Here is a 56536-nt window from a genome sequence, read left to right as displayed (position 1 = left end):
CCAGAGCGTGTCGTCGAGATCGAGTGAAATCGCGGCGATGCGTTTCACGTCAAGTGTCAGGGAATGAGGGGTCGCGGTGGCCATGGTCGAGAATACCGCATGCCTTTTCGAGACCCACCGCCTGCCGAAGAGAATGCCCAGGATCGCATTGCCGTGCTCTGGTGCAACCTTGGCTCGCCCGACGAGCCGACGGCGAAGGCCGTGCGCCCCTATCTCGCCGACTTTCTCGGCGACCCGCGCGTTGTCGAGATTCCGCGCGCCGTCTGGGCGCTGATCCTGCACGGCATCATCCTGCGCACACGGCCCGCGAAATCGGCCGCCAAGTACGCCAGCATCTGGACGTCCGAGGGTTCTCCGCTCAAGGTGTGGACGAAGAAGCAGGCGACCCTGTTGAACGGTTGGCTCGGCGAACGCGGCCATCGCGTCACGGTGCGAGACGCCATGCGCTACGGCCAGCCATCGATCGCCACCCGCCTCGACCAACTCAAGGCCGAAGGCGCGACCCGCGTGCTTGTGCTGCAGGCCTATCCCCAGTATTCAGCCACCACCACGGCCAGCGTGATCGATGCCGTCAACGCATGGAGCGCCCGCGTACGCCGCGTGCCGGAGTTCCGTTTCGTCAACGACTACCACGACGACCCGGGCTACATCGATGCGCTGGCCCAGAGCGTCACGCGCCACTGGCGGCAGAACGGCCGGCCCGACCAATTGGTGATGAGCTTTCACGGCATTCCGGAACGCAACATCAAGCTCGGCGATCCCTATCAGGCGCAATGCGTTGCAACGGCACGCCTGCTGGCGGAACGTTTGCAGCTCACACCGGCGCAGTACCGCGTCACCTTCCAATCGCGCTTCGGCCGCGCCAAATGGCTGCAGCCCTACACCGAACCCACGCTGCGCGAACTCGCCGCCGCGGGTGTTCGGCGAGTCGACGTGATGTGCCCTGGCTTTCCAGCCGATTGCCTGGAGACGCTGGAAGAAATCGCGATGGAGGGCCGCGACGCGTTTCTCGGCGCAGGCGGCGAGACCTTCCAATACATCCCCTGCCTCAACGACACCAACGCGTGGATCACGGCGCTCGCCGGCATCGCGGACCGTCATCTCGCCGGTTGGCCCACCCGGGCCGAGGCCGCGTAGCCGAATTCAGCCCTTCACGGGCTGTGCGAGCAACGCCTTGATCGCCTGTTCCATCTGGTCGTACTCGCCTTCGCCGAAGTGCTGGCGCACCACGCGTCCCGACTTGTCGACGAGGTAGAACGCGGGCCAGTACTGGTTGTGCCAGGCTTTCCAGGTCGCAAAGCGGTTGTCCTGCGCCACCGGGTATCGGATGCCGAATCGTTGAAGTGCGGCCTCCACGTTCGGGGTGGACTTCTCGAATGCGAATTCAGGCGTGTGCACGCCGACGACGACGAAGCCCTGGTCCTTGTACTTCTCGTACCAGCGCACGACATGCGGCAAGGTGTTGATGCAGTTGATGCACGAGTAGGTCCAGAAGTCGACCAGTACGACCTTGCCCGCGAGGTCCTGCATGCTCAGCGGCGTCGAGTTGAGCCACCTGTCGATGCCGGCAAAGCCAGGGGCCGGCCCCTGGTCTTCGAGCAAGGGCGAAGCGGCCGACGCGGGCCACGGCGCGCAGGCCGCACCCATTGCAACGCCGAGCGACGCGAAGAAACTGCGCCTGGAAATCGAGTTCATGGTCGGAGCCCTTGTGAAAGCAGTCCGACTGGAATTCGTTCTCGCGCGCAGTCTCGGTCTTGGTGTTTACCCTTGGTTTGAGCTTGAGGCCGTCACCTGGTCAGAAGCGTCCCAGGTAGTCGAGCTTGCCGACAGGCACTCCGCTGTGACGCAGCACGTCGTAGGCCGTCGTGACGTGGAAAAAGAAGTTGGGCAACGAGAACTGCAGCAGATAGCGCTGCGCGGTGAACTTCAACTCATTGCCACGCACCTTCATCGTGACCTCGCGATCTTCGGCGCCGTCGATCAATGCGCGATCCACTGTCTGCAGATAGTCGACGGTCTTGGTGATGCGCGCCACCAGTTCGGCGAAAGTCGTTTCGTCGTCTGGAAAGCTGGGTGGCGTGACGCCCGCAATCCGCGCAGTGCCGAATTTCGCGGCATCGCTCGCGCTTTGGATTTGTCCAGCGAGGGTGAACATGTCCGGCGCAAGGCGCGCATTCACGAGTTCCGAAGGATCAGTGCCTGCCGCCTCCGCATGCGCGAGGCCTTTGTCCAGGATGTGCGAGAGCTGGCCGAGTCCGCGGGTGAACACCGGGACCGAAATGTCGTAGAGCGAAAGCGCCATGAGATGACTCCGTGTTGGGATGGGCGGCACGATTGTGCGACCACCCGCGCTCAGATGCTGGCGGCGCGAACAAAGGCTTCGATCGGATCCAGATGCTCGGGCACGTTGAGCGCCGGCGCATGCCCGCAACCCGGCACCTCGATGATCTGGAGCCGGCCCTGCGCGCCCGGCCCGCGGCGACGCATCTCGTCCAGCGTCGGGGGCAGGACCAGGTCGGATTCGACTCCGCGCAGGCACAGCACCGGCACGTCGATCGCGTCGTAGTGCGACCACAGCAGGTAGTCGTCCGGCTGCGCGATGAACTGCCGCACCATCGCGGGGTCGTAGTGCGGCGTCACGCGACCATCGGGCAGGCGCCGCGTCGAAGTCTCGGTCAGCCGCCGCCACTGCGCATCGCTCAGCCAGCCGTAGGGCTTGTAGACGGTGCGGAAGAAGGCTTCGAGTTCGGCGACCGTGTCGAAGGCCGGCGGTTTGCCCGCGTAGGAGCGGATGCGCTCGACCGCCGCGTCGGCGATCTGCGGCGCGTTGTCGTTGAGCACCAGGCTCGCGATGCGCGGCTTCATCGACGGTTCGGCAAGCCCGCCCGCGCAGACCATGCCGATCGCCCCGCCCATTGATGTGCCGACCCAATGCACGCGCGTCAGCTTCAGTTCATCGAAAAGCGTCGTGGCGATCCGCGCGTAGAAAGACAACTGGTATTCATCGTCCGGCGCCGTGCTCCACTGACTCAAGCCACGGCCGATGGTGTCGGGGCAGATCACGCGAAAGCCGTGCCCTGCGAAATGACCCGCGAGTTCGTCCATGTCGCGGCAGGTGCGCGCCAGGCCATGCCACGCGACGACCACCGGGCCGTCGGCGTTGCCCCAGTCCATCCAATGGATCTCGCGGCCCGCCAGTTGCGCGTAGTTCGAGGTCGGTGAATTCATCGCGATGCCCTTGCACGGAGACGGCCGACGATGCCGGTCGGGAAGTAGTAGACAGAGAGCACGAACAGCACCCCGAGCCACAGCAGCCATCGGTCGGGCGACAGCAATGCCGCCAGCCACGGCACCCCGCTCAGGGCTTCGCTGCCGAGGCGCAGCAGATCCTGCAAGTAGCTCTGCGCGATGACGAAGATCACCGCACCGACCACGGCGCCGTAGATCGTGCCCATGCCGCCGATCACCACGATCAGCAGCACGTCGATCATGATTTCGAAGCTCAACGAAGTGTCCGGCCCGTTGTAGCGCAGCCAGATCGCGAGCATCGCGCCCGCCAGCGTCGCGAACAGCGCCGACAGCACCGAAGCCGTCGTGCGATAGACCACCACGCGATAGCCGATCGCCTCCGCGCGGAACTCGTTCTCGCGGATCGCCTGCAGCACGCGGCCGAAGGGCGAGTTCACGATACGCAGCAGCGCCAGCACGAGCACGACCGCCAGCACGAACAGCATGTAGTAGCACAGCAGGCGGCCATCGAGCGACACGCCGAGGAAGGGCTCGTCGGCAAACTCGAAACTCGGCGAGATCAGTTCCGGCAGCTTGAAGGTCAGGCCGTCCTCGCCGCCGGTGAAATCAGACAACTGCGAAGCCAGCGTCTGGAACGCGGAGGCCACGGCCAGCGTGATCATCGCGAAGAAGATCGCGCGCACACGCAGAGAGAAGAGCCCGATGGCCAGCGACAGCACCAGCGAGATCGCGAGCGCCGCGCCCAGCCCGACCAGCAACGCGCCCCACCCTGCGCCGAGCCGAGTCGCCGAGATCGCGATGCCGTAGGCGCCGATGCCGAAGAACATGGTCTGCGCGAAGCTCACGATGCCCGTGTAGCCCAACAGCAGGTCGAAGCTCGCGACCAAAACGATGAACACCAGCACCTTGGCCGCGACGCTGAGCGCCTTGACGCCCGGGAAAATGAACGGCGCGAAGGCCAGGCCCAGCACCAGCGCAGCGAGCAGCACCGCGAGCAGTCGGCTGCGCGGCAGGTCGTTGGAAAGAAGACGATTCAGCATGGTCGTCCTTTCAACGGTTCGCCACGGGGTAGACGCCTTGCGGACGCCACAAGAGCACCGCCACCATCAGGAAGATGCTGGCGAACTGCGTCAGCGTCGGCAGCAGGAAGCCCGTGTAGTTGTTCATCAGGCCGACGAGCAAGGCGCCGATCAGCGCACCGGTCGTCGAGCCGAGCCCGCCGATGATGATCACGATGAAGATCAGCACGTTGACCTGCGAACCCATCTGCGGAATCAGGTTCTGCTGGAAGAGTCCCCACATCACGCCGCCGAGTCCGGCGAGCGCACTGCCCACCACGAACACGCCGACGAACAGGCGCCCGATGCGATAGCCGAGCGACTCGACCATTTCGCGGTCCTGCACGCCGGCGCGAATCAGGAGGCCGATCTTGGTTCGCCCCAGCGTCCAGGCCAGCAGGCCGAAAACGAAGGCGCCGACGATGACCGCGAGGATGCGGTACTTGCTGATCGCCGCGTCGCCGACGAGCAGTGAACCACGCAATGCCTCGGGCAACGGCAGCGGAATCTGTGCGGGGCCCCAGATGACCTTGATCAGTTCCTCGCCGATGATCATTCCGCCCATCGTGATGAGGATCTGCTTCAGATGCTGGCCATACACAGGCCGCACGATGAAGCGCTCGAAGGCCAGTCCGACCGCGCCCGCGGCCGCCATCGCGACCAGCATCGCCGGGAACACCGCGACGAGGTTGCGCCACAGTTCCTGCGAGCCGGTCCAGTCGCTCATGGTGCCAAGCACGCTGCTGGCCACGAAGGCGCCGAGCGCGATGAATACGCCGTGGCCGAAGTTCAGCACGTCCATCAAGCCGAAGACCAACGTCAGGCCGGAGGCGATGATGAAGATGATCATGCCCATCGCAAGGCCCGCGACCGTGAGCGTGAGCCAGGTCGAGAAGGAACCTGTCAACGGCAGCGCGATCAGCGCGAGCACCGGTACCAATGCGAGCGGCTTCCAGTCGAAGTCAATTTTCATAGTGCCAGTCCCAGCAGCGATTGCTGCAACTGCTCGTCCGCCGAGAACGCCGCCATGCTTCCGCTGTGCACGACAACACCGTTGTCCATCACGGCCACGGTGTCGCCGAGGCGCTGCGCGAAATTGATGTTCTGCTCGACGAGCAGGATCGTCACGCCGCTGCGCTTCAGCTCGCTGAAGGCATCGATCATGTTGTTGATGATGGCCGGCGCGAGGCCCTTGCTGGGCTCGTCAATGATGAGGAGCTCGCGCGGCTCGACGATCGCCCGCGACACGGCGAGCATCTGCTTCTGCCCACCTGACAGCTTGCCGGCCGGATGGTTCCAGAACTTCTCGACCGCGGGGAAGAGCTTGAAGATCCACTGCAGGCGCTTGTCGTCCATCTGCTCCGCGTTCTTCGCGCCGCGTGCCGCGAGCAGCATGTTCTCCTTGACCGTGAGGTCCGAGAAGATGCCCATGTTCTCGGGCACGTAGGCAATGCCGAGTTCGGCGATCTGCGGCGTGTGCAGCGCGGTGATGTCCTTGCTGCCGAAGCGCACGGTGCCCTGCGATGCATGCCAGAGGCCCATGATGGTTCGCAGTGTCGTGGTCTTGCCCGCGCCGTTGCGGCCGAGCAGCATCGTGAGTTGGCCCTTCGGCACCACGAGGTCGACGCCATGGAGGATGTGATACGCGCCGATGTGCGTGTGCACGCCGGCCAGTTCGAGCAGGTTTTCCGCACTCATTGAGGAGCCTCCTTTGCCACGCCCAGGTAGGCTTCCTGCACGACGGGAGAGGCGATGACCTCGGCCGGTTCGCCGTCGGCCACCAACTGCCCGTTGTGCAGCACGATGATGCGATCGGCCAGCTCGCGCACCACGTCCATCTTGTGTTCGACGAGCAGGATGGTCTTCGTCTTGTCCTTCTTCAGCGCGCGGATCAGGTCGAGGATCACCGGCGCCTCGGCCGCATTCATGCCCGCCGTCGGTTCGTCGAACATGAAGACCTTGGGTTCGAGCGCCATCAGCAGCGCGACTTCGAGCTTGCGCTGGTCGCCGTGCGGCAGGCTCGCAACAGTCGCGTGTTCCTTGGCCTTCAGCGCGACGTCGGCCAGGATCTGGTCGGCCCGCTCGGTCAACGCGCGATGGTCGCTCCAGATGCTCCAGAGATTGAGCCCGCGCCGGTGCGCGCCTTCGCGCGTGGCCTGCACGGCCAGCCGCACGTTCTCCAGCACCGTGAGGTTCGGAAAGAGATTCGTCAGCTGAAAGGCACGCCCGAGCCCCGCCCGCGTGCGCGCCGACGCCGGCAGCCCCGAGAGCAATTGCCCATCGAGCGATACCGTCCCCTCCGTGGCCTTCAACTGCCCGGAGATGAGATTGAAATACGTGGTCTTGCCAGCCCCGTTCGGGCCGACGATCGCCGTCAACGTGCCAGGCGCGAAAGCGCAACTGACAGCATTCACCGCCACGTGTCCGCCGAAGCGGATCGTGAGATTCTTGGTTTCAAGCATAAAAATGTTGCTCGCCCCCAGGTTGGCTCACTTCGTGTAGCCGCCCACCCCCTGCCGGGGGCAACACCGGCGGCCCGGCCAAGCCGGTTCCGCGGTGTTTCACGAAGGGCCCCCGGGGCATGCGCGCGCTGCGCGCAGTTGGGAAGCCCCTAGCGTTTGTTCCGGATGGGGATGTCCATCTCTTCCGGTTTGATTTCGTGCACGAGTTCAGGCACGCCCCACGCGAAGGCCGGGTCCACCTTGATCTTGAAGTGGTACATGCTCTGCATCGCCTGGTGGTCCTCCTTGCGGAAGGTCATCTTGCCCTTGGGCGTGTCGAAGCTCATGCCTTCCATCGTCGAGATGAGCTTGTTGGTGTTGGTGTCGCCGCCCGTCTTCTTGAGTGCCGTCACCACCGCCATCGCCGCCGAGAATCCGCCGGCCGTGAAGAAGTCCGGCGGCGACTTGAATTCCTTGTAGTGCATCGACACCATCGCGTCGTTGACCGGATTCTTCGGGATGCCGAAGTAGTAGTAGGCAGCGCCTTCCATGCCCGGCAGCGCCTTGTAGGCGGCCATGGCCGGCAGGATGTTCCCGCCGGTCGCGATCTCGATGTTGTAGCGCTTCAGGTCGAGGTCGACGATCTTGAACGGATTGCCTGCGCCTGCCCAAACGATCCAGATGATCTTGCGGCCGGGCTTGTCCTTGAGCGCGTCGATCAGGCGCTGCGCGCCCGCGGTGAAGTCCGTCGTGGCGGGCGGGAGGTATTCCTCGTGCGCCAGCTTGGCTTTCTTCAGCGCGTCCTTGAACGCCTTCACGCCGTCGCGGCCGAAGGCGTTGTCCTGCGCGAGCGTGGCGACCGTGACGCCGGGCTTGTCGATCGCCACGGCGTTCGAGATGGCATCCTGCGAGCTGTTGCGGCCGGTGCGGAAGATGTACTTGTTCCACTTGTCGCCGGTGATTGAATCGGCCACCGCCGGTTCGACCAGCAGGATCTTCTTGTATTCCTCGGCCACGGGCAGCATCGCCAGCGCAACGCCGGAAGACGTGGGGCCGATCGCCAGTGCCGCCTTGTCGTCGGCGTAGGCCGCAGCCAGCAGCGACTTGCCGAGATCAGGCTTGCCCTGGTCGTCCTTCTCGATCACGACGATCTTCTTGCCGTTGACCTCCATCGTGCCGCCCGTCGCATAGTTGAAGCCCATCATGAGGCCGGTCTGCGTCTGCTTGCCATAGGCTTCGAGCGGGCCGGTCTTGCTGTAGATGTGGGCGATGCGGATCTCGTTGGACTGGGCCCAGGCCGGGACGGTCAGGGCGGAGGCTCCCGCGATGGCAGTGGCTGCCAGGGCGACGAGGTGACGACGTTGCATTCTTTGTCTCCTGAAAATGGTGACTGAATATTGCACAGTTCGTGCCAATCGCCATCGTCTTGAAAACAAAGGACCTTCCCTTGGGTCTCCTGCAAAACGTCCGATTTCAGGACAGATTGAGTGCCTGCAAATCAGGCAATTGCATATTTCTCAGTCAGGGTTTTCCAGACGTTCGTAAAGCGTCGCCCGCGAAATTCCGAGCAGCCGCGAGGTCGCGAGCTTGTTGCCGCCGGTCGCAGTCATCGCGGCGGCGATGGCCTTGCGCTCGAGTTCGGCGACCTGCTGCGCAAGCGGCCGCAGCAGCGCGGTGCTTTCGTCGGCAGCGCTCGTCGACTCGATCGGCATCTTCGTCGGCGGCGCAATCTGCTCCTGGCCGGCTTCGCGCAGGATACGTTCGAGTTGCGCTGCGTCGATGCGCTGCGAATCACTGCGCATCGTCACCTGCTCCAGGACGTTGCGAAGTTCGCGGATGTTGCCGCGCCAATGCTGCGCGGCGAGCAGCGCCAGCGCGTCGGGCGTGAGTTCGGGCGGCGCCTCGCCGCTGCGCAGGGCCATGTCTTCGCCCAGCGCCTCGACCAGCGCTGGAATGTCGCCGCGCCGTTCGCGCAAGGGCGGCACGCGCACCGGCAGCACGTTGAGCCGGTAATACAGGTCTTCGCGGAAGCGGCCTTCGCGCACCAGTGCAGCGAGATCCCGCGAGGTCGCGGCGATCACGCGCGCGTCGAAGGGCACCAGCTTGTTCGAACCCAGCGGTTCGATCTCGCCCTCCTGCAATGCGCGCAGCAGCTTCGCCTGCAGGCCGAGCGGCATGTCGCCGATCTCGTCGAGGAACAGCGTGCCGCCGTCGGCCAGCTTGAACTTTCCTTCGCGCGCCTTGCGGTCGGCGCCGGTGAAAGCGCCGGGCGCGACGCCGAAGAACTCCGCTTCGAGCAAGGTGTCGGGCACGGCAGCGATGTTCACGCTGACAAAGTGCCCCTTCGCGCGCGTGGAGGCCGCATGGATCGCGTGGGCGAGCAGTTCCTTGCCGGTCCCCGTTTCGCCGAGCAGCAGCACCGGGCTGGAGGACTGCGCCGCGCGACGCGCATGGCGCTTGACCTCCACCGCCGCCGGGCTGCTGCCGATGAAGCTGGCAAAGGTGTACTTGGAGCGCCGCTGCCCGTCGGCCGATTGCTGGTACAGCGGGTTGTTGCGCTGGCTCGCCAACTCGCGCCGCGCATCGTCGAGGTCACGCTGCAGCAAGGCGAACTTGCTGATCAACGGCTGCAAGGTGGTTTCGGGGTGGTCGAAGAGCACGATGCCGATTGCGCCGATGACATCGCCCGGCAGGGCGCCCGCGTCGCCTTCGCGCTCCTCCCGCAGCGGAATGCGGCTCACGACAAAGGTGCCGGCCTTGTTGGTCAGCAAGTCGATCAGGATCGGCTCGCCGGTCTCCAGCACCCGGCGCATCTGCGTGTTGGGGATCACGTCTTCGACCCGATGGCCGAGGAACTGATCGATCGACGAAAAGCCGAGCGCCGGCAGAAAACGGCGGTAGCCCTCGTTGACCCAGACGATCCGGCCGCTGCGGTCGACCAGGAACATGCCCTGGCTGATGCTCGAGAACAGGTGGAACATCGAGCGCGCGGCGAGCGCGAGGATGCCTTCGGCATCGAGCGGCAATGCGGGCGGAGCGGCGGTGGCGGATGACATGGCGGGATCGTAGCGCGCCACTTCCGGCTGACGCCCCCAGGAAAGCGGCGCGCACCGACAAAACGCCCGCTTGCGCCTTGTTATGCTGCGCCCCTTGCAGGGCTCATCGGCCCACGATGGCGCGCAGGCAATTCGACCCGTTCGCCTGACTCGCCTCCTTTTTGCGGAACCCCGATCTCATGAGGAATCCCCGGCTTCCGGCGCTCACGCTCGTCGCCTCTGTGCTGCTTTCGGCCTGCGCCGTCCCACGCCCGCCTGAAAAGGTGGAGGCGCCGACGCCTGCGCACTGGAGCACGCCGCTGCCCGCCTCCACGGCCCCGCTGCCTCACGGCGGCTCGCTGCCGACGCTCGCCGAATGGTGGCGCCAGCTCAATGACCCGCTGCTGGTCGATCTGATCTTCGCGGCCGAGGCCGCCAGCCCGGACGTCGCCAGCGCCGGCGCGCGTATCGCCGAAGCGCGAGCCACACGCGTGGCGGCCGGCGCCGCGCTGGTGCCGAACCTCAACGGATCGGCTTCCGCCAGCCGCGGCAATTCGCCCACCACGGGCCTCACCGCGCCGACGACCGGCACCGCCACCGACGGCTTGAGCACCACCCTGCCCGCCATCACCACACTGCAGGCGGGACTGCAATCGAGCTGGGAGATCGACCTGTTCGGCGGCCTGCGCGCCACCCGCGACGCAAGTCAGAACCGCCTCACAGGTGCCGACGCCAATTGGGATGATGCGCGGGTCTCCGTCGCAGCCGAGACCGCCAACAGCTACCTCGCCGAACGCGCTTGCCGGCGCCAGCTCGTGGTGTCGACGTCGGATGCGCAATCGCGTGCCGAGTCGGCGCGCCTGACCGACCTGTCGATGCGTGCCGGCTTCACAGCGCCGGCGGATGCCGCGCTGGCGCGTGCGAGCGCTGCCGAGGCGTCGGGGCGCCTCACGCAGCAGCGCGCCCTGTGTGCCGTGCAGCAACAGGCATTGGTCGCGCTCACCGCCATCGAAGCGACCACGCTCAAGGCCAAGTTGGACGCCGCGCCCATCGATGTCACGCTGCCGGCGGTGCAGGCCGTCCACAGCGTCCCGGCTGAAGCGCTCGCGCAGCGGCCCGATGTCTATGCCGCCGAGCAGGCCGTTGCCGCCGCCAGCGCGGATGCGGGCGCGGCGCTGGCGCAGCGCTTTCCGCGCCTGACACTGCAGGGATCGATCGCGACGCTGCAGGTGCGCGCCGGCGCGTTCCGCGAAAGCTTCGACACCTGGACGATCGGGCCGCTGGCGCTGAGCGTGCCCATCTTCGATGGCGGCACGCTCGCGGCCAATTCCGAGGCCGCCAAGGTGCGTTACGACGAAGCGGCCGCCCTCTACCGCGCCAAGGTCCGACAGGCGGTGCGCGAAGTCGAGGAAGCGCTGATCAACCTGCAAAGCACCGACGAGCGCGCCAACGACGCCGACGTCGCGGTCACGAACTACCAGGCCTCTTTCGACGCCACGCAGGCGCGCTACGGCACCGGCCTCGCGAGCCTGTTCGACCTGGAAGACGCGCGGCGCACCCTGTTCACGTCGGAGACTGCGCGCGTCGCGCTGCAACGCGAGCGTGCCGAAGCCTGGGTTGCGCTCTATCGCGCCATGGGCGGCGGCTGGTCGCGACCCGAATCCGTGGCAACCACGACATCTCCCGCTGCCCCGTCACCATGAAAAGAATGAAGCGTTCCACACTCATCGTCGTCCTGGTCATCCTGCTGGTTCTTGCCGGCGCGGCCTTCTGGCTCGTGCGCGGCAAACAAGCCGAGCGCAACCGGCCGAACGAAAGCGCGACGGCCCGCCCGACCTTGACCGTGACCGTTGCAAAGCCCGAGACCAGCGAACTCAACGTCACGTTGGCGGCCAACGGCAACGTGTCGGCATGGCAGGAAGCCAGCGTCGGTTCCGAATCCACCGGCCTGAAGCTCGCGGAAGTGCGCGTGAACGTGGGCGATGTGGTCAAGAAAGGCCAGGTTCTGGCAGTTTTCTCGGGCGATTCGGTCCAGGCGGATGTCGCCCAGGCGCGCGCGTCTCTGGCCGAGGCACGCGCCACCGCCGCCGACGCATCCGGCACCGCGGCGCGCGCACGCACGCTGCAGGCCACCGGCGCGATGAGCCAGCAGCAGATCAACCAGTACCAGACCGCCGAACAGACCGCGAAGGCGCGGGTCGAGGCGGCCGAGGCCGTGCTCGCCGCGCAACAGGTGCGCGGCCGCAACACGCAGGTGATTTCGCCGGACGACGGCGTGATCTCTTCCCGCACCGCAACGGTCGGCAGCGTCGTGACGGCCGGCGCCGAACTGTTCCGGCTGATTCGGCAGGGCCGGCTCGAATGGCGTGCCGAGATCACCTCTTCCGAACTGGGTCGCATCGCGGTCGGCACGCCGGCGGTGGTCGTCAGCGCGAGCGGTGCGCAGGTCGAAGGCAAGGTGCGCAGCGTGGCGCCGACAGTCGATCCGAAGACGCGAGCCGCCCTCGTCTACGTCGACATTCCCAACGTGCTGCAGAACACCGGCATCAAGGCCGGCATGTTCGCGCGCGGCGACTTCCTGCTCGGCCGCAGCAGCGCGGTCACGGTGCCGCAGGCTTCGGTCGTCCCGCGCGACGGATTCAACCACCTGCTCCTGTTGCAACCGGACAACCGGGTCGCGATGATGCGGATCGAGACCGGCCGGCGCGTGGGCGATCGCGTGGAAATCACGACCCCACTGCCCGCGGACGCACGCGTGGTCGTCCAGGGCGCGGGCTTCCTCAACGACGGCGACCTCGTGCGCGTCGTGGAAGGCACCGCCGCCGCCACTGCCGCGAATGGGCAGACGTCCGCCCCCGTGAAGCCGGCGATCGAAGCCGCCAAGTAAAGGAGCAGCCACCATGAACGTGTCGGCCTGGTCCATCCGCAACCCGATTCCGGCGGTGATGCTGTTCGTGCTGCTCACCTTCGCGGGACTGCTGTCCTTCAACGCGATGAAGGTGCAGAACTTCCCGGACATCGACCTGCCGACAGTGACGGTCTCCGCAGCCCTGCCCGGCGCCGCTCCTTCGCAGCTTGAAAACGACGTCGCACGCAAGCTCGAGAACTCGATCGCCACCGTCCAGGGCCTGAAGCACATCACGACCAAGGTCCAGGACGGCGCGGTGACGCTGATCGTCGAATTCCGTCTCGAAAAGCCGGTGCAGGAAGCGGTGGACGACGTGCGCTCCGCCGTGCAGCGCGTGCGCGCCGACCTGCCGGCCGACGTGCGCGATCCAGTGGTCACCAAGCTGGACTTCGCTGCGCAACCGGTGCTCGCGTTCACGATCTCGTCGACGCGCATGGACGACGAAGCACTGTCGTGGTTCGTCGACAACGACGTGACCCGGCGCCTGCTGGCGATCAGCGGCGTGGGCGCGGTCAACCGCGTGGGCGGCGTGACGCGGCAGGTGCACGTCGATCTCGATCCCGGCAAGCTGCAGGCGCTGGGCGCGACCGCGGCCGACATCTCTCGCCAGTTGCGGCAAGTGCAAACCGAAAGTGCCGGCGGCCGCACCGACGTCGGCGGCAGCGAGCAGCCCGTGCGCACACTCGCGACCGTGCGGTCGGCTGACGAGTTGGCCGACATGCAGATCGCGCTCTCGGACGGCCGGCGCATCCGTCTCGACCAGGTCGCGCGTGTCAGCGACACCATCGCCGAGCCGCGCGCGGCGGCCCTTCTCAACGGCAAGCCGGTGGTCGGCTTCGAGGTGGCCCGCAGCCGCGGCGCGAGCGAGGTCGAGGTCGGCGCAGCGGTGCAGAAGGCACTGGACCAATTGCGCGCCGAGCGGCCGGACATCCAACTCACCGAAGCCTTCAACTTCGTCGAGCCGGTGCGCGAGGAATACGAGGGCTCGCTGCATCTGCTGTACGAGGGCGCGATCCTGGCGGTGATCGTGGTGTGGCTCTTCCTGCGGGACTTGCGCGCGACCTTCATCTCGGCGGTGGCCCTGCCCATGTCGGCCATTCCGGCATTCGTGGGCATGTATCTGCTCGGCTTTTCGATCAACGTGGTTTCACTGCTGGCGCTGTCGCTGGTGGTCGGCATCCTGGTGGACGATGCCATCGTGGAGGTCGAGAACATCGTGCGCCACCTGCGCATGGGCAAGACGCCCTACCAGGCCGCGATGGAGGCGGCCGACGAGATCGGGTTGGCGGTGATCGCCACCACCTTCACGCTGATCGCGGTATTCCTGCCGACCGCCTTCATGAGCGGGGTGGCCGGCAAGTTCTTCAAACAGTTCGGCTGGACCGCCGCGCTCGCGGTTTTCGCCTCATTGGTCGTGGCGCGGATGCTCACGCCGATGATGGCGGCCTACATCCTCAAGCCCATCGTCACGGCCGAGAAGGAACCCCGCTGGCTCGCGATCTATATGCGGATGGCCGAGTGGTGTCTCAAGCATCGCTTCAAGACGATGGTGCTGGCCACCCTCTTCTTCTTCGGCTCGGTGGCGATGATCCCGCTGCTCAAGACCGGATTCATCCCGCCGGATGACAACTCGCAGACGCAGGTGTACCTTTCGCTCGCGCCGGGCGCGACGCTGGCGCAGACCACCGTGGCGGCCGAGGAAACCCGCCGCCGCGTCATGGCGCTCGAGCACGTGCGCAGCGTCTACACCACGGTCGGCGGCGGCAGCGCGGGCGGCGACCCGTTCGCGAATTTCGGCACGCCGGAAACGCGCAAGGCCACGCTCACGATCCAGCTCGACCCGCGCGGCGACAGGCCACGCAAGCAGGTGATCGAGAACAGGATCCGCGCCGCGCTTGAAACGCTGCCCGGCGTGCGCAGCACGGTCGGCCTCGGCGGCTCGGGTGAGAAGTACATCCTGGCGCTGAGCGGCGACGATCCGGCCGCCCTGACCACGGCCGCGCGCGCCGTCGAGCGCGACCTGCGCACGATCCCCGGGCTCGGCAACATCACCTCGACCGCGAGCCTGATCCGACCCGAGATCGCGGTACGCCCGGACTTCGCAGCCGCGGCCGATCTCGGTGTGACCAGCTCGGCCATCGCCGACACGCTGCGCGTCGCCACGCTCGGCGACTACGACCAGAACCTGCCCAAGCTCAATCTTGCGCAACGGCAGGTGCCGATCGTCGTCAAGCTGGAAGACTCCGCGCGGCAGGATCTGGCGCTGCTCGGGCGCCTCGCGCTGCCCGGCACGAGTGGACCGGTGATGCTGGAACAGGTCGCCCAGCTCACGGTGGAAGGCGGCCCCGCCGTGATCGACCGCTACGACCGCTCGCGCAACGTCAACTTCGAGATCGAACTGTCGGGCGTCGGCCTCGGCGACGCGAAGGATGCCGCGATGGCGCTGCCATCCATCCGCCATCTGCCGCCTGGCGTGCGCGTGGCTGAAGTGGGCGACGCCGAAGTCATGACCGAACTCTTCCAGAGCTTCGGCCTCGCCATGCTGACGGGCGTGCTGTGCATCTACATCGTGCTGGTGCTGCTGTTCAAGGACTTCCTGCATCCGATCACGATCCTGTGCGCACTGCCGCTGGCGCTCGGCGGCGCCTTCGTGGGGCTGCTGATCGGCCAGAAGGCGCTGTCGATGCCGTCGCTGATCGGGCTGATCATGCTCATGGGCATCGCGACCAAGAACTCGATCCTGCTGGTCGAATACGCGATCGTCGCGCGCCGCGACCACGGAATGAGCCGCTGGGACGCACTGCGCGACGCGTGCCACAAGCGGGCGCGCCCCATCATCATGACCACGCTCGCCATGGGCGCAGGCATGTTGCCCATCGCGCTCGGGCTGGGCGCGGCGGACTCCAGCTTCCGCTCGCCGATGGCGATGGCCGTCATCGGGGGACTCATCACGTCGACGGTGCTGAGCCTGCTGGTCGTGCCGGCCGTCTTCACCTATATCGACGACATCGAGCATTGGATTCGCCGCACGTCGCGGCGCATCCGCGGAGCGGTTGGCAGCCACCGCCCGCAAGATAGACTCGGCGAATCGTCGATCGACAGGGGTACACCGTGATCAGAATCCTTCAGCGTGCTGCGATTTCCAGCGCCTTTCTGGGCGTCGCATTGGCATCGGTCGCACAGACCCCCACGAACCAGGCCGAAGCGCAGCGGCGCTTCGATGCGCAAATCGCGAAGTGCAACAGCGGACACCTCCCCGCGCCCGAACGCGATGCCTGCGTACGGAAGGCGGGCCATGATCTGGATCGCGCGCGCGGCGCTCCCCCGCGTAATGTCACCACCCGGACGCCGGATCGCCGATCCACCGTGGTGACACCTGAAGGCGCTCCCGTGCCGCCCAGCGGAACCACGACCGTCCGGACGCCCGATCGCCGGTCCACCGTGGTCTCCCCCGACGGATCACCGGTGCCCTCCAGCGGCTCGGCGTCGGTCAGGTCACCCGATGGCCGATCCACCGTGGTGCCGCCGGCCGATCAGCCGTCTCGCTGAACCGGGAGCGGGATAAGTTCTCAGGCAACGCCCCGCACAGCCGCCACCAGCGCCGCGAGACGACGCGCATCCACGACGAGGAGCGCCTTGCCATCTCGTGCAAGCACACCCTCGCGCCGGAGCACGTTGAGCTCGCGCGTGACCTGCTCGCGATTGGTACTGACCTGGCTTGCAAGCTCGGCGTGCGTCGGCGCGGGCTCCAGGCGTGCCTGGTTGTCGGCGATGCCGGCCGCTTGCGCCAAGCGAAGGATTTCGGCATGCACGCGGTTCTGCACCCCCATCGTGCTCAGGTCGATGACGCGCTCGGACAACTGCCGCACCAGCTTGACCAGGCCACGCATCACGCGTTCGGCAATGATCGGCTCCTCACGCAACAGCGCGAGGAACGCGACGCGGTCCAGACTCGCGACCACACTGGGCTTGAGGGTCACGACATCGGCGGATCGCGGCTTGCCGTCGATGGCGGACAAATCGCCAAAGTACTCGCCTTCGTTCGAGTCGCGAAACGTGACCTGGCGCCCGTTCGGCGCATAGGTGGTCACGCGCAACTGGCCCGACACCAGGAAGTACACGTCACTCTTCTCTTCTGACCGGAACAGCAGCGACGTGGCGGCCGGGATGCTCTGCCACACGCAGCGTTGGGCCAGATCGTCAAGGCGCTCCTGAGACAAGCCTTCCAGCAGCGCGATGTGCCGCAGGGCAAGACTGGAACGCTGGACTGTCATCCTCGACCTCGCACGCCGGGAAAAGCGGTTGAGAAAAAACTGTGCGCAAACGCACAGCGCGAAAGCAGGTGAATCGCCACAGTTGCACTCCGTGATGTCCGCGATTCCCGCTGTCACACATCAGGAGCCTCAAGGAGATTTCATCATGAATGCAAAGCTATTTGTCGGCATCTCCGCACTTGCGTTGGCGGGTGCCGTGTCCGCGCAAACCGTGCCGGCCGAGCAATGGGTCGGTGCCCCGATCCCGGCCGTGGGTCATTTCACCCGGGCCCAGGTTGCGGCCGATCTCAACGCCAGTCGTTCGGTCGCGGCCGCCGCACCGGAATTGCGTGTCGGTCCTGCGGACCCGAGCCCCGGTGCAGAGAGCCGCGCTGAAATCGCAGCTGACCTGAAGTTGTGGATCAAATCGGGAATGAGCCAGGTGGCCAACTCGGACAGCTTCGATCCGAACAGCGCGGCTTATCGGTCGCAGTATGCGGCCTACCAGCGGATGCGCAACGGCCCGGAGTACATGGCCGAAGTCCAGCGCTTGCAGGGCAAGACCGCAACGACGGCCCAACTCGGGTCAGGCCCGGCCGGCAATTGAGCGCGGCCAGCGACCGTCGGGAAACACCTCGCAGCCGGCTTCGCCGGACCGCAGGTGTTGCCCCGGAGAGAGCTATTTGCTCATTCGCTTTGCAAGGCGCGGAAGGATGAGCACGCCGAGCACGATGACGATCAGCGCGATCGACATCGGACGCTGGAAGAACACCGCTGCACTGCCCTCGCCGATCGACATCGCGTTGCGCAATTGCGCCTCGGCCAAGGGCCCGAGGATCATCCCGACCACCACCGGCGCGGTCGGAAAATCGAAGCGCCGCATGATCACACCCAGCACGCCGATGGCATAGAGCAGCAGCAGGTCGAACGCACTCTGCCGCATACCATAGGCCCCGACCGTCGCGAAGATCAGAATGCCCGCGTAGAGCTGCGGCTTCGGAATCTTGAGCAGCTTGACCCACAAGCCCACCATGGGAAGATTCAGCACCAGCAGCATCACGTTGCCGATGTAGAGCGACGCGATGAGCGCCCACACGAGCGCCGCCGACGTAGTGAAGAGTTGCGGACCAGGCTGAATGCCATAGTTCTGGAACGCGCCCAGCAAGATGGCCGTGGTGTTCGAGGTCGGAATGCCCAGCGTGAGCAGCGGGATCAGCGCCGCAGTCACCGTCGCGTTGTTGGCGGCCTCGGGGCCGGCAACGCCTTCGATCGCACCCTTGGTGCCGAATTCGGCCTTGGCGTCCGCATCCTTGGCGAGCTTCTTTTCGGCGGCATAACTCAGGAAGGTCGGGATCTCGGTGCCACCGGCCGGAATGCAGCCGAAAGGCGTCCCGATGGCGGTACCGCGCAGCCAGGCGGGAATCGAACGCTTCCAGTCGCGAGCAGTCATGTGCACGCGGCTGAGCTTGTTCTGATCCTCGACCACCTTGCCTTCATAGAGCACGGCGTAGAGCACTTCGGCCACCGCGAACAGGCCGACGGCGACCAACACGATCTCGATGCCGTCGAGCAGTTCCGGGATGCCCCCGGTGTAGCGCCCTTGCCCGGAAATCTGGTCAAGCCCGATGCACCCGGCCGCAAGACCGATGAACAGGGCCGTCATGCCGCGCAAGGTGCTCTTGCCAAGTACCGCACTCACGGTGGTGAAGGCCAGCAGCATCAGCAGGAAATACTCGGGCGGCCCGAGCTTGACCGCGAAGTCGGCCACGAAAGGAGCGAAGAGCGTGACGATGACCGTGGCGATGGTGCCTGCCACGAAGGAGCCGATGGCAGCCGTCGCGAGCGCGGCGCCTGCACGACCGCTCTTCGCCATCTTGTTGCCCTCCATCGCCGTCACCATGCTGGCGGTTTCGCCTGGCGTGTTCAGGAGGATGGAGGTGGTTGAGCCGCCGTACATGGCGCCGTAGTAGATCCCCGAGAAGAAGATCATCGAGGCCGTGACGTCGACCTTGCCGGTGATCGGCAGCAGCATCGCGACCGCCACGGCCGGGCCGATGCCCGGCAGCACGCCGACCGCCGTGCCGAGGGCGCAGCCCACCAGGCACCACAAGAGGTTCGCAGGGGTGATGGCCAGCGCGAAGCCGTGCATCAATGCGTTGAAGATTTCCATGTCAGAGCCACCCAGTCCCAGTGAGGCCCGGAAGATTGATTGCGAGGAACTGGGTGAACATCCAGAACACGGGCGCCGAGATCAGCAAACCCGTCACGATGTCGATGAGCCAGGTGCGAGGCGCGTTGACGCCCCCCTGCCCGCTCGCGCGCCGCAGGCCCTGCACCGCCAGCAAGTAGCACAGCGTGCAGCTGAAGATGAAGCCGATGGTCGTGATCAGCGCCGCGTTGAGCAGCAGCCCGGCGGACACCCAGATGAACCCGGCCCAATACGGCTGGACCGCGCCCGAGGGTTCTTCCATCTCGCGGAAACCACCCGTGCGCGATTCCCAGATGATCCAGGCGCCGCACACCGTGAGCGCGATCGACACCAGCCAGGGCAGGAAATTGGGGCCGACGCCCCCATAGCCGGCCTCGGACGAGATGTCGATGGCGCCGAACGCCAGAGCCAGTCCGGTGACGAAAACCCCGACACCTACCAGCGTCTGGGGCCAGATCGCCGGCCTCGGGATCGCAATGTCGATCGAAGACACGTTCAGACCATTCCGGACTTGACCATCGTCGCGCGCAGACTCGCGAACTCGTCGTCGACGAACTTCGCGAAGGCATCGCCCGACAGGACAGCAGGCGTCCAGTCGTTCTTCTTCACGGCCTCGGCCCAGCTCGGCGTCTTGAGGGCCGCGAGCACCATCTCGGTCAGCGCCTTGCGCTGCTCGGGCGTGATGCCCGGGGCGCCGTAGACGCCACGCCAGTTGCCGATCTCGACATCGATGCCCTGCTCCTTGAGCGTCGGCACATTGATGCCCGGCAGGCGCGTGGCAGAGGTCACGGCGATGGCCTTCATCTTGCCGGCATTGATGTATTCGGCGAACTCGCTGAAGCCGCTGCCGCCGACGGTGACGTTGCCGCCCAGAATGGCCGCCGTGGCTTCGCCGCCTCCGCGGAACGCAACGTAGTTGATCTTGGACGGATCCACGCCGACCTTCTGCGCGATCATCGCCGCCGCAATGTGCTCGGTGGAGCCGCGCGAGCCGCCGCCCCACTTGACGCTGCCCGGGTCCTTCTTGAGCTGGTCGACCACGTCCTTCATGGTCTTCAGCGGGGAATTCGCCGGCAGCACGAACACGTTGTATTCGCTCGTCATGCGGGCGATGGGAGTGGCCTGCGAGAGGCTGACCGGCGGCTTGCCGGTGATGATGCCGCCCAGCATCACCGCGCCCATGATCATCATCGCGTTCGGGTCACCCTTGGAGCCGTTGACGAACTGCGCCAGTCCCAGCGCACCGGCCGCGCCACCCTTGTTGTCGTAAGTCACCGTGTCGGCGAGCTTGCCGTCGGTCAGCGCCTTGCCGAGCGCGCGCCCGGTGGTGTCCCAGCCACCGCCCGGATTGGCGGGGATCATCATCTTGACGTTGGCTGCCGCCCAGGCCGAAAGCGGCAGGGCGCCGGTGGCGGCCATGGCGGCCAGTGACTTCAAAAAGGTATCTCGACGCATGCATGTCTCCTTTGTATGGAAGCTGAGTAGAACCTGACTTCGCTATGATGCGCCGCCCCGCTGTCAGTTGGCTGTCCGGCGAACTGGGGTAAACACCGAAAATCCAGGGATGAAGCTGCTGCTGGTCGAAGACGATCCGTCGATGCAAGCCACCTTGCAGCGCACGCTCGGCCGTCGCCAGATCGACGTGCGTCTCTGCGGCGATGGTGCGCGCGCCGTCGCGCAATGGCAGGCGCTCGAGCCGGACGTGGTCGCGCTCGACCTCAGCCTCCCCAACATCGACGGCCTGCAGGTGCTGGCCCAGGCGCGTGCCGCGGGCCTGCGCACGCCCGTGCTTCTGCTGACTGCGCGCGGCACGGTGGGCGACCGGGTCATGGGCCTCAACGCAGGCGCCGACGACTACCTGCCCAAGCCCTTCGACCTCGATGAACTGGAAGCCCGCATCCGGGCCCTGCACCGCCGTCAACAAAATGTGGGCGGCGATTCACCGGCAAAGCTGCCGGAAGTCGGCGGGCTGCGCTACGAACCCGACAGCGGCGCGATCTACCACCGCGCCGAAGTGCTCGAATTGACGCCGAGGGAGCTCGCGCTGCTGAAGGCGCTGATGGTCAAGCCGGGCCATGCGGTCTCCAAGGAGCGCCTGTTCGAGCTGGTCTTCCCCGGCGAGATGGATGTGCAGTACGAGGCGGTCGAGGTCGTGGTCTACCGGCTCCGAAAGAAGCTGGCCGGCACCGGCGTCACGTTGATGACCCTGCGCGGCCTGGGCTACCTCTTGCGCGAAGACACATGAGGCGCGTCAGTTCGCTGCGGGCGAGGTTGCTGGTCGGCATCCTCGCGCCGATCGCGTTGTTCATCGTCATCAACAGCATCAGCCTGTATCGCCAGAGCCTCGCGGCCGCCACCACCGCCTATGACCGCACCCTCCTCGCCTCGGCGAAGACCATCGGCGAACAACTCGACGTCGTCGGCTATGACGAAGCGGCTTCGCTGCGGGCCATCGTCCCCTACTCGGCGCTCGAGGCCTTCGAGGCGGACAGCCAGAGTCGCATGTTCTATCGCGTGTCCACGCTCGCCGGCGAGTTGGTCTCGGGTTTCGAAGAGCTTCCGTCCTGGCACGGCAAGCTGCCGGACCGGCCGCCGTACGCCGCGCTGGTGGACTTCTACGACGCGCAATTCCGAGGAATGCCCGTGCGCGTCGCGGTGCTGCTGCAGCCTGTTGCCAGTGCGAGCGGGCGCGGCATGGCCGTGGTGCAGGTGGCCGAGACCCTCGAACTGCGCCAGACGCTCGCCCGCAAGCTGCTGCTCGACACGCTCTGGCGGCAGTTGGTCCTGATTTCGGTGATCGCGGCGGTCACCGTCCTCGTGGTGCAGCGCGCGACCCGGCCGGTGCGCGAGCTCGGCGAGGCGATCGAGGCACGCGCCGCCGACGACCTGTCGCCCATCGATGCGCCCGACGCGCCGCGCGAACTGCGTCCGCTGATCGACGCCACCACCGAAGTCATGGGCCGCCTGCAGCGGCTGCTGGATCACCAGAAGCGCTTCGTACGCGACAGTGCCCACCAGTTGCGAACGCCGCTGGCCGTGCTCAAGGCGCAGGTGCAGTCGGCGCGCCGCGGGGACGTGCCCCCCGAACAGGCGTACGCCGAAATCGGCCAGACCGTGGAGCGCGCGACCAGCCTCGCAAACCAGATGCTGTCGCTCGCCAAGGTGGAGCAATTGCGCCAACAGCCCGAATCGATGGTGCTCGATCTGGCGGAGGCGGTGCGCGCGATGGCCCTCGACCTGTCGCCGCTCGTGGCGGACAAGGCGCTCGATTTCGAGCTCTACGCACCCGCGCCGGTGCCGGTGCGGGCGCACCGCTGGATGCTTCAGGAACTGACGCGCAACCTTCTCCACAACGCCATCAAGCACAGCCCGCACGAGGCCGCGCTGGCGGTGCGGGTCGAAGCCGACGACGGTTTCGCGATCCTGAGGGTCAGCGATCACGGGCCCGGTATTTCGGACGAACTGCGACAGCGGCTGTTCGCTCCTTTCGCCGCCGGCGACGTGGCCAGCGGATCGGGCCTGGGCCTCGCCATCTGCCGCGAGATCGTGCTGGCGCTCGGAGGCCGCATCGCGCTTGACAACCGGGAATCCGGTGGACAAATCATCGGGCTGGATGCTCTCGTGCATCTGCCGCTGGCGCGCGACAATCGCTGAAACATGGATCGTCTTCGCATCGACAAATGGCTCTGGGCGGCGCGCTTCTTCAAGACGCGCTCGCTCGCCGCCGACGAGATCGGCAAACACCGCGTGCAAGTCAATGGCGACGTCGCCAAGGCGTCGCGGGAAGTCAAACCGGGCGACACGGTGACGATCCGCCTCGGGCCGATCACCCGGGTCGTGCGCGTTCTGGGCATCAGCGGCCAGCGTGGACCCGCGCCTATCGCGCAGCAACTCTACGAAGAAACGGCCGAGAGTCTTGCCGCGCAGGCCGCCGCGCGCGAACAACGGCGCCTGGGCAGCGAGCCGGCGCTCAGCATCGAACAGGGGCGACCCACCAAGCGGGATCGCCGCGACCTCGACACCGCGCGCCGCGGCAACTGGGACAACCGCTGGAGCGCATCGCTCGATCCGGACGACGAGTAATCACGCTCACCGCTTTGGGCGCCATCGCGTACGCTGCGGCTTTTGCGCGAGGAGTCCCAGTCCATGGCCAGTTTCAACAAATACCGCGTCGGCAAGAAGTTCAAGCTCGCCGACGTCAATCCCGCGGCTTCGCCCTTCCAGAAAGGCCCCGAAGAGGACCAACGCGAGGCGCTCGAAGCGCTGGCCATCCGGCTCGACGAACTGCAGAACCTGCTGCACGCCGAAGGACGACGCAAGGTGCTCCTCGTTCTGCAGGGCCTGGACACCAGCGGCAAGGACGGCACCATTCGCTGGGTCTTTTCGCGCACTTCGCCGCTCGGCGTCGCCGTGAAGGCCTTCAAGGTGCCCAACGACGAGGAGCGCGCGCACGACTACCTGTGGCGTTGCCACGCCGCCGTGCCGCGGGCCGGCGACATCGCCGTTTGGAATCGCAGCCACTACGAAGACGTGCTGGTGCCGGTTGTCGAGGGCTGGATCGACAAGGCCGAGGCGCGCCGCCGCTACGCGCAGATCAACGACTTCGAGCGCATGCTGACTGAGACCGGAACAGTCATCATCAAGTGCATGCTGCACATCAGCAGGGACGAGCAGCGCGCGCGCCTGCAGGCGCGGGTCGACGACCCGGGCAAGAATTGGAAGTTCGCCCTGGCGGACCTTGACGTGCGCAAGAAATGGGATGCCTATGAGCGTGCCTACGAAATGGCGCTGGTCGCCACCTCGACCAGCCATGCCCCGTGGTACGTGGTGCCGTCCGACAGCAAGCGCCATCGCAACCTCATGGTCGCCCAACTGCTCGTGAAGGCATTGAAGGACATGGGACTCAGCGTGCCGCCTTCAGACCCTGCGCTCAAGGGCTTGATCGTGAAATAGCGCTCTGTCAGCACTGTCCTACGCGCGCGTCGCCGAAATACGTACTGGAGACGCGCACATGCGCTGCGAGAGTTCGCCCCATTCAGTTCAAAAAACCTCGGGGGATCTCGATGAGCGTTTTCTTCACTCCCATGGCCCTGTTTGCCGGTCTTTATCTGATGCTTGTCTGCGCCGGCGTGCTATGGATGAACGCCAGGCGGCCGCTCCGGCTCCTCAGCAACGAAATCGCGCAGCGTGTCGAGACTTCGATCTCGGTGCTGGACGAATGTAACGCTCATTCCCGCGCGAAAAGGCCCTCGTGACCTTTGCGCAACTCGCGCTTCAGTAGCTTGCCGCTCGGGTTCTTGGGCAGCGCCTCGACGAACACCACACGCTTGGGTGCCTTGAAGCTGGCCAAGTGCTCGCCGCAATGTGCAAGCACTTCCGCCTCGTCGAGCGCGTGGCCCGCCTTGACCACCACGACAGCCACCACGGCCTCCACCCAGCGCGGATGGGGCACGCCCACCACCGCGACTTCGGACACCTGCGGCAGGCGGTAGATCATTTCCTCGACCTCGCGGCTGGCCACGTTCTCGCCGCCGGTCTTGATCATGTCCTTCTTGCGATCGACGATCGTGATGTAGCCCTCTTCGTCGATCGTCGCGAGGTCGCCAGAATGGAACCAGCCTCCTTCGAACGCAGCTTTCGTGCGTTCATCGTCGTGGAAATAGCCGAGCATCAGGTGCGGCGAGCAATGCACCACCTCGCCCACTTCGCCGACTGCAACGTCATTCATCCGATCGTCGACAACCCGCGTCTCCACGTTGAGGACGGCGCGCCCCGCCGAGCCGGGCTTGCGCAATTGGTCGTCAGGACCCAGCATCGTGGCCAGAGGCGCGATCTCGGTTTGCCCGTACAGGTTCCATAGCCGCACCTGCGGCAGCCGGCGACTGAGTTCGCGCAGCACCTCGACCGGCATGATGGAAGCGCCGTAGTAGCCTTTTCGCAGGCTGCTCAGGTCGGTGCTGTCGAACAGCGGCGAACGCAGGAGCGAAATCCACACAGTGGGCGGCGCGAAGAAAGAGCCGATTCGGAACCGCTCGATCAGCGGCAGCAGGTTGTCGGGTGTCGGCTTGGCCGTGATGACGTTGGTCGCGCCGACGTAGATCGACGGCCCGAGGAACACGTCGAGTTGCGCGCAGTGATAGAGCGGCAATGCGTGCAAGGTGAGGTCGCCGGCGTTGATCTCGGCGTCGACGAGACAGCTGACGTACTGCGCGATCACTGCGTCGTGCGTGAGCATGGCGCCCTTCGGTGTCGACTCGGTGCCGCTGGTGTAGACGATCTGCGCCAGGTCGTCGGCCTGCAAGTCCACCTGCGGCGGTTCGGTGTCACTCTCGGCAAGCTTGTCGAAACGAAGCATGCCCGGCGCGGGATCGCTCGGCTCCTCCGATGGAAGCCACAGAAACTCGCGGACGGACGTGTCGAGCGCAGCGGCATCCCGCGCCAGGCCGGCCAGGCCGGAGTCGGTTGCCAGAAGGGAAGCTCCGGCATGCCGCAGGATGTACGCCACTTCTTCCGCCTTCAGCATGAAGTTGATCGGAACGAGGACCGCTCCGAGTCGTGCAAGCGCAAAGCGCAGAGCGGCAAAGGCGTGGGAGTTCCGAGCCAGGACCGCAACGCGCGCACCCTTGGCGATCCCGTGCTGCGCCAGGCCGCTCGCCACTCGACTGCAGATGCTGTCGAATTCGGCGTAGGTCCATCGGGTATCGCCGCAGGCAATGGCCAATTTGCCGGGCTCGCGCCTGGCGCTGCGTCGCAAAAGGTCGGCCAGCGTCTGGCGGCGGGCTGTTTCGTGGGTCATCGGGCGTCTCCTTGGGCCGGGTCCCCGCGAGGATAGTGCCCGTTCGACGCCATCGCCAGATAGGTGTATCGCTAGGGCCGCATCGGTGCGCGGCTTCGCTCGTTGTTGACCGAGACGAACTTGCTCAGGAGATGCATGAAGTCACGGCGTTCTTCTTCGCTAAGCATGCCAAGGAGTGAGTTCTGCATCTGCTGCATGCCCGGCACCTTCTCGGCAAGGACTTGCTCGCCGAGTTCGGTCAGCCGCAGTTCGCGCTGACCCCGCGCCAGCAACTTGCGGGAGATCCAGCCTTTGCTTTCGAGCCGCACGGCGATGTCCGCCGCGCTGGAGGTGTCCAGCGCGACCTGCTGCGCCAGGGTGACCTGATCGATGCCGGGCTTGTCCTGCAGGGTGCGCATCACCGCGTATTGCACCGGCGTCACGTCACGCCCAAGCGTTTCGTAGAAGACCGAAACGGAGATCTGGTGCGCGCGACGAATCAGATGGCCCGGTTGGTCATTCAGATCGATGGGGGCTTCGTTTAAAACTTTGCACTGCATGATGGCGAACGGAGTACTTAACTTTCGCCATTATCGAGGCTGGTTTCTTGCCTACAGGTCGAGCACCAGCATCGGCGAGCGGGACCGCGAACAACAGGGGGTGAACTGGTCGTTGGCCGCCTGCTCCTCGGGCGTGAGGTACATGTCCTTGTGGTCGGGCTCGCCTTCGAGCACCCGCGTCAGACAGGTGCCGCACACGCCCTGTTCGCAGGACGTCGCGACCTCGACGCCAATGGCAGCCAGTGCCTGCACGACCGTCTGGTCCTTGAGCACGGTCACCACCCGACCCGAACTTGCCAGCTTGACCTCGAATGCGGCATCGGCATCGGACTTGACCACCTCGGCAGAGAAGAATTCGTAGTGGAGTTGCTCGGCCGGCCAACCTGCGGCGCGCGCGGCATCGAGCACCCAATCCATGAATCCCTTGGGGCCGCAGACGTACAGGTGCACGCCGGGCTTCGGCGTGCCGACCAACGGGCCGAGCGCGAGTTTCTGAGACGCTTCGCCGTCGTCGAAATGAAAGTGAACCTGCGAGCCGAACGTCGATTGCGCGATGCGGTCGGCGAAGGCTGTCCGTTCGCGCGAGCGGGTGCAGTAGTGCATCTCGAAGGAGCCGCCTGTGATGGCCAGACGCTCCGCCATGCAGAGAATGGGCGTCACTCCGATTCCACCGGCGATCAACACGCTGTGATTGGCGCCGTTGGTGAGCGGAAAGTGGTTCTTCGGCGCGCTGATGCGCAGCGGTGCGCCCTCCTGCATCGCGTCGTGCATGGTCTGCGAACCGCCACGCGAATTGGGATCGCGCAATACGCCGATCAGGTACCGGTGACTTTCGCGAGGATCGTTGCACAGCGAATATTGCCGCGTGATGCCGCCCGGCATCTGCACGTCGATGTGCGAACCAGCGGAGAAGGCTGGCAGCGGGCGCCCGTCCGCCTGCACCAACTCGAAGGTGCAGATGTCGACAGCTTCGTTTTGCTTGCGCGCGATGCGCACATCCAGTTCTGCGGCGTTCATGACGACACCGCCTGGCCTTCCTCCGCCATCAGACGATCGAGCACGCGGCGCGATTGCACCCCGCCCGAATCGATGTTGAGCTTCAGCAATGGCCGATCCGGATATGCGAGATGGTTGCGCTGCTGCGATTCGAGCATCTCCAGATCCTCGCTGAAGATCTTGTGTTGGCCTTCGCGAATCGAAGCGGTCAAGGCCTTGTCGTGCGGCTGGAAGTTGCGCGCCATGCCCCAGAAGTACCAGTGCGAGGTCTCGGTTTCGGGCGTGATGAAATCGACGACGATGCTGGACACTTTGTGCGCGGCGTCCGCGTCGTAGCCGCCCTTGCCCGCGTGCGCCACGCCGACTTCGATCATGACGTGGCTCGGCGGCGTGAAGCGGCAGATCTGCCAGCGATCGACCGGCACGTCGTCAGCCAGGTGATTGCCCCGCAAGGCCATGCGCCAGAACGGCGGCGCAGAGATGTTTTCCATGAACCGGCTGGTGACCACCATGTCGCCCTCGACCTTTGTCGTGGTGGGCGTCTCGTCGATTTCCTTCTGGCCGATGCTCGTGGAATGCACGTATGTCTCGTGCGTGAGGTCCATGAGGTTGTCGATCATCAGGCGGTAGTCGCAGCTGATGTGGAACAGTCCGCCGCCATAGGCCCAATCGGAACTCTCTGCCCACTCGAGGTGATGCAGCTTGGTCGCATCGGCAAGGGCCGGATCGCCCGGCCAGACCCAGACGAAGCCGTAGCGTTCGATCACCGGAAAGGTCCGGATCGCCGGGAAGCCGCGAACGCGCTGGCCGGGCATCGCGACGGTCTTGCCATCGCAGCCCATTTCAAGGCCGTGATAGCCGCACACCAGCTTTCCCTCGACCACCCGACCCAGCGACAGCGGCGCGCCGCGATGCGGGCAGAAATCCTCCATCGCCGTGGCCTTGCCTTCGAGCGCGCGGTAGAGGACCAGATTTTCGCCGCAGATCTTGCGGCCCAGCGGCTTGTCGTCGATTTCGTTGGCCGAGCAGGCAACGTACCAGTTGTTCTTGGGGAACATGTGTGTCTCCTTGTGGGTGCTGTGGGGGAGCTAGAGAAGGTTTTCGATGCGCCTTAGTGCGCGGCAATCACATCGCCTGCGGGGCCAGGGGTCGCACTGCGTCGCAATGCCAGCACCGAGACCATCGCGGCCAGCAAGGGCAGCGCATACGCGTAATAGAGTTGCGGCGGCTGCCAGCCACCGTCGAGTAGCGCCCCGGCGGTGAGCGGCGCAAGGATTGCCCCGATGCGCCCGACTCCGATCGCCCAACCCATGCCAGTGGTGCGAACCGCTGCCGGGTAGATCGCCGGAGCGAATGCGTAGAGGCCGGCCATCGAACCGAAGATGAACATGCCGATCAGGAAGGCAACGGCAAACGACGCGGTCAGATGGCCCGTGACGGCACCGAAGATCGCCATCACAAGTGCCGTGATCGCCAGATTCGCGACAGTCAGACGACCCAGGTCAAGCTTGGATGCCAGCAGGCCGAACACACTGCCGCCGATGATGCCGCCAATGTTCAGGAGCACACCACCCGTGATGCCCTCGCGGGCCGAGAGACCTGCGGAGACGAGAAGCTTGGGAGTCCAACTGAGCGCAAAGTAGAAGCTGAACATCAGCAGGAAGAACGCGATCCAGAGCAGAACCGTCGATCGGCCCAGGCCGCCGGCAAACAATCCTGCAATCGAACTGGACGAGCGTTGCGCTTCGACCTCCAGCGGCGGCAATTCGGCCAGTTCCGGGCGCTGCATCTTGCGCATCAGGACGTTGAGCTTGCGCAGCGCACCGGCCGGACGCTTCGACGCGAGGAAATCCACCGATTCAGGCAGCCGCCACATCACGAGCGGAATCATGACCGCGGTGGCCAATGCGCCAAAGACAAACACCGAGCGCCAGCCATGGACCTCCAACAGGACGGCTGCGATGCTTCCACCGATGGTTGCTCCGATCGGATAGCCAGTCGCCTGCAACGCGACGGCCGTGCTGCGCCATTTGTTCGAGGCGTACTCAGCCGTGATGACACCAACACTGGCAAGCATTCCGCCGATGCCGATGCCCGTGAATGCGCGTGTGGCCGCCATCTGGAAGGCATCTTGCGCCATCGCGGACAGCCCCATGCCGAGCGCGATCACGGTGAGGCACAGCAGGATGATCGATTGGCGCCCAAATCGATCGGCCAGAGGTGCCAGGAACAGCGAACCGGCAGCCATGCCAAGCAAACCTGCACTGAACAGCATGCCAAGTTGTGCTCCGGTGAGCTTCCATTCAGCCGAAATGCTGGCGGCGGTAAATGCCATCACGAGCACGTCGAAGCCGTCAAGCATGACCAGCGTGACGCAGATTGCAATCGCACTCCATTGGAAACGGCTCATGGGTCCTTCGTCGAAGGTGCGTCGCAAGGTGGGGGTCATCAAGGTCTCCGGATTGATGGAATCTGCCGCGTCTTGGGTGCGCTGTTTTTGAAGGCAGTCGGGTTGCTGTCGTGATTGATTCAGTGTGCTGAATCATCGGCAATAAGTGTACTGAATGTCCTCGACATTCCGATACCTAGTGATAACCCTAAGATTGGGTCAGCGAACGAAAGTACGCGGATCACCGAAAGCCAAAGGCGTTGGAATGCGACAGCTTTCGGCTAAGTGTCGACACGTGCAAGTCCAAACGCAAAAAAGCCCCGACGCTTCGACAGCGCGGGGCTTTTGGGATCGTCTAAGACGATGTCTGGCGGAACCGGAGGGATTCGAACCCTCGATGAGGCTCTACACCCCATACTCCCTTAGCAGGGGAGCACCTTCGGCCACTCGGTCACAGTTCCTGAGCCGATGATTATGCCAGCTTCAGGACCCCGGTTGATCCAAATCGAAAGCTTTATGCAGCGCGCGCACAGCGAGCTCCATGTATTTTTCGTCGATCACGACTGAGGTCTTGATTTCGCTGGTGGAGATCATCTGAATGTTGATGCCCTCTTCGCTCAACACGCGGAACATCTTGCTCGCAACGCCGACGTGGCTGCGCATGCCGATACCGACGATGCTAACCTTGCAGATCTTGGTGTCGCCCACGATGTCGGCCGCGCCCAGCGTCGGCAGAACCTTCGCCTTGAGCAAATCGACCGCCTTGGCGTAGTCATTGCGATGAACCGTGAAGCTGAAGTCAGTACGCCCGTCCTTGCTCAGGTTCTGGATGATCACGTCGACTTCGATGTTCGCGTCGGCGATGGCACCAAGGATGTGATACGCGATACCCGGCTTGTCGGGCACGCCGAGCACGGAAATTTTGGCTTCGTCGCGATTGAACGCAATGCCGGATACGACGGCTTGTTCCATTTTTTCGTCTTCCTCGAAAGTGATCAGCGTGCCGGATTTGGCTTCTTCGTTGATGTCGATATCCCAGGGCGTGAAGCTCGAAAGCACGCGCAGCGGGACCTTGTATTTGCCGGCGAATTCGACCGAACGAATCTGCAGCACCTTGGAGCCCAGGCTCGCCATTTCGAGCATTTCCTCGAAGCTGACGGTCACCAGCCGGCGCGCATCGGGCTCGACGCGCGGATCGGTGGTGTAGACGCCGTCGACGTCGGTGTAGATGAGGCACTCATTGGCCTTCAACGCCGCGGCGATGGCGACTGCCGAGGTGTCGCTGCCGCCGCGTCCCAGCGTGGTGATGTTTCCGGCATCGTCGACGCCCTGGAAGCCGGTGATGACCACCACCTTGCCGGCGTCGAGGTCGGCGCGCACGCGCTCGTCGTCGATGCTTTCGATGCGGGCCTTGGTGAAAGCGCTATCGGTCTTGACCTGGACCTGCCAGCCCGCGTAGCTGACGGCCTGGAGACCTTCTGCCTGCAGCGCAATGGCCAGCAGCGCCGACGATGCCTGCTCTCCCGTAGATGCGAGCATGTCGAGTTCGCGGTTGTAGTCGTCGCCGGGCTTGCCTGTGACGAGTTCCTTGGCGAGGCCAAGCAGCCGATTGGTTTCGCCGCTCATGGCACTCGGGACCACGATCATCTGGTGGCCGGCGCGCGCCCATTTGGCGACTCGCTTGGCGACGTTCTTGATGCGCTCGGTGGAGCCCATCGACGTGCCGCCGTATTTGTGAACGATCAATGCCATGGGTGAAGTCAAAGAGAAGAGTTCGGATGCCGCAAATGGCGGCCACACCGGTCAACACCGGCGTTCATGCACCCTCGGCAGCCAGATTCAGCGCAAAGGCTGCGAGCTACGGCAAGGGCGAAGCATTGTACCAACGCAGCGTGTCGCCTTCGCGCTCGACCCGGCCAGCCGCGATCTTGAGTTGGATGCGGTGCCCACGCGTGCTGCACGCGGCGATCTGATCGAGCAGTTGTTCCAATTGCGCTTCGCTGGGCACAGCGCCGTGGTCGCGCTTCAACCAGTGGCGCAAGGCGTTGGCGAGGCGATCTCGCGGGAGCGCACGTAGTACAGCCAATGATGGCGGCGACCCGGCCTCGAGAAGATCCCTCGCGGCAACTTCCGAAAGCAGCACTGACGCTCTCGCCGCATTGCGCGCCGAGCGGGCGAAGGTCTCTCGGTATTGCGGCAGCGCGGCAGCGAGCGCCGGCAGTACCTGTCGGCGAATCCGGTTGCGTGTATATCGCAGGTCGGCGTTGCTCGGATCGTCGATGTATGGAATTGCACCGCCAACGATCCACTCGCGCAACGCGTCTGCGTGCACGCCAAGCAGCGGCCGATGAAACTCGATGCCATGCCGCTGCATGCGGGACGGCATCCCAGCCAAACCGTCCACTCCGGCGCCGCGGCTGAGCGCGATCAGCAGTGTCTCGACCTGATCATCCGCGTGCTGCGCAAGGGCGACATGCCGCAGATCGTGTGTGAGTGCCACCGCGGCCAGCGTCGCATAGCGCGCACGTCGCGCCGCGTCCTCTGGACTCTCCCCGGGTGCATGCCGGGCATCGACGCGCCCTACGTGCAGGGGAACGCCAAGTGCCGCGCAAGTCGCAGTGCAATGCGCCTCGAAATCGTCCGCAGCGCGCTGGATCCCATGATGGACATGAATCGCGTGCACCTGGCCCGGCCAGCGGCTTGCCGCGGCGTGAAGCAGTGCCGTCGAGTCCGCCCCGCCGCTGTAGGCCACTGCGAACGGCAATGGCGTCGCCCATGAAGCCAGTGCATGGTCGGCAGGATTTTCCATCGGGGCGCCGCGCGGCAGGCTTCAGCCTGCACTGCGCCTTACTTGCCGCTGTCGGCCTTGGTGTCGGCGAAACGACCGTAGCTCTGCAAGCGCTCGTAGCGGCGATTGAGCAATTCCTTGACCGTCAGATCGCTGACCTGGCGGAAGGCGTCGTTCAACGCGCGCTTGAGGAACGCCGCCATTTGCCGGTGGTCACGGTGCGAACCGCCGACCGGCTCGTTGACGATCTTGTCGACCAGTCCCAGCGCCTTGAGCCGGTGCGCGGTAATGCCCAGGGCATCGGCGGCTTCCTGCGCCCTGTCACTGGTCTTCCAGAGGATGGACGCACAGCCTTCGGGACTGATCACCGAATAGACCGAATACTGCAGCATCAACACCTGGTCGCCGACCGAGATCGCCAGCGCGCCGCCCGAGCCGCCCTCGCCGATGATGGTCACGATGATGGGCACTTCGAGCTGCGCCATCTCGAAAATATTGCGGCCAATGGCTTCAGACTGGCCGCGCTCTTCGGCGTCGATGCCCGGATAGGCACCCGGCGTGTCGACGAAGGTGAAGACCGGGAGCTTGAATTTTTCGGCCGTCTTCATGAGCCGCAGTGCCTTGCGATAGCCTTCCGGCTTGCTCATGCCAAAGTTGCGCGCAGTGCGTTCCTTCGTGTCACGGCCCTTCTGATGGCCGAGCACCATGCACGGTGTGCCATTGAATCGGGCCAAGCCACCGACGATCGACAGGTCGTCGGAAAAATGACGGTCGCCGTGCAGTTCGACGAAGTCCGTGAAGATCTCGTTGATGTAGTCGAGCGTGTAAGGACGCTCGGGGTGCCGGGCGATCTTGGTGATCTGCCACGGTGTCAGATCGCTGTAGATGTCCTTGGTGAGCTGAAGGCTCTTCTTGCCCAGCTGATCGATTTCTTCCGAGATGTCGACTGCCGACTCTGTTTGCACATAGCGCAGTTCTTCGATCTTGCTTTCGAGCTCAGCGACGGGCTGCTCGAAGTCGAGAAAGGTTCGTTTCGCCAACGTCTTCTCCTGTTATTCAGTATGCGACCGGTAGCGGGTCGAGCGATCGCCAAATATACCAAGTCGCCACGCTGCAGTAAGGGGCCCAGGCAACAGCCACTTCGCGCGCATCGCTGCGGCTGACGGGGTCGCCCGAGAAGTAGTTCTGGCTGATGCCGTTGATCAGGCCGAGGTCATCCAGCGGCAGCACATTGGGCCGCATCAAATGGAAGATCAGGAACATTTCGGCGGTCCAGCGGCCGATGCCGCGGATCGCGACCAATTCCGCAATGATCATCTCGTCGGACATGTCCTTCCACGCATCAACGTGGACGGCGCCCGAATCGAAATGCAGCGCAAGGTCGACGAGATATTCCACCTTGCGAGCCGAAAGTCCGGCCGCACGCATGTCGTCGACCTTGAGCTTGAGCACGCTGGCGGGCGTCAACTTGCGGGGCAGTTTGGCGAAGCGGTCCCAGACCGACTGGGCCGCCTTCACCGAGATCTGTTGTCCGACAATGCTTCGCGCCAGCGTCGTGAAGGCGTCGCCTCGCGATTCCAGGCAGGCATCGCCGAAGCGCGGAATCAGCCGCTTCATGACGCGGTCTTTCTTGGCGAGGTGCTTGCAGGCCTCTTCCCAGTAGTCGGGGGTGAATACCTGGATCTCGGGCGTCTTCGCAGGGGGCATCGTTCTTGTCGCGTTCACTGGGCCGACGTCCATGTCGTGCCGGTCGGCGAGTCCTTCAGGACGATGCCTTGCGCGAGCAATTCGTTGCGGATACGGTCGGCTTCGGCGAAATTCTTCGCTGCCTTGGCTTCGGCACGCTGCTGAATCAGGGCCTGGATGGAGGCCTCGTCAAGCGCAGTACCCGCCTGCAGGAATGCCTGTGGGTCCGCCTGAAGAATGCCCAGGCAGCCGCCCAGCGCCTTCAGCAGCCCTGCCAGTTCGGCCGATTGGGTACGGTTGACCTCGCCAGCCAAGTCGAAAAGCACTGCAACCGCCTCGGGCGTACCGAAATCCTCGTCCATCGCCGCCTTGAAGCGGGCGGCGTACGCATTGCTCCAGTCGATGCTCGCGAGCGGCGCAGGCGTCACCGGTAGCAGTGCGTTGTACAACCGCTTGAGCGACGCGCGCGCATCGCTCAGGTGAACATCGCTGTAGTTGAGCGGGCTGCGATAGTGCGCACGAACCACGAAGAACCGGATCGTCTCGGCGTCGAACTTCTTCAGCACATCGCGAATGAGGAAGAAATTGCCCAGGCTCTTGGACATCTTCTCGTCGTCGATGTTGATGAACCCGTTGTGCATCCATGTCCGGGCCAACGGCTTGCCGCTTGCGCCTTCGCTTTGCGCGATCTCGTTTTCATGATGCGGGAACTGGAGATCCGCGCCGCCGCCGTGGATGTCGAGCGTTTCGCCGAGCAACTGGCAGGCCATCGCCGAGCACTCGATGTGCCAGCCCGGTCGCCCGGGACCGAACGCACTGGGCCATTTCACCTCGTCGGGCTCGGTCGCTTTGGCGCCCTTCCACAGCACCGGGTCGAGCGGATCGTCCTTGCCGTCAAGCACTGCGACCCGTTCGCCGGCGTGCAACTCATCGAGGGACTTGCCGCTCAACTTGCCGTAGCCCGGGAACTTGCGCACCGCATAGTTCACGTCGCCGTTGGCCGCGCGGTAAGCCAGCCCCTTCTGCTCGAGCGTGCTGATCATCGACAGCATCTGCGGGATGTACTCCGTCGCACGCGGTTCATGCGTCGGTCGCTCGATGCCGAGCGCGTCCGCGTCCTCGTGCAGGGCATCGATCATCCGGTCGGTGAGCGCGCGGATGCTCTCGCCGTTCTCCACCGCGCGGCGGATGATCTTGTCGTCGATGTCGGTGATGTTGCGAACGTAGTCCACCGCCAGACCGGAGACCCTGAGCCATCGCTGCACCACGTCGAACGCGATCATCGAACGCGCGTGACCCAGGTGGCAATAGTCGTAGACGGTCATTCCGCACACGTACATGCTCACCTTGCCTGGTTGCAGAGGAGAAAATTCCTCCAATTCACGCGAGAGCGTGTTGTAGATGCGAAGACTCATGAGGCTCGAAAAGCGTCGGTTCGCGCTCGTTCGAAACGGGCGAAGGACAGCGGGTTTTTCAGGGGTGTATGTGCTGCTGGGACGAGGGGTTGGACGTGGCCCCTCGGCTACAATCCCTCGCAGTATAAACGGCCACCGACGGATATTTTCCGCGTGTTTACGAGGCCTGTGTCCCCTCCATTACTCGAGGCTTCATGCAGAGCGCCGCCAACTTGCCTTCATCACTCTTCCGTATTTTCCCTGCCCTCCTGCTCGCGATGACCCTGGGCGTGGCGTATGCCGACGACTACGGCGACGTCAATGCGCTTCTCCGCCAAGGCAAATCCGACGAGGCATTGGCAAAGGCCGATACCTACATCGCCGGCAAGCCTCGCGATCCGCAGATGCGCTTCCTACGTGGCGTGATCCTCACCGAGCAAGGCAAGCAGACCGAGGCGACAGCCGCCTTTACGCAGCTCACCCAGGATTTTCCGGAACTGCCCGAGCCCTACAACAACCTGGCCGCCCTGTATGCGGCGCAAAGCCAATTCGACAAGGCGCGCGCGGCGCTCGAAATGGCGACCAAGCTCAACCCGGACTACGCGACCGCACACGAGAACCTCGGCGACGTGTATGTCCGCCTCGCGGCGCAATCCTATGGCCGCGCCAAACAGCTCGAACCCGGCAACACTACCGTGCCTCCCAAGCTCGTACTGATCCGCCAGATGTTCAGCGCGCCGAACACCGGCGACCTTCCGGCGGCGCCCGCGGACGGCCGCAAGCCCGTTCGCCGGTAAGCCACCTGTCCACCGCGCCTCGGCGCAACATTCGGAAAGCGACTCTCCCGTGACCTTTCAAGCCATCTCGCGCCGCGCGGCGCTGATCGCGGCCGCCACGCTGGCCATCGCCGGGACCGCCTGGGCGCAGAACGCCCCGCGCGTCAAGCTCAGCACCTCGGCCGGTGACATCGTCGTCGAGCTGTACCCAGACAAGGCGCCCAAGACCGTCGAGAATTTCCTCCAGTACGTCAAGGACAAGCAATATGACGGCACGGTATTTCACCGCGTCATCGACGGCTTCATGATCCAGGGCGGCGGCTTCACGCCCGACCTGAAGCAGAAGCCGACGCGCGCGCCCATCGCGCTCGAAGCGAAGAACGGCCTCAAGAACGACAAGTACACCATCGCGATGGCGCGCACGTCCGACCCGAACTCGGCCACCGCGCAGTTCTTCATCAACGTGAAGGACAACGCCAACCTCAATGCGCCCAACCCCGACGGTTACGGCTACGCGGTGTTCGGCAAGGTCATCTCCGGCACCGAGGTCGTCGACAAAATCCGTACCGCACGCACGGGCAACAAGGGCGGGATGCAGGACGTCCCCCTCGAAACCATCACCATCCAGTCCGCCACCGTGGCGAAGTAATCAAAGGAGCCCTCATGAGCAATCCCCAAGTCGAACTGCACATCAAGGACAAGGGCGTGATCACGCTCGAACTCGACCAGGACAAGGCGCCCAAGACCGTCGAGAACTTCCTCGCCTATGTGACCAAGGGCCACTACGACAACACCGTGTTTCACCGGGTGATCCCGGGCTTCATGGTCCAGGGTGGCGGTTTCGAGCCAGGCATGTCGCAGAAGCCGACCGGCGCCGAAATCCAGAACGAAGCCAACAACGGCCTCAAGAACGACAATTACACGGTGGCAATGGCACGCACCAACGCGCCTCACTCGGCCACCGCACAGTTCTTCATCAATGTGGCCGACAACGGCTTCCTGAACCACACCGCGCCGTCGGCTCAAGGCTGGGGTTACGCCGTGTTCGGCAAGGTCGTCGAGGGCAAGGACGTCGTCGACAAGATCAAGGCCGTCAAGACGGGCCGCAAAGGCTTCCATGACGACGTGCCGCTCGAGGACGTCGTGATCGAAAAGGCCGTCGTCAAGGCCTGACGTTGCCCATGGAGGCGTTTGCCGAGATCGTGGCGCCGCCAAACTGGCGCACGGTCGATCTCATCTCCGACCTCCATCTGCAGGCCGCGGATCAGGCCACTTTTGATGCATGGCGGGGTTATCTCGAAACCTCGCCCGCCGATGCGATCTTCATCCTCGGCGACCTCTTCGAGGTATGGATCGGCGACGACGCAGCCACCCTTCCCGGCTTCGAGGCGCAATGCGCCGACGTGCTCCGCGCCGCGACGGCGCGGCGGCCTGTCTTCTTCATGCATGGGAATCGGGACTTCCTGCTCGGCCCGGCCTTCGCGGCGCAAAGCGGCATGACGCTCATCGACGATCCAACCTTGCTCGTGCTCCACGACAAGCGCTGGCTCTTGAGTCACGGCGATCTACTGTGCCTGGAAGACACCGAATACCTGCGTTTCCGGGCACAGGTGCGGACACCGGCGTGGAAAGACGCCGTGCTCGCCCGTCCGATCGAGGAACGTCGTGCACTCGCGCGATCGGTCCGCGCGCAGAGTGAAGACCGCAAGCACAGCCCCGACATGGTCTGGGCCGACGTCGACCCGGACGCCGCTCGCGACTGGTTGCGACAGGCTGGGGCGACAACCCTGGTGCACGGCCACACACACAAACCTGCCGTTCACCCGCTGGGCGAGGGTCTCCAACGGATCGTCCTGAGCGACTGGGACGTCACCGCCCATCCTCCGCGCGCTCAATTGCTGTGCATCTCCAGCGCCGGCGCGCAACGCGTCGATCTCCGCTGATGTTCGGATGGCTGCGCAGTTTGCGCGCGGCACCCCCCATACCCGAGGCCGCGTGGCAGGCGACGTTGGCGCGCTACCGTTTTCTTGCTGAACGCCCCGCTGCCGATGTGGGACGCCTTCGCAAACTGGCGGCCGAGTTTCTGCGAGACAAGCGCTTCCATGGCGCGCATGGTTTCGTCATTTCCGACGAGGTCGCGCTGGCGATCGCCGCGCAGGCAGTTCTCCCAGTGCTGCATCTCAAGGGCGGACTCAACTGGTACGACGATTTCATTGGCGTCGTCGTGCACCCGTCCGAAGTCGTTGCCCAACGCAAGACTGTCGACGCGACCGGCGTGGTCCACGAATACGAAGAGGTCGTGGCCGGAGAGGCCATGGACCGGGGGCCGGTCATGCTGAGTTGGCAGGACGTGCTCGCCAGCGGCGCCACGCAGGCCGAGGGCTACAACGTCGTGATCCACGAATTCGCCCACAAGATCGATATGCGAGGCGGCTCGGTCGATGGTTGCCCGCCTTTGCCTCCTGGCTTCCGCGGTACTGGGAACGGACGCGAAGCGCGCGCCGCCTGGCTGGCGGTGCTTCAGCCGGCATTCGACGTGTTTCGAGAGAAAACCATCGTTGCCGAGCGCTTCGGCGGCGAGCCCCCTTGGCTCGATTCCTACGCTGCCCAATCGATGGGCGAATTCTTCGCTGTCGCTTGCGAAGCCTATTTCGTGAATCGCAGCCAGTTGCGGGGAGACTTTCCCGAACTTGTCGCCTTGTTCGACGACTTCTTTACGACGCCGAACAAGGTCTGATCACCGGCCGGCCCGAAGACCGACCGGCATGTCTCACTTGCGAAGCAGCGCCTTGAGCGCGTTCTGCAGCCGGCGTGCAGATGCCGGGTCGTGCGGAGCTGCCAGCACCTTGCCGGCGTCCTGGCCCCAGGTTTGCGCCGGTGCCGGGTCGCCGCGTCGTGTCAGCAGCTTGAGTTGCAATGCACGACGGGCTTCCAGTTGCTCGGCCGGCGTGGGGACTTCGGCGGCCATTTCGAGGCGCAGCAGTGCTTCGGCTGCATCGGCGGCTTGAGCCGACGGCGACGCTCCCACCGCTTGCGACCAACTCGTCCGCACGGCTGGCGTGACGGCGCGACCCAATTCCTGCGCGCTCGGCAATTGCGACGCATCGCGTTTTTCCCATGCGCCAAGGACCTGCGTAAGTGCCTCACCATGCGCTTGTGCTGCGAGCTTGCGCAAGGCGAACTCAGCCCGCTCGAGCGCATCACGTTGCGCACGGAAAGCGGCGTCACCCAAGCGAGGGCCACGGTCTTCGAATCGCGGCGGGCGGTCGCCGAAGCGTCCGCCTGCGGGTGCGCCGCGCTCGCTGCCACGCGGAGGACGGTCGTTGGGGCCAAAACGCCCGCCTGGGCCGCCGGGCGCGCCACGGCTGTCGCGGCGATCGCCAAACCTTCCACCGCGCGCGGCTGGCGTGGCTTCGGCCTTCTTGTTGCCAGGGCGGTCGTCGCCCCGTACAGCAACCACGGGCTTGGGTGCCGGCTTCGGCGCCGCCGCTGGCGGCGCGGCCTCAGAATCGGAGCGTGCAGACGGATCTGCACCGTCCGCAGGCGCCACCAGATCGACAGCGGTCGCTTCGGCGGCCGGCGCGTCCGTGGACAGGGCGTCAGCATCTTCCGGCGCGGGCTCCTGCGCGGCGCTCTCGCTGAACTCAGCCGCAGCCTGGCCTGGTGCCACCACTTCGGTAGCGCCCACGGCGGGACCATCGGCCGCAGGTGCCGGAGCCGGTGCCACCTTGGGTGCCTCGCCGCGAATAGCCGCTTCCAGTTGGGCGACCGCAGCACGAATCTTCTGCGCGTCGCCGGTTGCGTTCGCAGCTTCCAGCGCCTTCGACGCGTTCAGCACGTTGCGATCGTGCTCGCTCATCGCTGCGGAGGCCTTTTCGCGCTCCGCGGTCTTGCGGTTGAAGGCCTCATCGATCGGCGCGCGGAACGCATCCCACAGCTTCTGCTCGTGGCGGCGATCGAGGGGCACGGATTGCGCTTCGGCCTGCCAGCGTTGCTGGAGCGCCTTCACGGCGTCGATGCGCAACATTGGCGCAGCGCCGAGTTCGGTAGCCTCGGCGATCATGGCCTGCCGGCGCTCGACGCTGGCCTTCTGCTGCTCCTCGAACGGCGTCCGCGCAGCGCCGAAGGCCTCGCTCCACTGCGCCTGCAACTCGGCGAACACCTTTTCACCGACGTGCCCTGCATCGCGCCAGCGATCGGCGAACTGATGAAGCGCGCGATTCACCGCCTTCAGGTCGGAAGTCTGCGCGTGTTCCGCGGCCCATGCCTTCACTTCCTCGATGAGGGCCACGCGCTGGGCACGATGCTCGGCCGCGTCGGCGCGAACCTTTTCGAGCCACGCCTCGACAACCTTGTGGGCTTCATTGCATGCCTCGTCGAAGCGCTTCCACAGCGCGTGATTGGGCACACCGCCCTGGTCGGACTGCTTCCACTGCTCGCGCAATGCGCGCAGGGTCTCCTGCATCTTGCGGCCACCCAAGGCCTGGCCTTCGGGACGCTTCAGCAGGCCTTCGGCCTTGGCGACGAGTTCTTCGCGGACCTTGTCCGCGCTCCAGCGCTGCCAGCCTTCGAGTTCACCGGCGGCCACGAGGGCCGCGTGAACGCGGGCTTCGAGCGGTGCGTCGACCAACCTGCCGTGTTCCTTGAGGACCGCGCGCAACGCAGCCGCCGCACCGGCGCTGGCCTTGCCATGCCCCTCGGCGGTTTCCTGCTCCAGTTTGGCGAGGGCAGCCTGCACGGCTTCGTGCGCGGCGGCTCGCTTTTCCGGGTCAACCTTCGGCCCGGCGGGCTTCTGCGGCGAAGGTGCTGCCGTCTCAGGCGCGCCGCCACGGGCAATGCGCAGCTCGTCGGCCCACACAGGAACGGGCGGCAGCGGTGCCGCGGGATCAGCCGCGGCGGCCTGGGCCTGCGCCAACGCTGCATGGAATGCATCGGACACCACCAGCAACTGCGCCTTGGAAGACTCGAGTTGCGGCGCAAACCTGGCGTCGAGGCTGCTCCAGTTGCCATCTGCTGCAATTTCGGCGGCCTGTTGTTGCCAGTGTGCGACATCCGCGCGCAGGGCTTCTTCCGCCGCCTGGGCATCGCTCCAGCTCTTGGTCGAAAGCACTTCGAAGCGCTGAGCCAGCAGGACCGCCGCCTCGCGATGGACCTGTGCACGGTGCTGCAGGTCCTCGATGCCCTTCACGCGCTCGGCCAATCGCGCCTTGAAGCCTGCCAGCGGTTCGCGCGACAGAGGGGCACCAGCCTTGGCTGCGTCGCGCTGCCACGCAAGCGCGTCGGCGATATTGAGCTTGGGCTGCGCCAGCAGCGCTTCCGCCCTGTGCGTCCACTCGACCGCGATCGCTTCCTGGCCCTTGGCGCGCTTGAGTTCATCGAGCTTTTCGCGCAGCAATCGCGCGGCGCCCTTGTCGCGGCCGCTCAGTTCCTTGAACACGTCCTGCATGTGCTCGGGCGACGGATTGCCAGCGAGCCATTCGCGGATGCGCTGGGCACGCTCGCCCGAGGTGGGCGCGGTGAATGCGCCGCCGGTCAGCGTGTCGAGGGACTGAAGGTCGTGAGGCTTGGAAGAAGTTGAAGTCACTGCGCGAATATCGTTATCTGTAGAAAAAGYGAAGGCGCCGGCAATTGCCGGCGCACCGCTCCATTTTCACCGAGTTGCTGCCGACCGGTTCAACGGGTCGCCAGTTTCAGCTCGGCATCGGGTTTCCAATTGTCGCCCTCGGCCTTGGTTCGCACCGCGCCGAGGAAAAGGCGCTCGCTCGGCACCTTCTGAGCCAGCAGGTAATCACGCACGACAGCGCCGCGATCCACGGCCAATTGCCGCATCGACTCTTCATCGACGGGAATATTGGCCGCCAGCAGTTTTTCCATCTCTTCGGTCGGCAAATCCTTGGCCAATCCGACCATGTTCCGGGGCTTGGTGATCTCCGAACGTTTGTAGGCCGCGGCCAGCAGCGCAGGGTATTCCCCGTCGGTGAGAGGCTCGACGTCGGCAGCGTCCTTGCCAGCCCGGACGGCGGCGCGGCGCTTCTCCGCCTGGGCCAGCTGGCGCACGCGTTGCCGCTGATAGGCCTCGCGCTCATGCTCAAGGCTCGCCGTCCCGACGACTGTCAGCTGCAGGGCCGGCCGGTCGACGATGGCTTTCGCCACCTTGTCGAGGCTTTCCTTGGCTTCGGCCGACAGTTCGGAACTGCCCAGCGCGAAAACGACGGAGCTGGATTCGCCGCCCCCTCCTCCGCCGGTCAGCAAGGCGAAGGGTGCTGTGGCGGCCTTGGCGATCAGGTTGACGATCGCCTTGAAGATCAGCGGTCCGATGCTGAACTCCGGATCGTTGATCGACCCCCTCAGCGGCAAATCGACGTCAATCACACCGTTGCGATCCGCAAGAAGCGCCACGGCCAAGCGAACCGGCAGGCTGGCGGGGGCGCCCTCGACTTGTTCGCCGAACTGCAGTTGGTTGAGGATCAGCCGATTGGACGCCGTCAACGCCCCGTCGGGCGCGATCTTGTAGTTCACGTCCATGCTGAGCTTGCCGCGCTCGATGCCGTGTCCCGCAAAGCGGATCGAATACGGCGACAGCGGCGGCAGGTCGAGCTCGCGCATCTTGGCGGTGATGTCGAGTTCGAGCGGTTTGACGAGCGGATTGAGCTTGCCGGTGATCTCCAGCGACGCCGTTTGCTGGGCCTTTCCTCGCAATTCGAGGTCCGCCAACGCAGGCCTGTCTCCCTGGGGCTTCGAGGAGAAAGCGCTCAGGCGGCCGGTCAGCTCCGTCAAATCGGCCGAATAGTTCGGCTTGATGAACAAATCGGAGAAGTCGATCTTGCCGTTGACCAGCGCGATCGGCCCGAAATTGATGATCGGGGCCATGGGGTTGGCCGGCTCGGCGGGCTGTGCGGCCGCCACGGGCGCCGGCGGCGGGGTCGCCGGCGCGCCACCGACCATCAGCTCCGCCGGTGGTGGCGCCTCGCCATTCGACCGGCGGGCCTTCTTGGCGGTCGTCGTCGTGTTCGTGCCGCGCCAGCTACGTCGCGTGGTGACTTCTGCCGGCGGAGCACCTGCAGCGGCGGCGCCCGGTGCCGGCTGCCCGGGCTTCTTGACCAGATCAAGCAGATTGAGGTGGCCAGTCGGGTCAATGATGATGCGGGCGAAGAAATCGCTGAGCGTGGTCTCTCGCACGTCGAGCGTCACCGGCGAGCCGGGAACCATGTTCACTTGCACGCCGCGCAATCCCAAGGTCTTCCAGCTCAACAATTGATTGTTGCTCGACGCGCCGGGAGCCTGCGTAAGGACGACACTGTTGGCGCGGAAGTCGTCCACAGCCGTGTCCCCTGCCAGGCGGACGTTCATGCCAGTGGGCGTGGCGGCATATTTGACGGTGCCACGGTAGCTTGCGAATGCGCGGCGGATATCAATGTTCAGGGCGTCCGCGTAGTAGGCCTTGAAAGCGTGCGCAGGAAGGGAGGCGACCAGCAGGCGGCCCTCGGCGGCGATCGGCTTCAACGCCACGTTGCCTTCGTATTCAAAGCGCCCCGGCTCGGCGCGACCCGCAGCGATTTTCCCGGACAGCTTGAGCGGCGAGACCGTCGCGGTGTTGGGCGTGATCTTCTGCGCGTCGACCTTCAGCGCAGTGATCTCGAAGGCCACCGGCGTTGCACTGGCGTTGTCGGCATAGGACAGCGCGCCATTGTCCACCCCCACCTTTCCGATGGAAAGCGCCCATGGCTTGGTGTTCGCCGTCGGCGACGGCGCCTCGCCCGCGTCTGGATCCTTGGGCGCCGCCACCTTTGCATCCACAGTGTCGCCACGGCTGCCACCGGCCGGTGTCTTCAGCCAGCGTTCGTACATCCAACGCTTCTCGTTGTCGCGCTCGACCCGCACTTTCGGGCTGGACGCCGTGAAGGATCCGATCGCCAGCGTGTGCTCCGTCATGTCGACTTCGGCATCCTGAAGCTCAAACCGGCCAACGCTGGCCAGCGCCGTCTTTTCCTGCGTGAGCGCGAGTCCCTCGGCCACGACGCTGTGCGCCTTGAACTTGAGGTCGGGCTTGGTCCATGCGATCTCGATCTGGCCGCTCAGCTTGCCGTCCAGCGTCGGTTCAAGGCTTTGCGCAAGGTACGGCGCCGCGAGCGACAGCGGCAAGGCATCGACCTCGGTCCGGACTTGGGCGACCTTGTCGGTCGCCTCACCGCCGAACTTGACCGCCGCCCCGCCAACAGAAGTCGATCCGTTGAAGGTCGCGGGTTTTTCCATCGGCCAGGTCACCGCGTTCACTTCGACGGCGAGATTCTTCACGTCGATCGATGCGGCCGGCTGCGTCGTCTCGTCGCGCCAGCCGATCGCGCCTTCCGTGAGCGCGACTTTGTCGACCTGGATGTGCCATTCCGGCGGTTCGGCGGCCTTGGCGCCCCCTTCCCCATCCTGCGGCGGGGCTGGCACAGCAACCACTTTCTCCTTGGCGCCAGTCGTCGGATTGATCGCCAGCAGGTTGATCTGGCCTGCCGAATCGCGCGCCACGGCGAGCTCCGGCCCGGCCAGGGCCACTTCGCTCAGGTGGACGACGCGATCCAACGGCCTGACATCGGCCAGCGCAATCTTCAGCGAATCGAAGCCGAGAAGATCCTTGCCCTTGGCGTCCGCGACCTTGATGCCGTTCGCCGCGATCGTGCCGGTGACCTTGAGACCCGCCGTCGCCGCCTGCTCGAAATCGACTTTCAGGTCGGCGTCGAGCTTGCCGGCCTGCAGCGCGACCGGGAGTCCGCCCGGCATGTAGGCCATGTAGGGCACGAGGTCCAGCCCCTGGAAGCTCAGTTGCGCGTCGGTCTTGTGACTCTCCGCAAAAGGTGTCGACGATGCGGACGAATCGAACTTGCTGCCGTTCAGGACGAAAGCCAGCTTGGGCTCGGTCTTGACCTCACGCTGAGAGGCCAGATTGCTCAGGAACGGCACATTGAGCACGAGGTCGCGCAGTTCGTGCTTGCGCTTGACGGTCTGGTCGTCGAAATCGACCGACCCGCCCGAGATCGCGATGTTGTAGATGGCAAAGTGGGGTGGCTCCCTCTTGGGCGTATCGGGAGCAGCGGCCAGTTTTTTCAGGATGTCGTCGATGTCGTACTTGCCGTCGGCAAGGTGCGTCAGCAGGATGGCCGGCGAATCGATCGCCACAGCGTCCACCACCGGTGCGAGCCGCAGGATCGACTGCAGTTCGCCATCCATGTAGATACGCTTGATAGCCACCTGTGAACGGGCACCGTCGGCCGTGGCGATCTGCAAGTCATTGACCGTCAGTTCGAGCGTCCACGGCTTGAAGTCGATCTTGCCGACCGTGACCTGGCGGCCGAGTTTCTCGCTCGCGATCTTCTGGATCTGACTCTTGGCAATCGGCGGCACCGCCAACCAGGCAATAGCCCAGACGGCCAGGAGGACGAGCAACGCCACGATCCCACGCCGCACCCATTTGTTCTGTTTCAGCGAAGCTGCATTCATCGACCGGGAGTGTGCCCCAAACGCACTTGCCCTTCGACTGCCCAAAAACAAGAAAGCCCGGCGGCTCGACACGAAGTCAGGCCACCGGGCTTGATGGCGGGCGCAACGCCCATGCCATCCTTTCGCGCGACCGGAAGTTGAATGTTCCGGCCAGGCTGGCAGCAAGAGATTGCCACCATTTGGGCCTCAGTCGCTGAACCGCAGGATCTCTCCTTCGGCTGCTGGACCTTGGTGAAACGCCTACAAAGTCGAGGCAAGTTCAGCCTAGGCGGGCGCCAGGGAGTTTTCAAGAGAGCTTTTCAATCGACCTTGGGCTGTCGATCCGTGAACTAATGTTCACACTTATTACATCAATTCAAGAATAAAGATTCGATTCCTTATTCTTGACCGGGTATTTAGCCACTCCTAGAATGCCCGCTTGCCCTGACGTCAGACCGCCAGGGCTTTCTTATGAATCCGCTGCCGATTTCCCCGGCTTGATCAGGCGGCCGCGCTCCTCCTCTTTTGCGCGGACCTGATTCGTACCAATCCAAGCGCTGCCGCGTTCAGTCTCGCCCTCCTACTTGCGGCGTTGCGGAACAAGCTCCGCCAGAAAGGAAAAAAAGCGATGAAGCACGCGCTTGATGCCACAACCCGAGGGCTACGGACCTTCGTGTCCGACGTGGTCGACGGCTTTTTCGAAATCACCCACAACGGCTTCGCCCTTGTCGGGCTCGCGATCGTCTTTGCCGCGCTCGCCCTGGCCGCTCGGCCAGACCTTCGCCAATCGGGCGAAGAACAGCTGATGGGCTGGCTCCAGTCGCGCAAACCTGCGCCCGAAGTCGCTGTCGCTGTAGCCACCGATCTCGAACCCACCGCCATTGAACGCACCACAGCCGCCAGTCCTCAGGACCTGCCCAGGCAACAGGCCGCCGTCGCATACTGGCTGAGCAAGAAATACCGCGTGGCGGTCGAGCCGCTGACCGTATTGGTCGCCGAAGCTTTCGACCTCGGCAAGCGGACGAAGCTCGATCCGACGCTCATCCTGGCCATCATGGCGGTCGAATCCAGCTTCAATCCGTTCGCCCAAAGCCAGGTCGGCGCGCAGGGCCTGATGCAGGTCATGACCCGCATCCACGGCGAAAAGTACGAAAGCGCGGGCGGCACGCTGACCGCCTTCGACCCGGTCACCAACATGCGCGTGGGCGTCAAGGTGCTGCAGGAATGCATCGCCCGTGCCGGCTCCCTCGAGGGTGGACTGCGCTTCTACGTCGGCGCCGCCAATCTCACGGACGACGGCGGCTACGCCTCGAAGGTACTGGCCGAGCATGAGCGGCTGCGCCAGGTTGCCGCCGGGCGTACGCCCGCCATCACGGCTTCGACGACGCCCGCAGCGCGCCCGAATTCTGTTCCCGTCGTGAGCCCAGCGCCCGCCAAGCAGCCGGAGACGGATCCCGAGCGCGTCGCCTTGCTTGGCAATTCGTAGGCTTTTCGAGACGACGGCGATCGTCGTCAGCTACACTCGGCCAGCACGCGACTGGCGATAGGCGCAACCCTTTTCAGGTGCATTGCGCTGACGTGGACTACCACTGGGAAGCGTGCCGCCTGCGGTCTTGAGCAGGTGTTCCGCCGTTCGCCTGGGCAGCCCTTGTTTGGTTGAAGAACAAGGACCATCGTCTTGAAGGACTGCCATGTACCACCGCAATCAACTGGTCGAACAGACCGATCCTGAAATCTGGGCTGCCATCCAGGCCGAAAACGCCCGTCAGGAACACCACATCGAGCTCATCGCGAGCGAAAACTACGCGTCCCCGGCCGTCATGGCCGCACAGGGCTCGCAACTTACCAACAAGTACGCCGAAGGCTATCCCGGCAAGCGCTACTACGGCGGTTGCGAGCATGTGGACGTGGCCGAGCAACTGGCCATCGACCGCGTGAAGCAGCTCTTCGGCGCCGACGCCGCCAACGTTCAGCCGCATTGCGGCGCCTCCGCGAACGAAGCCGTGATGCTGGCCTTCCTGAAGCCCGGCGACACCATCATGGGCATGAGCCTGGCCGAGGGCGGCCACCTGACCCACGGCATGCCGCTCAACATGAGCGGCAAATGGTTCAACGTGGTGAGCTACGGCCTGAACGCCAAGGAAGAGATCGACTACGACGCGATGGAGCGCAAGGCGCACGATGCGATGCCCAAGCTCATCATCGCGGGCGCATCGGCCTATTCACTGCGCATCGACTTCGAGCGCTTTGCCAAGGTGGCCAAGGACGTCGGCGCGATTTTCATGGTCGACATCGCCCACTACGCCGGCCTTGTCGCCGCCGGTGTGTACCCCAACCCGGTCCCCCACGCGGACGTCGTGACCTCCACCACGCACAAGAGCCTGCGTGGCCCGCGTGGCGGCATCATCCTGATGAAGTCGCAGCACGAAAAGGCGATCAACAGCGCCATCTTCCCCGGTCTCCAGGGCGGCCCGCTGATGCACGTGATCGCGGCCAAGGCCGTCGCTTTCAAGGAAGCACTCTCTCCGGAATTCAAGACTTACCAGCAACAGGTGGTCAAGAACGCCCAGATCGTGGCCGAGACGCTCACCCAGCGCGGCCTGCGCATCGTGAGCGGTCGCACCGAGAGCCACGTGATGCTTGTCGACCTGCGCGCCAAGGGCATCACGGGCAAGGAAGCCGAAGCCGTGCTGGGCGATGCCCATATGACGATCAACAAGAACGCCATTCCCAACGATCCCGAGAAGCCCATGGTCACCAGCGGCGTGCGGATCGGCACCCCGGCCATGACGACCCGCGGCTTCAAGGACGAGGAAGCCCGGATCACCGCCAACCTGATCGCGGACGTGCTCGAAAACCCGCGCGATGCGGCCAACATCGAGGCCGTGCGCGCCAAGGTGAACGCGCTGACCAGTCGCTTCCCGGTCTACCGCTGATCCCATGACTGCCGTACCCGGCGGAGCTGTCGCATGAAATGCCCTTTCTGCGGCCACCTCGAAACGCAGGTCGTCGAGACCCGTGTTTCGGAGGACGGCGACTTCGTCCGCCGCCGCCGGCAGTGCGGCGCCTGCGACAAGCGCTTCACCACCTACGAGCGCCCGGACGTGAACTTCCCCGTCGTCGTCAAGAAGGACGGCAGCCGTGCCGACTTCGTCGCGGCGAAGGTTCGTGCCTCGATGATGCTGGCCTTGCGCAAGCGGCCGGTCAGCATCGAACAGATCGACACCGCATTGCTGCGCATCGAGCAGAAGCTGCTTTCCAGCGGCTTGCGCGAGATCGAATCGACCAAGGTGGGCGAACTCGTGATGCGCGAGCTCAAGCGGCTCGACAAGGTGGCCTACGTCCGGTTCGCTTCGGTCTACCGCAGCTTCGAGGACGTGGACGAGTTCAGGCAACTGCTGAGGGACATTTGAAAAGTCCCCAGCGGCGTCATCCCTGATTGCAATTGCTCGAGCCGCAGTCGCCTCGCTTGTCGGGGTCGCAGACCTTCGGCCGGCCGGACATCGAAAGAACGACGGAACTGCGTCGCCCCGTTTCCGCCTTGAATGTCAGGCACCCTGCGCTGCCCCGCGCGAAGCCATTGGCGTCGAAGGTGATCGTATTCCTGAAGCCGTTGCCGGTCGCGGAATCGATCTCAACGCCTGCTCGGAGCGCTTCGAATGCGCGCAGCACTTCCGTTTCGTTGTCGACGGTGGTTGCCACCTCCCAGCCGTTGGCCCAATCCTGATTCCTGGGAAGAAGCCTGACCCTCTGCGAACGCTTCATGGCCTCGGTCCGTGCCACGCTCAACGCGGCAACGAAATCGCCGGTGTTGGAAGCCAGCCGCTGATTGAGCAGCAGATCCCGAAAATTGGGCACTGCGATCGCGCCCAGGATCGCGACGAGCGCGACCACGACCACCATCTCCACCAACGTGAAGCCACGGGCTCGGTTGCGAAATGCAAGTAGAGCGTTCATTGCCAGCACCTGCTTTTGTCGTCGCCGTCACAGCCCTTGAGCCCCGTACTTTCGATCCAGATGTTGCCGACCGCAGGATCCGAGAACCCGGCCCTCAGTTTGGCCGTCAGCCTGATGCACTGGCCAGCGTCGTCCCGTCCGTCGCATGCATCAACATCGATGTCGTACTTGCTGCTCGCATCACTGTCGCCTGAGAACCTCTTGTGCGCTGGGTTGGTCTTGTACCTTGCGCGTTGGGTATAGACGCGTTCCTGCTGCTGCATCTCCTGCATGAGTGCGGTACGTGCTTCCGCGCGCCAACCTTTTCGCATCGAATCCATGTAAGACGGATAGGCGACGGCGGCAAGAATGGCCACCAGCGCCACCACGATCATCAGTTCGATCAGCGTGAAGCCGCGCGACAGAAGCCGCCGCGCGGTCGTCGGGCGCTTCATTTGTTGACGTCCTTGAAGTTGAGGACTTCACGCCAGTTGAGGCGGCCGGCAACTTGCGAGACCTCGTCTCCCGAAATGGGGCTCACGATCGAGGTCCCCGGCCCGGAACCTGTTCCGGTACCAAGGTTGATGACGGACGTCTTCTTGGTCTCGACGCGGCGGCCGAATGAATCCGTCGAGCTGAAGGCGCCCTCGCCTTCCTGAATCACCAGCGGCGAACTGAGCAAGCCGGTCGTCGACGGAATGCAGGTATTGCCCGATGCCAATCCGGTCATCGCATTCACCGCGCAGCTGTGGCCGCCACCACCGGCGCCGCAAGCGTTGGGATTGGGAATCAAGGTGTTGAACACCAGATGGCCATCGCTCAACACCATTTGCGAAACTTGGCGTTCGCCTTGACTCGTCGCGTCCGGCAAGTCGAAGTACCAACCCCGACGGTGCGACTTCTTGCCGTCGTAGTTGCCATAGGCGAAAGCGTCGCCTGAAATGGTGAACTGGCCTGCATGGTTGGCGTCCGGTTGCACCTGCCGCACTTGCAACTGGGTGCGCGTCTCGGTGGCAGGAATGGCCGTGTCGTTGTCGTACACGCCATAGAGCGTTTGGACGTCGCGGCTGGCCAGGTCATCGACTTCGACGAATTTGCCGGTACCGAACAGCACGATCGCGCCGCCGTCGGGACCCACACCCACTTCCGGCGCGATGGTGATCGGCTGTCTCCTTCCCTGGCCATCCTTGGCAACCATCAGCGGCGCGCCACTCAACGCCAAAGCGCTGGACTCGTTCCACGGCGCGGTCTTCGTGAAGTCGAACTTCCACAAGTTGCCCTGCGTATCGCCGGCATAAAGAAAACGGGTCATGTTGTCAGACGTGGTGTAGTCGCCAACCGGGCCCAATGCGTTGGGCATCGTCGCGTCAGCAGGGTCCGGCAGCACGATCTTGAAATAGTCCTGGTTGAGCACCCACGGCGCACCGGCTTGCTTGTCCAACGAAAGCAGGAACAGGGCCGCTGCCTTGTTCGCGTTGCCGTTGTTGAAGCCAGAGGGCACCACGGCAAACCAACGGTAGACGGCGGGCTGGCCACTCGCGGCGGCATTCGTGCGGAATTTCAGGATGCGCGGCGCCTGCGTGACGTAGCCCATATCCGGGTCATCGGCGCCTGTGAACTCCCACATCACATGACTTGCAGAGAATCGGGCCGGATCGCTCACGTCCAGCGCGAACACGCCGCGCGCACCACCGCCCATGCCGGAAACCAGCGCGGTCTTCCGCGTTCCGTTTGCCATGTCGACTTTGCTCGCCGCGGGACTGCCGTCCACGTAGGGTTGGTGCACGTAGTCCGGCGAGGTGTAGGCGCCCAGCCTGGCATACAGCGCACGCGGCACGTAGGCGAACAACTCGTCGCCGGTGCCGGCGTCCAATGCGTGAAGCATGCCGTCATTGGCGCCCACGTAGACACCGCTTTCGACCAGCAATGGCGTTGCGTTCGCGACGTCACCCATGACCGAATCGCGCGTTCTGAACATGCCGCCAGTCCTGTCGGCTTCCAGTGAACGATCACCGCGCAGGTAGTTGATGCGAGATTCACCGAGATCGTCTTTGGCCTCGGTCGGTGAGTAGGGTTCGGTGTCCAGGTAGCCCCTCAATGTGCCGTCAACCTTCAGCGCTCTCCAAGTGAACTCGGCCCCGCTTCCGGAATTGAGCATGGTGAAGATGCGCCGGGTATCCGGGTCGCGCACCGGAATCGGGGGGTGGGCCTGAGGATCGCCGGTCAGCCGGTCGCCGGCGTTCCAGAGCGGCACAGGGTCCTGGCTCACCGCGCCATTCGCATAGCTCAGCTTGTAGGCGAGCACCGAGCCGGACCAGCGCGTACTGTCCATTCGAGGAACATAGAGGCTCGCTCCCTTCGAGGCGATGCGCGAACTCGACAAGGCACCACCCGCGAGGCTCCCGCTGGCTTCACCGACATTCGTGAATATCTTGCGGATGGCCGCGATCATTTCCCGCGGCTTGCTCGCGAGAAAGTAATTCGCCGGCTTCGGCATTCCATCGTCGTCCAGGCCCGATTGCCATTCGGCGTTCGAAAGCGACTCTTGGGCTTCGGGTCCAATGGCCGTCACAAAAGGATTGCCGTCGTTGTTCTTGTCGCCAAAGCCACCGTACTTCGCGGCGAGATAGAACGCGCTGCCGCGTTGCTTCTCTCTGACGGTGCCCGAGCCAGAATCGTCGACGTCGATGGTGTAGGTCTTGACGCGCACATCGGGGTAGTCGTCGCGAATTTTTTGCGTATTGGCCCAATAGGCCAGTCCGGCCCAACCCAAGGAACCTTGGTCATAGCCCACATTCAATGTGGCGATGTTCGCCGACGTGATTGCTTGCTTGTTCTTGAGGGTATCGGTGTAGGCAATGGCGCGCGACCCGTCGGCGTTGCCGCGCGTCGTCAATGTGGTGTTCTTTCCCGACGGGTCCGGGTAGGCGACCGCCTCGTTGTTTTCAAAGGCGCCCACGATCTTCGACCAGAAGGTGGTGTCGGGCTCCGAGGTTTCGACTGGACGAGCGCCGGCCCAACCATCGCGGCCGTCGGTCTTCAGCCCCGGGAGGGAGCCATCATGGTGCGTGTGAAGGTCCCCGATCACCACGACGTGGTTGCGTTGACAGCTCGAGATGACAGGGTCCCATCCGCTCTTCGCGCCCTCGCCCCACTTGTCCGTCATGTTGTAGACAGGGAAGCCGCCCTTCATCCCTGTCGTCATGCCTTTGGCAGCCTCGGGCGTCGGCGCTTGACCCTGCAAATAGCGAAGAGACTCGTAATACATCTCCCCGACCGGATCAAAAGTCTTGTAGGTGCCAGGCGCCAACCCGGTACGCCCGAATCGATTGAGATAGTTCACCACGCCACTCGCCCCCTCGTCGCTCGAAAGGGGGTTGGCGAGGAATACACCCGTATTTGCATCCCACTCCGCAGTGGCATTCGCGATCCGTTCGAACTTGTCGTTCTCAACCACAGGTCCTGTGAACTTCATGGGCGCTCGCAGAACACCGCCGTAGCGCGCGTTTCTCTGGTCCATCAAATAGCCGAACGCGGCGAATCGCATCTTCTCGGCGTTACTTTGAATCGTGCCCACAGGCTTGTACTTCCCGTTTGGATACTTCAGGCAAAGGTCGCTGCGAATAGGACCTTCTTCCGCCGAACACACCTCGACGCGGGCGTAGTACGGCGCTGCGCCAAGAGGACCAAAGCTTTGATCAGCCCCCGGCTTGCTGCATGTGCCGGACGAAGTCGATCCCACGAACAAGTAGTTGCCGCAATTGGAAAAATTGACTGTGCCGTCCTTCTCCACGAGCTTGTTCGCAACCAGAGGCGTCAGGCTGTCGAGATTGCCAGTCACTGAGCGCCTGGGGAAATGACTTTCGTTGTTGTAGAAGTCGGACCGAAGAACCGCGCGTTGGAGCACGGTTGATTTCGGCGTGTCTTCCACACGATCGCCACCCGTCATTGCATAGCGGAGCATGTCGATTGCGGACGACGCAGCCCAGTTCAGCAGGTTCCCACTCCACTTGCCTGAACAGACGATGGCGCCATTCGAAACGGCTGCCGTCGCTTTGCGCTTGAAGTGCCCGTCCTCGGTGGAATAGTCGTAGCACCCCATTGGGTCCCAGTAGCCGATGTAGGACGCCTTGATATCGAACGCCGTCCGATAGGCAGCGCCCGTCGTCGGAAATTCGACGGACAGATCCAGCACCATGTTGGGCTTGACCCGCGATGTCGTGGAAAACAGCGGCACATCCGACAGCAGGGCATCCGGTGGCGTCGCGGCCGCCAATGTGGACGCGCCAGCAAGATAGAGCGATAACGCGATGAACGCGTTCTTCAAATCCCTTTTCCGAATCTCGAACAATTTCAACTTCCCTCCTTTATGGACAGCCGCTACTTACCGTCGGCTTATACAAATTGGTTTGCAGAACCACTTGGGTTTCCCTCCTGACGCCAAAGCCGATGGCGGTGACCCGAAAGAGATTGGTGGTCTTGCCGGCGCTCGCACTCTGAAGACGATTGGCTTCCCACCCGCCGTTGTTGCGCATGACCTCGATGACATAGCGCGGCGGCGCAACAGGCATCGCGCCTGTTCCCGTCACGTATTTCTGTCCGGTGAACGTGCCGTATTCGACAGATGTCCTGCTCTCCGGCGACAGGTCGGCACTCATCCATGCGGGTGTTGCGCCCGGATTTGCGGGTGCGCAAAGACCTTGGTTGTTTCCCACGCCCCCACACCCCGCGACGAACGGCGCGACATCCTTGTTGTTGAACAAGCAAAGGCGCGCTCCGGTGTGCTTGTTCGGGCCAAGCACATCGAGTTCGGCGTCGATCAATGCCGCCTCGGCTGCCTGGAATGCGATTTCCCTGTCTCGATCGTTGCGCGCGGCAAGTTCATTGATGACTGAAAGCTGTGCGGCGCCCAAGCCGAGTGCGGTGACCACGATCAAGAGCAACAACACGACGATCAGCGAAAAGCCAGCCTGCCGACGCAAGGCGACGCTCCTTGACGAACGCTGACTCATGCGGGGTCCCTCGCGACGTTGCGCAACATCACGGTGAACGTCGCGACCGAGCGAAAACGCCCGTCATCCGGCGGATCGAAATAGATGTTCTCGAATTCGGCGCCCAGCGGAAACAGTCGATAGTCTTCGCCGTCGACCTTTTTCAGATCGCCATTCGGGCGAATGCTCCGGGCCACAACGCCCACACGCACCGCCACGACCTTGCGCCATTCGTCATTGGCGCTGCCTCCGCTTGCAGCTTTGCCTGCAATGTCCCTGGCCTCGAGCCAGGTATCCGGAACGCTGTCGCCATCGCCGTCGTAGCCGTAGACGACCTTGAATTTCTCGACACCGCGTGCCAACGGCTGCGACTGGAATTCATCCTTGTCGGATTTGTCGGAGTGGTACTTGCAGAAGAGCTCCGGCTCTCCGTCCTCCGCAAGGGCCACAAAGAAAAAGCTCCACACTCGGTCATCGGCCGAAGGCGCGTTGGCGGGCCCCGCGTGAGCGATGCCAAGACAGTCGACCATGGTCCCGTCTTCTTTGCCGTCCCCATTGGCATTGCTGCGACCAAAGAAGCGCACGAGAAGCGAGTCATTCCGCGCCTTCTCGTCCGTGTCGTTCTGGCCAAAACTGCTGCCTGTCTTGCCGACCGTGGTGTTGCTGGCGCCGACGACGTGGAGATCGAACGGACTCTCGGAGCCAGCCAGCAGCGTTGCGTTGCCCGCGACGACGTCCACGCCATCGGTCTGATGATCGGGTGCATAGTCCGCGTATCCCGCCTGGCGAAGCAGGCCCTGAACCACATGGCGTGTGAAGCGAAGTGACTCCTGGACCTCCTGCACGTCGGCGTCGGTATTGAATAGCTTCTTCCCTGCAAGGAAGGCCGTCGAGGCGGCGAGCACGATGACCAGTCCGATCGCCATGGCGATCATCAACTCGATCAAGGTCGCGCCGCGCTGCTGCGGTCGGGCCGCCACCTCAGGAGCTTTCGGAGCCAACGTAGTCATGCCCCGGGATCAGTTGCATGACGATGCGAGGCTCCCTCTGGACCATCTCGTCTTCGCTTCCCATCCGTGGCACCCAGCCCATCTTGACGACCAGGTTGCGGCCTTCGCCGGAGCAATCCCACGAGTATTTGAAATCTTCGCTGGCGTCGCTCACCAGGGCGTCATCGAAGCAGACGACGACGTGCGCCTCCGGAAGCTTGCTTCTGGCGCGTAGGACCCATTGGCGAATGTCCCAGGCTGCCAGGGTCGCCGCATTGCAAGTGGCCGGGGCTCCGATGCAATTGCCGCCCTCCTGGCCAGGAAGAGCATCCTTGCTCTCCAGGTCGACCAGATAGGGGTTGCCGACATTCCTTGCTGCAACGTTCTTGTTGATGCGCGCTTTTTCCGACAGCTCGCGCACCAGATTGACAGCCGCGGTGAACGATCCGGACTCTGTCGTGCTTCTCACGGATGTCATCAACATCCCCACGACTCCCAGCATTCCAAGGCTGAGAACGACGATCGAGACAAGCACTTCGATCAGCGAAAAGCCTGCGGCCGGACGTTTGCATAACGCCATGTTTTTTCCTCCCTGAGCACCGATACTCACAAGCGTTTCCCTTGTGTTTCGAAGGCGA

The 56536-nt window shown here is 64.4% G+C and carries 50 protein-coding genes, 1 tRNA gene and 1 riboswitch (1 of these 52 cut by a window edge); of the genes, 18 read left to right on the top strand and 33 right to left on the bottom strand.

Features of this window, described 5'->3' with window-relative positions; genetic code table 11:
- A protein-coding gene (locus tag AC1DHL_RS05690) for an HAD family hydrolase (protein ID WP_478101741.1) crosses the window boundary here: on the bottom strand, window positions 1-84 show its 5' end (the start). The gene continues 648 nt to the left of window position 1, outside the view; 84 of the gene's 732 nt are visible here — the first part of the coding sequence; the start codon lies at window positions 82-84; its stop codon lies beyond the left edge, outside the window.
- Window positions 85-99: 15 nt separating this feature from the next.
- On the opposite strand from AC1DHL_RS05690, the gene hemH reads away from it, so the two are divergent.
- Entirely contained in the window at window positions 100-1137 is a 1038-nt protein-coding gene (hemH, locus tag AC1DHL_RS05685) for a ferrochelatase (RefSeq protein ID WP_478161236.1), read from the top strand.
- A gap of 6 nt (window positions 1138-1143) precedes the next feature.
- On the opposite strand, the gene AC1DHL_RS05680 is transcribed toward hemH, so the two are convergent.
- The 9 genes from AC1DHL_RS05680 to AC1DHL_RS05640 all read right to left on the bottom strand — a co-directional run bounded on the left by AC1DHL_RS05680 (window position 1144) and on the right by AC1DHL_RS05640 (window position 9804).
- Window positions 1144-1695 carry a thioredoxin family protein gene (locus AC1DHL_RS05680; protein ID WP_478161234.1) on the bottom strand — a complete coding sequence of 184 codons (552 nt, stop codon included), beginning with the start codon at window positions 1693-1695 and terminating at the stop codon, window positions 1144-1146.
- Window positions 1696-1795: 100 nt separating this feature from the next.
- Window positions 1796-2302, bottom strand: coding sequence for a DUF1993 domain-containing protein (locus tag AC1DHL_RS05675; RefSeq protein WP_478101736.1), 507 nt, complete (start codon window positions 2300-2302; stop codon window positions 1796-1798).
- Window positions 2303-2352: 50 nt separating this feature from the next.
- Window positions 2353-3228: an alpha/beta fold hydrolase gene (locus AC1DHL_RS05670; RefSeq protein WP_478101734.1), complete on the bottom strand. Its 876-nt coding sequence runs from the start codon at window positions 3226-3228 to the stop codon at window positions 2353-2355.
- A complete protein-coding gene (locus AC1DHL_RS05665; protein ID WP_478101732.1) occupies window positions 3225-4289 on the bottom strand; it encodes a branched-chain amino acid ABC transporter permease in 1065 nt (354 codons plus the stop codon). The genes AC1DHL_RS05670 and AC1DHL_RS05665 overlap by 4 nt, the downstream gene beginning before the upstream one ends.
- A gap of 10 nt (window positions 4290-4299) precedes the next feature.
- Window positions 4300-5280, bottom strand: a complete 981-nt coding sequence (locus tag AC1DHL_RS05660; RefSeq protein ID WP_478161232.1) for a branched-chain amino acid ABC transporter permease — start codon at window positions 5278-5280, stop codon at window positions 4300-4302.
- Entirely contained in the window at window positions 5277-6005 is a 729-nt protein-coding gene (locus AC1DHL_RS05655; protein WP_478101728.1) for an ABC transporter ATP-binding protein, read from the bottom strand. The genes AC1DHL_RS05660 and AC1DHL_RS05655 overlap by 4 nt, the downstream gene beginning before the upstream one ends.
- Window positions 6002-6769, bottom strand: coding sequence for an ABC transporter ATP-binding protein (locus AC1DHL_RS05650; RefSeq protein WP_478161230.1), 768 nt, complete (start codon window positions 6767-6769; stop codon window positions 6002-6004). The genes AC1DHL_RS05655 and AC1DHL_RS05650 overlap by 4 nt, the downstream gene beginning before the upstream one ends.
- Before the next feature lie 149 nt (window positions 6770-6918).
- Complete coding sequence (locus AC1DHL_RS05645; RefSeq protein ID WP_478101724.1) at window positions 6919-8115, bottom strand: substrate-binding domain-containing protein; 1197 nt, start codon at window positions 8113-8115, stop codon at window positions 6919-6921.
- Between the two features lie 150 nt (window positions 8116-8265).
- Window positions 8266-9804, bottom strand: coding sequence for a sigma-54 interaction domain-containing protein (locus tag AC1DHL_RS05640; RefSeq protein WP_478161228.1), 1539 nt, complete (start codon window positions 9802-9804; stop codon window positions 8266-8268).
- A gap of 179 nt (window positions 9805-9983) precedes the next feature.
- Between AC1DHL_RS05640 and AC1DHL_RS05635 the strand changes: the two genes are divergently transcribed.
- From AC1DHL_RS05635 to AC1DHL_RS05620, 4 genes are read left to right on the top strand one after another with little or no spacing between them, the layout of a single operon-like run.
- Complete coding sequence (locus tag AC1DHL_RS05635; RefSeq protein ID WP_478101720.1) at window positions 9984-11486, top strand: efflux transporter outer membrane subunit; 1503 nt, start codon at window positions 9984-9986, stop codon at window positions 11484-11486.
- A complete protein-coding gene (locus AC1DHL_RS05630) occupies window positions 11483-12670 on the top strand; it encodes an efflux RND transporter periplasmic adaptor subunit (protein WP_478161226.1) in 1188 nt (395 codons plus the stop codon). Before AC1DHL_RS05635 ends, AC1DHL_RS05630 begins: the two co-directional genes overlap by 4 nt.
- A 13-nt stretch (window positions 12671-12683) precedes the next feature.
- A complete protein-coding gene (locus AC1DHL_RS05625) occupies window positions 12684-15806 on the top strand; it encodes an efflux RND transporter permease subunit (protein WP_478161224.1) in 3123 nt (1040 codons plus the stop codon).
- Window positions 15803-16240, top strand: a complete 438-nt coding sequence (locus AC1DHL_RS05620) for a hypothetical protein (protein WP_478161222.1) — start codon at window positions 15803-15805, stop codon at window positions 16238-16240. Before AC1DHL_RS05625 ends, AC1DHL_RS05620 begins: the two co-directional genes overlap by 4 nt.
- 20 nt (window positions 16241-16260) lie before the next feature.
- Here AC1DHL_RS05620 and AC1DHL_RS05615 read toward each other — a convergent pair whose 3' ends face one another.
- Window positions 16261-16965, bottom strand: a complete 705-nt coding sequence (locus tag AC1DHL_RS05615; RefSeq protein WP_478101713.1) for a Crp/Fnr family transcriptional regulator — start codon at window positions 16963-16965, stop codon at window positions 16261-16263.
- A gap of 145 nt (window positions 16966-17110) precedes the next feature.
- Between AC1DHL_RS05615 and AC1DHL_RS05610 the strand changes: the two genes are divergently transcribed.
- Window positions 17111-17551, top strand: coding sequence for a hypothetical protein (locus tag AC1DHL_RS05610; protein ID WP_478101711.1), 441 nt, complete (start codon window positions 17111-17113; stop codon window positions 17549-17551).
- Window positions 17552-17623: 72 nt separating this feature from the next.
- Here AC1DHL_RS05610 and AC1DHL_RS05605 read toward each other — a convergent pair whose 3' ends face one another.
- The 3 genes from AC1DHL_RS05605 to AC1DHL_RS05595 are packed head-to-tail and all read right to left on the bottom strand — an operon-like array spanning window position 17624 to window position 20608.
- On the bottom strand, window positions 17624-19114 hold the full coding sequence (locus AC1DHL_RS05605; protein ID WP_478101710.1) for a tripartite tricarboxylate transporter permease: 1491 nt from the start codon (window positions 19112-19114) through the stop codon (window positions 17624-17626).
- A 1-nt stretch (window position 19115) separates the two neighbouring features.
- Window positions 19116-19646, bottom strand: a complete 531-nt coding sequence (locus tag AC1DHL_RS05600) for a tripartite tricarboxylate transporter TctB family protein (protein WP_478101707.1) — start codon at window positions 19644-19646, stop codon at window positions 19116-19118.
- Between the two features lie 2 nt (window positions 19647-19648).
- Window positions 19649-20608: a Bug family tripartite tricarboxylate transporter substrate binding protein gene (locus AC1DHL_RS05595; RefSeq protein WP_478101705.1), complete on the bottom strand. Its 960-nt coding sequence runs from the start codon at window positions 20606-20608 to the stop codon at window positions 19649-19651.
- Between the two features lie 109 nt (window positions 20609-20717).
- On the opposite strand from AC1DHL_RS05595, the gene AC1DHL_RS05590 reads away from it, so the two are divergent.
- The 4 genes from AC1DHL_RS05590 (at window position 20718) to AC1DHL_RS05575 (ending at window position 24106) form a co-directional block, all read left to right on the top strand.
- On the top strand, window positions 20718-21398 hold the full coding sequence (locus AC1DHL_RS05590) for a response regulator (protein WP_478161220.1): 681 nt from the start codon (window positions 20718-20720) through the stop codon (window positions 21396-21398).
- On the top strand, window positions 21395-22807 hold the full coding sequence (locus AC1DHL_RS05585; RefSeq protein WP_478161218.1) for a sensor histidine kinase: 1413 nt from the start codon (window positions 21395-21397) through the stop codon (window positions 22805-22807). Before AC1DHL_RS05590 ends, AC1DHL_RS05585 begins: the two co-directional genes overlap by 4 nt.
- Window positions 22808-22810: 3 nt before the next feature.
- Window positions 22811-23236: an RNA-binding S4 domain-containing protein gene (locus AC1DHL_RS05580; RefSeq protein ID WP_478101701.1), complete on the top strand. Its 426-nt coding sequence runs from the start codon at window positions 22811-22813 to the stop codon at window positions 23234-23236.
- Between the two features lie 63 nt (window positions 23237-23299).
- Complete coding sequence (locus tag AC1DHL_RS05575) at window positions 23300-24106, top strand: PPK2 family polyphosphate kinase (protein WP_478101699.1); 807 nt, start codon at window positions 23300-23302, stop codon at window positions 24104-24106.
- Window positions 24107-24380: 274 nt separating this feature from the next.
- Here the strand turns inward: AC1DHL_RS05575 and AC1DHL_RS05570 are convergent, their stop codons facing one another.
- The 11 genes from AC1DHL_RS05570 to cysS form a co-directional block, all read right to left on the bottom strand.
- Window positions 24381-25949, bottom strand: coding sequence for a fatty acyl-CoA synthetase (locus tag AC1DHL_RS05570; RefSeq protein ID WP_478101695.1), 1569 nt, complete (start codon window positions 25947-25949; stop codon window positions 24381-24383).
- Window positions 25950-26020: 71 nt separating this feature from the next.
- Entirely contained in the window at window positions 26021-26488 is a 468-nt protein-coding gene (locus AC1DHL_RS05565) for a MarR family winged helix-turn-helix transcriptional regulator (protein WP_478101693.1), read from the bottom strand.
- A 51-nt stretch (window positions 26489-26539) separates the two neighbouring features.
- Complete coding sequence (locus AC1DHL_RS05560; protein WP_478101692.1) at window positions 26540-27505, bottom strand: PDR/VanB family oxidoreductase; 966 nt, start codon at window positions 27503-27505, stop codon at window positions 26540-26542.
- Complete coding sequence (locus AC1DHL_RS05555; protein ID WP_478101690.1) at window positions 27502-28542, bottom strand: aromatic ring-hydroxylating dioxygenase subunit alpha; 1041 nt, start codon at window positions 28540-28542, stop codon at window positions 27502-27504. Before AC1DHL_RS05555 ends, AC1DHL_RS05560 begins: the two co-directional genes overlap by 4 nt.
- Before the next feature lie 53 nt (window positions 28543-28595).
- Entirely contained in the window at window positions 28596-29933 is a 1338-nt protein-coding gene (locus AC1DHL_RS05550; protein WP_478161216.1) for an MFS transporter, read from the bottom strand.
- Between the two features lie 308 nt (window positions 29934-30241).
- Window positions 30242-30334, bottom strand: a tRNA-Ser gene (locus AC1DHL_RS05545).
- A gap of 22 nt (window positions 30335-30356) precedes the next feature.
- Window positions 30357-31625, bottom strand: a complete 1269-nt coding sequence (locus AC1DHL_RS05540; RefSeq protein WP_478161214.1) for an aspartate kinase — start codon at window positions 31623-31625, stop codon at window positions 30357-30359.
- A 106-nt stretch (window positions 31626-31731) separates the two neighbouring features.
- Window positions 31732-32682, bottom strand: coding sequence for a tRNA lysidine(34) synthetase TilS (tilS, locus tag AC1DHL_RS05535; protein WP_478161212.1), 951 nt, complete (start codon window positions 32680-32682; stop codon window positions 31732-31734).
- Between the two features lie 38 nt (window positions 32683-32720).
- Complete coding sequence (locus tag AC1DHL_RS05530) at window positions 32721-33701, bottom strand: acetyl-CoA carboxylase carboxyltransferase subunit alpha (protein WP_478101670.1); 981 nt, start codon at window positions 33699-33701, stop codon at window positions 32721-32723.
- Window positions 33702-33717: 16 nt separating this feature from the next.
- Entirely contained in the window at window positions 33718-34368 is a 651-nt protein-coding gene (locus AC1DHL_RS05525) for a DNA-3-methyladenine glycosylase family protein (RefSeq protein WP_478101750.1), read from the bottom strand.
- A gap of 14 nt (window positions 34369-34382) precedes the next feature.
- Window positions 34383-35762: a cysteine--tRNA ligase gene (gene cysS / locus AC1DHL_RS05520; protein ID WP_478161210.1), complete on the bottom strand. Its 1380-nt coding sequence runs from the start codon at window positions 35760-35762 to the stop codon at window positions 34383-34385.
- 194 nt (window positions 35763-35956) lie between these two features.
- Here cysS and AC1DHL_RS05515 point away from each other — a divergent pair, with 194 nt between their 5' ends.
- From AC1DHL_RS05515 to AC1DHL_RS05495, 5 genes are read left to right on the top strand one after another with little or no spacing between them, the layout of a single operon-like run.
- Window positions 35957-36538 carry a tetratricopeptide repeat protein gene (locus AC1DHL_RS05515; RefSeq protein WP_478161208.1) on the top strand — a complete coding sequence of 194 codons (582 nt, stop codon included), beginning with the start codon at window positions 35957-35959 and terminating at the stop codon, window positions 36536-36538.
- Window positions 36539-36587: 49 nt separating this feature from the next.
- Window positions 36588-37166 carry a peptidylprolyl isomerase gene (locus AC1DHL_RS05510; RefSeq protein WP_478161206.1) on the top strand — a complete coding sequence of 193 codons (579 nt, stop codon included), beginning with the start codon at window positions 36588-36590 and terminating at the stop codon, window positions 37164-37166.
- A 14-nt stretch (window positions 37167-37180) separates the two neighbouring features.
- Entirely contained in the window at window positions 37181-37690 is a 510-nt protein-coding gene (locus tag AC1DHL_RS05505; protein WP_478101662.1) for a peptidylprolyl isomerase, read from the top strand.
- Window positions 37691-37698: 8 nt separating this feature from the next.
- The gene (locus AC1DHL_RS05500; RefSeq protein ID WP_478161204.1) at window positions 37699-38460 is read left to right on the top strand and encodes a UDP-2,3-diacylglucosamine diphosphatase; all 762 of its coding nucleotides are present in this window, start codon (window positions 37699-37701) and stop codon (window positions 38458-38460) included.
- On the top strand, window positions 38460-39254 hold the full coding sequence (locus tag AC1DHL_RS05495; RefSeq protein ID WP_478161202.1) for a M90 family metallopeptidase: 795 nt from the start codon (window positions 38460-38462) through the stop codon (window positions 39252-39254). Before AC1DHL_RS05500 ends, AC1DHL_RS05495 begins: the two co-directional genes overlap by 1 nt.
- Before the next feature lie 33 nt (window positions 39255-39287).
- Here AC1DHL_RS05495 and AC1DHL_RS05490 read toward each other — a convergent pair whose 3' ends face one another.
- Both AC1DHL_RS05490 and AC1DHL_RS05485 read right to left on the bottom strand, forming a co-directional pair.
- Window positions 39288-42101: a DUF349 domain-containing protein gene (locus AC1DHL_RS05490; RefSeq protein WP_478161200.1), complete on the bottom strand. Its 2814-nt coding sequence runs from the start codon at window positions 42099-42101 to the stop codon at window positions 39288-39290.
- Window positions 42102-42190: 89 nt separating this feature from the next.
- On the bottom strand, window positions 42191-46003 hold the full coding sequence (locus tag AC1DHL_RS05485; protein WP_478161198.1) for a DUF748 domain-containing protein: 3813 nt from the start codon (window positions 46001-46003) through the stop codon (window positions 42191-42193).
- A 607-nt stretch (window positions 46004-46610) separates the two neighbouring features.
- On the opposite strand from AC1DHL_RS05485, the gene AC1DHL_RS05480 reads away from it, so the two are divergent.
- The 3 genes from AC1DHL_RS05480 (at window position 46611) to nrdR (ending at window position 49395) form a co-directional block, all read left to right on the top strand.
- Window positions 46611-47468: a transglycosylase SLT domain-containing protein gene (locus AC1DHL_RS05480; RefSeq protein ID WP_478161196.1), complete on the top strand. Its 858-nt coding sequence runs from the start codon at window positions 46611-46613 to the stop codon at window positions 47466-47468.
- A gap of 37 nt (window positions 47469-47505) precedes the next feature.
- Window positions 47506-47632: riboswitch (ZMP/ZTP riboswitch) on the top strand.
- Window positions 47633-47673: 41 nt separating this feature from the next.
- Window positions 47674-48918, top strand: coding sequence for a serine hydroxymethyltransferase (gene glyA / locus AC1DHL_RS05475; protein ID WP_478101650.1), 1245 nt, complete (start codon window positions 47674-47676; stop codon window positions 48916-48918).
- Window positions 48919-48951: 33 nt separating this feature from the next.
- Window positions 48952-49395: a transcriptional regulator NrdR gene (gene nrdR, locus AC1DHL_RS05470; RefSeq protein WP_478101647.1), complete on the top strand. Its 444-nt coding sequence runs from the start codon at window positions 48952-48954 to the stop codon at window positions 49393-49395.
- Between the two features lie 16 nt (window positions 49396-49411).
- Here nrdR and AC1DHL_RS05465 read toward each other — a convergent pair whose 3' ends face one another.
- The 6 genes from AC1DHL_RS05465 to pilV are packed head-to-tail and all read right to left on the bottom strand — an operon-like array spanning window position 49412 to window position 56508.
- Window positions 49412-49939, bottom strand: coding sequence for a GspH/FimT family pseudopilin (locus AC1DHL_RS05465; RefSeq protein ID WP_478161194.1), 528 nt, complete (start codon window positions 49937-49939; stop codon window positions 49412-49414).
- Entirely contained in the window at window positions 49936-50373 is a 438-nt protein-coding gene (locus AC1DHL_RS05460; protein ID WP_478161192.1) for a type IV pilin protein, read from the bottom strand. Before AC1DHL_RS05460 ends, AC1DHL_RS05465 begins: the two co-directional genes overlap by 4 nt.
- Window positions 50370-54245 carry a pilus assembly protein gene (locus AC1DHL_RS05455; RefSeq protein WP_478161190.1) on the bottom strand — a complete coding sequence of 1292 codons (3876 nt, stop codon included), beginning with the start codon at window positions 54243-54245 and terminating at the stop codon, window positions 50370-50372. Before AC1DHL_RS05455 ends, AC1DHL_RS05460 begins: the two co-directional genes overlap by 4 nt.
- A 40-nt stretch (window positions 54246-54285) precedes the next feature.
- The gene (locus tag AC1DHL_RS05450) at window positions 54286-54930 is read right to left on the bottom strand and encodes a pilus assembly PilX family protein (RefSeq protein ID WP_478161188.1); all 645 of its coding nucleotides are present in this window, start codon (window positions 54928-54930) and stop codon (window positions 54286-54288) included.
- Window positions 54927-55919, bottom strand: coding sequence for a PilW family protein (locus AC1DHL_RS05445; protein ID WP_478161186.1), 993 nt, complete (start codon window positions 55917-55919; stop codon window positions 54927-54929). The genes AC1DHL_RS05450 and AC1DHL_RS05445 overlap by 4 nt, the downstream gene beginning before the upstream one ends.
- Window positions 55891-56508, bottom strand: coding sequence for a type IV pilus modification protein PilV (gene pilV / locus AC1DHL_RS05440; protein WP_478161184.1), 618 nt, complete (start codon window positions 56506-56508; stop codon window positions 55891-55893). Before pilV ends, AC1DHL_RS05445 begins: the two co-directional genes overlap by 29 nt.
- Between the last annotated feature and the right edge of the window lie 28 nt (window positions 56509-56536).

The organism is Variovorax sp. 10L426 (assembly GCF_056395305.1).
The sequence above is the reverse complement of the archived record's forward strand: the minus strand, read 5'-3'. Positions and strand labels throughout refer to the sequence as shown.

Excerpts from the sequence above, each read along its gene's own strand:
- AC1DHL_RS05570 (WP_478101695.1), bottom strand. The coding sequence starts at position 25,949 with ATGACCCACGAAACAGCCCGCCGCCAGACGCTGGCCGACCTTTTGCGA.
- AC1DHL_RS05615 (WP_478101713.1), bottom strand. The coding sequence starts at position 16,965 with ATGACAGTCCAGCGTTCCAGTCTTGCCCTGCGGCACATCGCGCTGCTG.
- AC1DHL_RS05640 (WP_478161228.1), bottom strand. The coding sequence starts at position 9,804 with ATGTCATCCGCCACCGCCGCTCCGCCCGCATTGCCGCTCGATGCCGAA.
- AC1DHL_RS05465 (WP_478161194.1), bottom strand. The coding sequence starts at position 49,939 with ATGAACGCTCTACTTGCATTTCGCAACCGAGCCCGTGGCTTCACGTTG.
- AC1DHL_RS05515 (WP_478161208.1), top strand. The coding sequence starts at position 35,957 with ATGCAGAGCGCCGCCAACTTGCCTTCATCACTCTTCCGTATTTTCCCT.
- AC1DHL_RS05665 (WP_478101732.1), bottom strand. The coding sequence starts at position 4,289 with ATGCTGAATCGTCTTCTTTCCAACGACCTGCCGCGCAGCCGACTGCTC.
- AC1DHL_RS05525 (WP_478101750.1), bottom strand. The coding sequence starts at position 34,368 with ATGCCCCCTGCGAAGACGCCCGAGATCCAGGTATTCACCCCCGACTAC.
- AC1DHL_RS05670 (WP_478101734.1), bottom strand. The coding sequence starts at position 3,228 with ATGAATTCACCGACCTCGAACTACGCGCAACTGGCGGGCCGCGAGATC.
- AC1DHL_RS05660 (WP_478161232.1), bottom strand. The coding sequence starts at position 5,280 with ATGAAAATTGACTTCGACTGGAAGCCGCTCGCATTGGTACCGGTGCTC.
- AC1DHL_RS05630 (WP_478161226.1), top strand. The coding sequence starts at position 11,483 with ATGAAAAGAATGAAGCGTTCCACACTCATCGTCGTCCTGGTCATCCTG.
- AC1DHL_RS05500 (WP_478161204.1), top strand. The coding sequence starts at position 37,699 with ATGGAGGCGTTTGCCGAGATCGTGGCGCCGCCAAACTGGCGCACGGTC.
- AC1DHL_RS05485 (WP_478161198.1), bottom strand. The coding sequence starts at position 46,003 with ATGAATGCAGCTTCGCTGAAACAGAACAAATGGGTGCGGCGTGGGATC.
- AC1DHL_RS05450 (WP_478161188.1), bottom strand. The coding sequence starts at position 54,930 with ATGAGTCAGCGTTCGTCAAGGAGCGTCGCCTTGCGTCGGCAGGCTGGC.
- AC1DHL_RS05560 (WP_478101692.1), bottom strand. The coding sequence starts at position 27,505 with ATGAACGCCGCAGAACTGGATGTGCGCATCGCGCGCAAGCAAAACGAA.
- cysS (WP_478161210.1), bottom strand. The coding sequence starts at position 35,762 with ATGAGTCTTCGCATCTACAACACGCTCTCGCGTGAATTGGAGGAATTT.
- AC1DHL_RS05635 (WP_478101720.1), top strand. The coding sequence starts at position 9,984 with ATGAGGAATCCCCGGCTTCCGGCGCTCACGCTCGTCGCCTCTGTGCTG.
- AC1DHL_RS05595 (WP_478101705.1), bottom strand. The coding sequence starts at position 20,608 with ATGCGTCGAGATACCTTTTTGAAGTCACTGGCCGCCATGGCCGCCACC.
- AC1DHL_RS05650 (WP_478161230.1), bottom strand. The coding sequence starts at position 6,769 with ATGCTTGAAACCAAGAATCTCACGATCCGCTTCGGCGGACACGTGGCG.
- AC1DHL_RS05585 (WP_478161218.1), top strand. The coding sequence starts at position 21,395 with ATGAGGCGCGTCAGTTCGCTGCGGGCGAGGTTGCTGGTCGGCATCCTC.
- AC1DHL_RS05550 (WP_478161216.1), bottom strand. The coding sequence starts at position 29,933 with ATGACCCCCACCTTGCGACGCACCTTCGACGAAGGACCCATGAGCCGT.
- AC1DHL_RS05480 (WP_478161196.1), top strand. The coding sequence starts at position 46,611 with ATGAAGCACGCGCTTGATGCCACAACCCGAGGGCTACGGACCTTCGTG.
- AC1DHL_RS05580 (WP_478101701.1), top strand. The coding sequence starts at position 22,811 with ATGGATCGTCTTCGCATCGACAAATGGCTCTGGGCGGCGCGCTTCTTC.
- AC1DHL_RS05575 (WP_478101699.1), top strand. The coding sequence starts at position 23,300 with ATGGCCAGTTTCAACAAATACCGCGTCGGCAAGAAGTTCAAGCTCGCC.
- AC1DHL_RS05655 (WP_478101728.1), bottom strand. The coding sequence starts at position 6,005 with ATGAGTGCGGAAAACCTGCTCGAACTGGCCGGCGTGCACACGCACATC.
- glyA (WP_478101650.1), top strand. The coding sequence starts at position 47,674 with ATGTACCACCGCAATCAACTGGTCGAACAGACCGATCCTGAAATCTGG.
- AC1DHL_RS05505 (WP_478101662.1), top strand. The coding sequence starts at position 37,181 with ATGAGCAATCCCCAAGTCGAACTGCACATCAAGGACAAGGGCGTGATC.
- nrdR (WP_478101647.1), top strand. The coding sequence starts at position 48,952 with ATGAAATGCCCTTTCTGCGGCCACCTCGAAACGCAGGTCGTCGAGACC.
- AC1DHL_RS05645 (WP_478101724.1), bottom strand. The coding sequence starts at position 8,115 with ATGCAACGTCGTCACCTCGTCGCCCTGGCAGCCACTGCCATCGCGGGA.
- AC1DHL_RS05555 (WP_478101690.1), bottom strand. The coding sequence starts at position 28,542 with ATGTTCCCCAAGAACAACTGGTACGTTGCCTGCTCGGCCAACGAAATC.
- AC1DHL_RS05590 (WP_478161220.1), top strand. The coding sequence starts at position 20,718 with ATGAAGCTGCTGCTGGTCGAAGACGATCCGTCGATGCAAGCCACCTTG.
- AC1DHL_RS05540 (WP_478161214.1), bottom strand. The coding sequence starts at position 31,625 with ATGGCATTGATCGTTCACAAATACGGCGGCACGTCGATGGGCTCCACC.
- tilS (WP_478161212.1), bottom strand. The coding sequence starts at position 32,682 with ATGGAAAATCCTGCCGACCATGCACTGGCTTCATGGGCGACGCCATTG.
- hemH (WP_478161236.1), top strand. The coding sequence starts at position 100 with ATGCCTTTTCGAGACCCACCGCCTGCCGAAGAGAATGCCCAGGATCGC.
- AC1DHL_RS05625 (WP_478161224.1), top strand. The coding sequence starts at position 12,684 with ATGAACGTGTCGGCCTGGTCCATCCGCAACCCGATTCCGGCGGTGATG.
- AC1DHL_RS05460 (WP_478161192.1), bottom strand. The coding sequence starts at position 50,373 with ATGAAGCGCCCGACGACCGCGCGGCGGCTTCTGTCGCGCGGCTTCACG.
- AC1DHL_RS05495 (WP_478161202.1), top strand. The coding sequence starts at position 38,460 with ATGTTCGGATGGCTGCGCAGTTTGCGCGCGGCACCCCCCATACCCGAG.
- AC1DHL_RS05610 (WP_478101711.1), top strand. The coding sequence starts at position 17,111 with ATGAATGCAAAGCTATTTGTCGGCATCTCCGCACTTGCGTTGGCGGGT.
- AC1DHL_RS05675 (WP_478101736.1), bottom strand. The coding sequence starts at position 2,302 with ATGGCGCTTTCGCTCTACGACATTTCGGTCCCGGTGTTCACCCGCGGA.
- AC1DHL_RS05680 (WP_478161234.1), bottom strand. The coding sequence starts at position 1,695 with ATGAACTCGATTTCCAGGCGCAGTTTCTTCGCGTCGCTCGGCGTTGCA.
- AC1DHL_RS05565 (WP_478101693.1), bottom strand. The coding sequence starts at position 26,488 with ATGCAGTGCAAAGTTTTAAACGAAGCCCCCATCGATCTGAATGACCAA.
- AC1DHL_RS05445 (WP_478161186.1), bottom strand. The coding sequence starts at position 55,919 with ATGACTACGTTGGCTCCGAAAGCTCCTGAGGTGGCGGCCCGACCGCAG.
- AC1DHL_RS05605 (WP_478101710.1), bottom strand. The coding sequence starts at position 19,114 with ATGGAAATCTTCAACGCATTGATGCACGGCTTCGCGCTGGCCATCACC.